Here is a 57671-nt window from a genome sequence, read left to right as displayed (position 1 = left end):
GAGCCGTGGTGGGTGAGCTTGGGCGCCCCGTTGAGCCAAGCCGATTCTAGCGGCGTGGAATGCGTGATGCACACCACAACGGACGACGGCGGCGCTCTGCCGTCGTCGTCCGCTGCGCCTGCCGCGTTTGGCGGCTCAGGTCCGATCCTGCTGACTCGGGCGAGTCTGCCGCTCAGGCCATGGGGCCTTCGCCGGGTCCGCGCACCGCACCGCGGCCTCCGCCGCCGACGAGCCGCTCGAGGATGATCGACCCGTTCGGATCAGGCAGGAGCGCCCAAGCGATGACGTACGCGAGGACGGCCGGTCCGGGCAGGAAGCACAGGACGATGAAGACGATCCTGACGAACATGACGTCGACGTTGAGCCTCTCCGCGATGCCGCCCAGGACGCCGCCGAGGAGTCGGCGGGGGCTTCGGCGCAGGCCGGTGGACCGGATGGCGTTGAAGAACGAGTCCATGGTGTCTCCTAGGTTGCGAAGTGGTGCGGTGGGATTTGGGGGTGGTTCGAGAGGTTCAGTCTTGCGCGGGCGGGTCGCTCTTGTAAGAGCCAGACGTCCTGTAAGGCCGGGCAGTCTCGTACGGCGCCTCGTAGGGCCGCGTCTCGTACGGGCTCGGGCGCGGGTCCTCGGCTTCCGGCGTGGACGACTCCCCGCCCTCGACTGCCCGCCGGCTCCGGGCGGCGGCGAGACCGCCGCCGATGACGAGGCCGAGGCCCGCGAGGATCAGGAGCGCGACGGCTGCCAGAGCGGGATCGACTGTGAACCAGCCGAGGCGGCTTGCGACGAGCAGGCCCGCGATTGCGACCACCACGGCCCCCCAGACGATCGTGCCCACCCGCGGGCCCTGCTTGTTCCCCTGCTGTTCGACGTTGGTGCTCATCTCACCGCTCCTGCTGAATGTCGACGTTGCTCATGGTCGCGTGCACCGTCACCACAAGGATCTCGCCGGGACGGCTCGCGTTGTAGGTTTCGGAACCGTTGGTTCCGACGCCGGCGATCGACTTGTCGCCGAACTGCACGTTGCTCATCGTTGCGTCCGCATCGACTCGCACGGGCACGTCCTTGGGAATGCGGATGTGGAGTTGGCTCATGGTCGCGTCAACCGGAACGTTCGCGGTCGAGGCGAGTGGACCGGACGAGTCGAGACCGGTGAGGTCGAGCTGGCCCGCTGCCGCCGTGACCTTGTAGCCCGCTTGGGCCTGTTGGACGTTAGCGGGTGCGAGGTTGACTGCGTGCCGGGGGCGGCTCAGCTCGTAGGCGGGCTGGGTCATCGCGGCGATGGCGAGGGCGACGATCGCGAGGAACGAGAGGACCCCGCCCGAGCGGCCGCGCAGCCCCGCAACGATGATGCCCAGGCCAAGGATCGCCGCTCCCACTGCCCACAGCGCCCCGGTGCTCGGGTCGACGAGGGCGACGCCGGCGAACTGCAAGGCGAGCAGTCCGCCGGATACCAGCACAGCGGCGCCGACGACGACGGCCGCGAACGGACCGCCTGGCCCAGGACGGCGCGTGCGAACGGCCGTGCTTCCAGGAGCGGTGGGAGTGCCGTGGACCGGTGAGTCGCCTTCCCCCTGATATGCCCGCGCATAGGGGCCACCCGAGTACTGGGCACCCGAGTAAGGGCCACCCGAGTAGGGGCCGCCCGAGTACGGGCCGCCGGCAGCGTATGTGCCGCCGGCATACGGACCGTTCGCGTAGGAGGTGTTCGCGTAGGAGCCGGCGCCCTCCGACCCGCTCTGATCTGCAGCCTCCGTGCCAGTGTCGCCGGGTGCCTCCGCTGCCGGTTCGGGACGGCTCGGCCCATAGCCGTACCAGCCATGGCGCCGGCGACGCCGTGAACGCGAGATGCTGAAGATGGCCAGCGCCGCCGCCCCGATCCAGAAGAGCCCCCAGAGCGGGCCCGCTCCGCGCAGGTCACCGAACCAGAAGCCTGCCCGTGCGCCGCCGAGCCCGAGGATGGTAGCGATGAGGCCGCCTGTCATGCCTGCCGTCCACCGGCCGCGCATGGCTTCCTGGCAGTGGATGCGTCCGTCCGGTTCGGGCAGCAGCAGCCACAGGAGGCCGTAGGCGAGGACGCCGATGCCGAGGAAGATCGCGGCCACGATGAAGAGCCCGCGAACCACAACGGGGTCGACGCCCCAGCGGTGCGCGAGTCCGCTCGCGACTCCGCCGACCCACCGGTCCGAGCCGCGGGTGACGCGGAGTCGTCGGATCCAGCCGAAGAAGTCTGACCCGGCGGCTTTGCCATGATGGTGGCCGGTCGTGCCGGGAGTGGGGGAGGGTTCCCCTGGAGTCTGTTCCGTGCTCATGCCTCTATCCTTCCGGCCGGCGGAGCCGCTCCCCATGGGGTGAAACCCTGAAAGCACCCTGATTCACCCCCTGAACCCCCGGTTCCGCAGCCCTGAGAGGGCCCGATCGTGCTTGGATTGATCGCATGGACACCCTTGAGATCCGGCCGCCGCTCGTGCGCGGCGAGGATCGGTTCGTCGCGGGAGTCTGTTCAGGGCTTGCCCGGCACCTCGGGGTGCGTGTCGACGTCGTCCGGTGGGTCATGGTCCTCGCGTCGCTCCTCGGCGGCGCCGGAATCGTGTTCTACGCCTGGCTGTGGATCATGGTGCCCACGGCGGCCGAGGCGGCCCGCCGCGGGGGGCGCAGGCCGGCGTCGCCCATCGCTCCAGCCGTCAGCCGCCCGCAGGCTCCACGCACGACGGCGGAACCCGCCTCACCAGCGCAGGTGCGGCGAGCGAGGCGGCTGGCCGGGCATGCGCGGGAGATGCTGCTTGGCGCCGTCCTGCTCCTCGGCGCTCTCGTGCTCGGCAGCCGCCTGATTGGCTTCGAGATCCCCCTGGGCGTCATCGTCCCGGTGGCCGCGATCCTCGGCGGGGCCGCCCTCGCGTGGATGCAGCTCGACGATTCGCGCCGCGAGCAGCTTGTCCGCGGGGCAGGCGCCGGCCGGTGGAACGGCGGCCTTCGATTGGGCGCCGGTCTCGCGCTCGTGGTCGCCGGCGTCGCGCTCGCGGTCTCAGGCAGCCAGTGGAACGTCTTGGGTCTCGCCCTAATCGCCTCGCTGGCAGTGCTCGCGGGCGTCGCGCTCGTGCTCCTGCCGTGGGGCCTCAAGTTCTGGCGGGATCTCGGGGCCGAACGCGCCGCGCGGGTGCGCGAGGAGGAGCGGGCCGAGATCGCAGCGCATCTCCACGATTCGGTCCTCCAGACACTCGCGCTTATCCAGCGCAGGGCTGGAAACGAGGCCGACGTGATACGTCTCGCCCGCGCCCAGGAGCGCGAGCTGCGCGAGTGGCTCTATCGCGATGCGCGGAAGGGCGAGGGGACATTCACGGATCGGCTCAAGGCGTTCGCCGCCGAGGTTGAGGACGCGCATGGCCAACCGGTCGACGTCGTCTGCGTGGGAGACGCACCGCTCGACGGCGACCAGCGCGAACGGCCCGAGGCACTCCTGCAGGCCGCGCGTGAGGCCATGGTCAACGCCGCTCGGCACGGCGGCGGCCCCGTGTCCGTGTACGCGGAGGCAGGTGCGCAGGCCATCGACGTCTTCGTCAAGGACCGCGGCCCCGGATTCGATCTGGACGAGGTGCCCGCCGATCGTCTGGGTGTCCGCGAATCGATTGTGGGGCGGATGCGGCGGCACGGCGGCGAGGCGACGATCGTCTCCAGTGCCGGAGGGACCGAGGTGCGCCTGCATCTGCCGGGCGCGGGAACGGAGGAAACATGAGCGAACCGGTCACGGTCGTCATAGTGGACGACCACACGATCTTCCGGTCCGGCCTCAAGGCAGACCTCGACGAGCGGGTCCGCGTCGTGGGAGAGGCCGGCACGGTTGAGGAAGCCGTCGAGGCCATCGAAAGGCTCCGCCCGCAAGTCGTGCTTCTCGACGTTCACCTGCCCGGTGGGCTTGGCGGGGGAGGCCGCGAGGTGCTCACCCGGTCCACCACGCTCACCCCACAGGTCCGATTCCTGGCACTGAGCGTCTCCGATGCCGCCGAGGACGTCGTCTCCGTCATCCGCGCCGGCGCGCGCGGCTACGTGACGAAGACGGCGTCGGGACCGGAGATCACCGACGCCGTGCTCCGGGTCGCCGAGGGCGACGCCGTCTTCTCCCCACGCCTCGCAGGCTTCGTCCTCGATGCGTTCGGCACCGCGGCCGTAGCAGACGACGAGCTGGACCGGCTCTCCGCTCGCGAGCTTGAGGTCATGCGCCTCATCGCCCGCGGTTACTCGTACAAGGAAGTCGCGAAGGAGCTGTTCATCTCAGTCAAGACGGTCGAAACCCACGTCTCCGCCGTCCTCCGCAAGCTCCAGCTCACGAACCGGCACGAACTGAGCCGCTGGGCCGCCGACCGCCGGATCTGGTAGCCGCCCCCGGGCGGGAGAGCCGGTCTCGGGCCGGGATAGACGCCCGCGGACGGGGTCAGCGCGCCGTGCCCAAGAACTCCTGGATGCGGCCGACGCCCTCGGCCAGATCGTCGTCTCCGAGTGCGTAGGAGAGGCGGACGAAGCCGCTCGGCCCGAAGGCTTCGCCGGGGACGATCGCGACTTCGACCTTGTCGAGGATCAGCGCGGCAAGCTGGGCCGACGTCGTCGGGCGCACGCCGGCGATCTCCTTGCCCAGAAGCCCGCGTACGTCGGGGTAGGCGTAGAACGCCCCATGCGGCGTCGGGCAATTGACGCCCTCGATCGAGGAGAGCCTTTCAACCATCGCGCGGCGCCGGCGGTCGAAGGCGACCTTCATCTCCTCGACCGCGTCGAGCGGCCCCGACACCGCTGCGAGGGCCGCCATCTGGGAGACGTTGGAGACGTTCGACGTCGCGTGCGACTGCAGATTGGTGGCGGCCTTGATGACGTCGGCCGGCCCGATCATCCAGCCCACGCGCCACCCGGTCATCGCGTAGGTCTTGGCTACGCCGTTGAGGATGACGACCTTGTCGCCAAGGGCGGGTGCCGCAGTCGCGATCGACGTGAACGGGACGCCGTCATAGGTGAGGTGCTCGTAGATCTCATCGGTGACGACCCACAGGCCCTTCGACGCGGCCCACTCACCGATCTCCTTCACCTGGGCGGGCTCATAGACAGCACCCGTCGGATTGGAGGGCGAGACGAACAGGAGCACCTTGGTGCGCTCGGTGAGCGCGGCCTCGAGCTGATCGACCGTTACGAGGTACCCCTGCTCAGGACCCGCGAAGACCTCGACGGGCACGCCGCCCGCGAGCCGAATGGCCTCCGGATAGGTGGTCCAGTAGGGGGTCGGGAGCAGGACCTCGTCGCCCGGATCGAGGAGTGTCGCGAAAGTGTTGTAGACCGCCTGCTTGCCGCCATTGGTCACGAGGACCTGGGAGGGCGAAGCCTCGTAGCCCGAGTCGCGGAGAGTCTTCTCCGCAATCGCCTGCTTGAGCTCCGGGAGGCCGCCGGCAGGGGAGTAGCGGTGGAAGCGCGGCTGACGTGCCGCCTCGATCGCGGCCTCCACGATGTAGTCGGGCGTCGGGAAGTCAGGTTCGCCAGCGCCGAAACCGATCACGGGCCTCCCAGCCGCCTTGAGCGCCTTCGCCTTCGCATCGACGGCCAGGGTCGCGGATTCGGCGATGGATCCGATGCGCTGGGACACACGGGCGGAGGTCATGAGCTCTTCCTGACTTTCGATGGGCGTGGGGTGGGCGTGATTCTGCTCTGGCCGGTCTTGTTCTGGCCGGTCTTGTTCTGGGCGGTCTTGCTGTGGGCGGCGAGAGCCCCGACCACTACTCTAGGTGCTCTACGCGCCACTGAGGGCTCCGGTTCGACGCGGACGGTGATTGTGCGTAGACTGGTCCACCGGTATCAGAAACATAGCCTCAGTCGGCCGTGCCCCGGCGCGGACGGTCTGGGAGGACGCAGCGAAGCCGCGTCCGATCCTTGGTAAGCTGAGGAGTCGGTTTCTGACCGAAGGGTAGTGGCGCAATTGGTAGCGCAGCGGTCTCCAAAACCGCAGGTTGCAGGTTCGAGTCCTGTCTGCCCTGCGCACGGCGTGTCCCGGTAGCCCGGGACGCTCCAGCACAAAGAACAGTCAGCGGGAATCCCGCAGGCATCCAGGATGAGCGAGGAACAGGTGACCGAAACAGCTGCGAGCAGCTCTCAGGGCCGCCCCGCCAAGCAGGCCAAGAAGCTCGGCTTCTTCGGCCGCATCGCTCTCTTCTTCCGGCAGGTCGTCGGCGAGCTCCGCAAAGTCGTCACGCCTACCCGGCAGGAGCTCCTGAACATGACGGTCGTGGTGCTGGCGTTTGTGGTGGTCATGATGGTCATCGTCTTCGTTCTCGACTTCCTCCTCGGACTCGGTGTCGGCTGGGTCTTCACAGGGAAGTCGAGCTAGTAGACGGTCGGTCTCCGCAGACCATGTCCGGATCGGAAAAGGGGGTCCGACGGCGTGGTGTGCGGATTCGCATTTAAGTCGCAAGAGGAGAGCAGGAGACTAAGTGTCTGAGCACGAGAGCGAGACAGAGCGCGAGGCCCCGGCCCCCGAGGCCGCGGTCTTCAGCGACGCTGCCCCGGTGCCCGCAGCGGCGCCCACGGCATCCGATGTCGATCTCGCGTTCGACGATGAGTCTTCCGAGGCGGAAGCCGCGGACTCTGTGGACGAGGACGCTGCCGCCGTCGAGGCCGAGCCTGTCGGCGAGGTCGAGGAAGCCGAGGCCGAGCCAGAGGCCGGAGGCGAGGAGGCGCCGGTCGATCCGGCCGAGGCCGCCGAAAAGGCCGCAGAGGACTTCCGGGCGAAGCTCCGCCGTCAGCCCGGCGACTGGTACGTCATCCACTCCTACGCCGGCTACGAGAACCGTGTAAAGGCGAATCTCGAGACGCGCATCCAGACTCTGGACATGGAGGATTTCATCTACGAAATCCAGGTCCCGATGGAGGAAGTCGTCGAGATCAAGAACGCGCAGCGCAAGATCGTCAAGCGCGTTCGAATCCCCGGCTACGTTCTCGTCCGCATGGACCTGACGGACGCCTCGTGGGGCGCGGTGCGCCACACGCCGGGCGTGACCGGCTTCGTGGGCAACGCCCACAACCCCGTCCCGCTGCGGCTCGACGAGGTCTTCACGATGCTCGCGCCCGTCTTCGAGCAGGAGCAGCAGGCCGAGGCGAAGGCCTCCGGCAAGGGCGGCGGACGCCAGCCGAGTGCTCCCGTCAACGTGGACTTCGAGATCGGCGAGTCGGTCATCGTCAAGGAAGGCCCGTTCGAGACCCTTCCGGCCACGATCTCCGAGATCAAGCCCGAATCGCAGACGCTCGTCGTGCTGGTCTCGATCTTCGAGCGCGAGACTCCCGTGACCCTCGCGTTCAACCAGGTCTCCAAGATCTGATTCCCAACTGAAGACTTCGCCCCGGGGTCCGGCCCGCTTTGCCGGCCCCGGGGCGGCCGACTGTCTGGCCAGGGCAGTCACCACCTGGGCGGCGCTCCTGCTGCTCAGGAAGCAATGAAAGAGAAGGATCCTCAATGGCTCCCAAGAAGAAGGTCACCGGCCTTATCAAGCTGCAGATCCAGGCAGGCGCCGCGAACCCGGCCCCGCCGATCGGCCCTGCGCTCGGTCAGCACGGTGTCAACATCATGGAATTCTGCAAGGCGTACAACGCCGCGACGGAATCCCAGCGTGGCAACGTCATCCCCGTGGAGATCACGGTCTACGAAGACCGTTCCTTCACGTTCATCACGAAGACCCCGCCGGCCGCCGAACTCATCAAGAAGGCTGCGGGCGTCCCCAAGGGCTCCGCGACCCCTCACACTGTGAAGGTCGCCAAGCTCACGGATGCCCAGGTCGAGGAGATCGCCAAGACCAAGCTCGAGGACCTCAACGCGAACGACGTCGAGGCCGCAAAGAAGATCATCGCGGGTACGGCCCGCTCGATGGGCATCACTGTCGAAGGCTGATTGCCTTCACCGCACCACAACTGAAGACAAAGACGGACGGTGATTCCCGCCGTCGTCGGTGGCAGGGCCGAGCGCGGCCCATTTGGACCACAACTGCACAAGGAGATACAGAGCAGCATGGCAAAGCGCAGCAAAGCATACGAGGCAGCGTCGGCGAAGATCGAGGCTGGCAAGGTCTACGCGCCGGCCGAGGGCATTGCCCTCGCCAAGGAGATCAACCCGTCGAAGACGGACTCGACCGTAGAGGTCGCGTTCCGCCTCGGCGTTGACCCGCGTAAGGCAGACCAGATGGTCCGCGGTACGGTCAACCTCCCGCACGGTACCGGCAAGACCGCCCGCGTTGTCGTCTTCGCGACGGGTGACAAGGCCGCGGCCGCTGAGGCCGCCGGCGCCGACGTCGTCGGTTCGGATGACCTCATCGAGCGCATCCAGGGCGGTTGGACCGACTTCGACGCCGCTGTGGCGACGCCGGAGCTCATGGGCAAGGTCGGCCGTCTCGGCAAGATCCTCGGCCCCCGCAACCTCATGCCGAACCCGAAGACCGGCACGGTGACCCCGGACGTTGCGAAGGCTGTTACGGACATCAAGGGTGGCAAGATCGACTTCCGCGTCGACAAGCACTCGAACCTCCACTTCATCATCGGCCGGACCTCGTTCGAGGCCCGCCAGCTGGCCGAGAACTACGCGGCCGCCCTCGATGAGGTGCTTCGCCTCAAGCCGTCGGCTTCGAAGGGCCGCTACATCCAGAAGGCCACCGTGGCCACGACGTTCGGCCCCGGCGTTCCGGTCGACCCGAACGCAACCCGCGTGGTTCTCGAGGGCTGAGGAACGAACTCAGAGGGCTGAGGAACGCACCCGCTCCTACCCCTTTCAACGCCCCTTTCCGCGACCCGCGGGGAGGGGCGTTGTGCTTTTGTGGCACCGTTTGTGAAACTTGCCCCATGAGCTCCCAATACCGGGTGCAGCGCCTGCGTCTGCCCGCCTCGATCTACGACGCGGATGCTGCCGAGTTCCGGGAGTTCTCGGATCTCACGGACGCGATCGAGCGGCAGATCTGGGGAAATGACGATCGGTGCTCTCCCGCAGCCTTCCGCCTCGGCGTCTGGCGGGACACGAGCTACGAATTGACCTCGCTCTTTTTCGTGCGCGACGGCGAGCGCATGGTTGGGCGAGGGTGGTGCCAGATGTCCCTCAAGGAGGACAGGGACCGCGCGATGGTGCGCGCCGAAGTGCTCGACGACTTCACGGGGCGGGGGATCGGAAGGCTTCTCCTCGACGCGGCAACGGAGGAGGCCGCCCGCTACAGCCGGACGATCCTCAACTCGTTCACCGAGCACCCGGTGGGCTTCGACGAGGAGGCCCCGGACGCCGTCGTCCCTTCCACGGGCTATGGCGCGCTGCCCGCGGACTCCCGCGCGGTGGCTTTTGCCAACGCAGCGGGCTTCGAGCTGAGCCAGGTGGAGCGCTACAGCGAGCTGATCCTCAGCGAGTACGACGGCGGGCGGCGGGCGCTGGAGGCGGCGGCCACGGCAGCGGCGGGGGACTACGAGGTCCTCGTGTGGGAGGGCATTCCGCTCGAGCACCAGGCTGAGATGGCTCTGCTCCTCGGCAGGATGTCGACGGATGTTCCGTACGGGGTGGATCGCTATGAGCGGGCCGAGTGGGACGCGGACAGGGTCGCCTCGCTCGAGGCCCAGCTCTCAGACGCCAACACGCTTCCGCTTTATGCGGTCGCTCGGCACCGCGCGAGCGGCCAGCTCGTCGCCTACACGTCGCTCTGGATTCGGTCAGGCAAGGAGGACGTTGCGGATCAAGACGATACGCTCGTCGTGCCCGAGCACCGCGGCCATTTGCTCGGGACGCTCATCAAGCTCGCCAACCTGAAGGCGTACCGGGAGCGGTTTCCGACGGCTCGCAAGGTGATCACGTTCAACGCGGAGGAGAATCGGCCCATGCTCGCCATCAACGAGGCGCTCGGGTTCCGTCCGGTGGGCTACGACGGCGAGTGGTACAGGAGGCTCGCATGACCCCGGACCCGCGTTCGGCCGAGGCCGTCGAGCCGACGCCTGAGGCGGATGATCTCCGGGAGATCCGGCCGAGCGTCCCGCTTCCGCCGACGTCGGCCGTCCGGACGGAGGCGCGAGCAGTGCAGGTGGCGGGCCTCGCCGTCGTCGTGAGCTTTGTCGCCGCGCTCATTGCGTTTGCCGGGCGGCGTCCTGCCCTTTCGGGCGACCACAGCGTGGGCGACGTCGCAGGCCTCGTGGGCGGCGCCGTCGCCGTGATCGTCCTGCCGCTCGCCTACCGGCACACTTTCGATCACCCCCAGCACCATTGGCTGGTGGAACGGCCGGCCTGGCGGCGGTACCTGGGCGTGCTGGCCCTTGCGGTGGTCCACGGGGCGATCGCGTTCATGGCTGCGTGGGCTGGTTTCCGGATCTTCCAGCAGGCGTTCGGCGCCCTCACATTCGATCCCTTCGCGGGTGCGATCGAGACGGCGGTCGTGGGCGGGCTCTCCGCCTACGCGACGTACCAGTCGGGCGCGCGGATGAACAGCTACCTGCTCTCGAACCTGCTCGCGACGTATCTGGCCGCGGGAGTGCTCACCTCGATGGTCACGACGAAGAACCCCAACTGGTGGGAGATCAACTTCAGCGCGCTCGGGGCGGCCAACAGCGGGGTCGCCTGGACGTTCAACGTCACGCTAGTAACCGGCGGGATCGTGATCACGATGCTCGCGGAGTACGTCACGCGCGATATCCAGGCGCTCGCGGCCTTCCGCGCAGATAGGCTCGCGAGCCTCGGCGTCCAGGAGAACGGCTTCGTCCGACGCCGCGGTAGGGCCTTTGGTGGAACCGACGTGCGCATCCGTCCGGTTTTCGTGTGCCTTGTGCTCATGGGCCTCCTGCTCGCAGGGACGGGGCTCGTCCCGGTCGACGTGTACATGCCGGGCCACAACGTGCTCGCCACGTCGATGTCAGGCGCCTTCGTGGTCCTCGTAGTCGGTCTGCCGTGGTGGCTTCCGGGCGTAAGCCGGACGTTCCAGTTCACGGGCTTCGTCATGCTCGGGGGAGCCGTGCTCGCCGTCGTCCTCTGGTATCCGCTCGGCTACTACAACATGACGGCGATGGAGATGTTCGTCGCCGGCATTGTGCTCGGCTGGCTTGTCCTGCTCATCCGGAATCTGGCCGCCGCGGTCGAGGACGCCCGCCGCAGCGCGCTGAGCGAGCTGCTCGGAAGCTGAGATGCGCCGCGATTTGGCGGTTTCCTTGCCATCCCGTAGTCTTGAAGGACCAAAGACCGCCGGTCGCTGATTGTCGTGTGCATTTGCCCGCCCCAATCAGCCTAAGGTCCCCGGAGAGGGGCGGCCTGCGCAGGTGAACGAGCGAAAGCTCCGGCACGGGTTCGACCCGGCCGGCCCTCCACGCCCCGTGCATCTGCGCGGGGCGTTCGTCATTCCGGGACCGAGTATCGGCCTAGTTCCCCCGGAAGGAGGGTTATGGCAACGCCTGCCAAGGTGGCAGCTGTCGAGGAGATCACCAAGGATTTCCAGGAGTCGGCAGCCGCAGTCCTGACCGAATACCGTGGGCTCTCTGTCGCCCAGCTCAAGAAGCTGCGTCGTGCGCTCGGCCAGGACAGCAAGTTCTCGGTCGTGAAGAACTCCCTGACCGCCATCGCCGCGAAGGAGGCTGGCGTCGACGCGTTCGACGGCCAGCTTGCCGGGCCGACCGCGATCGCGTTCATCAAGGGTGACGCCGTTGCGGCCGCCAAGAGCCTGACCGACTTTGCCAAGGAGAACAAGCAGCTGGTCATCAAGACCGGCTACTTCGAGGGCAAGTCGCTCGACGCGAACGAGGTGGCCGCTCTGGCCGCCCTGGAGTCCCGCGAACTGCAGCTCGCACGGGTTGCCGGCGTCCTCAAGGCGCCCATGGCCGCCGCTGCGCGCACCATCGATGCCCTGCGCATCAAGCTCGAGGAAGAGGGCGGCGCTCCGGCCGCTGCTTCCGAGGCTCCGGCCGCCGAGGCCGAGGCCCCTGCCGAAGCTGCCGCCGAGGAGGCCCCTGAGGCCGCCGAGGCTGCTGTCGAGAGCTGATCTCAAACACCCACACACTCGGCGCGCTGAGGGAATGCCCCGGCCGCGCCACAGAATGAAAGGACGCCAACTATGGCGAAGCTCACCCAGGACGAGCTGATCGAGGCCTTCAAGGAGCTCACCATCATCGAGCTCTCCGAGTTCGTGAAGAAGTTCGAGGAGGTCTTCGAGGTCACCGCTGCTGCCGTGGCCGTTGCCGGCCCCGCCGGTGGCGGTGCTGAGGCTGCTGCTGAGGAGGAGAAGGACTCCTTCGACGTCATCCTCGAGGCTGCTGGCGACAAGAAGATCGCGGTCATCAAGGAGGTCCGTAGCCTCACGTCGCTCGGCCTCAAGGAGGCCAAGGACCTCGTCGACGGTGCTCCCAAGGCCGTCCTCGAGGGCGCCAACAAGGAGACGGCGGAGAAGGCCAAGGAGGTCCTCGAGGCCGCTGGCGCTACCGTCACCCTCAAGTAAGCTTCACGCTTGCCCGAAGGGCCCCGGTTCCCGTTGCGGAACCGGGGCCCTTCCCGTGTCAGCCCCGACGAGTGGCCGCTTCCCAGACGAGTGGCCACCACCCACCCGCCGACTGGTCACAGGGGCTCGCTGATGTCCGCGACGGTCGCCCCCAGCGATCCGAAGAGCTCTTCCGCGTCGACGAACGCGCTGCGCCCGTGCTCTCCCGCGCCGAGGGAGATCCGGCCCGAGATGCTCTCGTCCGCGAACACCGGCCACGCCGTCGTCGATCCAACGGGCGTGATGGTGCCCCGCTCGTAGCCGGTCGCGTCGAAGGCGACGTCGGCGGATGGCATCGAGAGCCGGTTGACGCCGAGGAGCCGGCGCAGCTTGGGCCACGAGATCTGCCGGTCGCCTGGAATGAGGGCGAAGAGGAAACTGCCGTCCGGATGCCGGACGACGAGCGTCTTCACGACCTCCCGCGGCTCGATCCCGAGGTTTGCCGCCGCCTCCTCGAGGCTCTTCGCCCGCCCGCGTTCGGCGAGCTCGACGCGGAGGCCGCGCGCCGCGGCGTCGTCCGCAAAGCGCTCGTAGCCGCTCACGCCCGGCTCAGTCCCGGTAGAGGAGGAGGGCTTCGCCCTGCCCTCCGCCGCCGCACAGCGACACTGCGGACCGCCCCTCGCCGCGCCGCGCAAGTTCGAGGGCGGCGTGCCCGGCGAGGCGCGCGCCGGAGGCCCCGATGGGGTGCCCGAGCGCGATCGCCCCGCCGTGGATGTTCGTCTTCTCGAGCGGGTACTTGAGCTCCTTGAGCGACTGCACGGCGACGGATCCGAAGGCCTCGTTGATCTCTATGAAGTCGAGATCCTCGGTCGTCCAGCCAGCGCGGGAGAGGGCGTTCGAGATCGCGTTGGCGGGCTGTGAATGCAGCGAGTTGTCGGGTCCAGCCACTTGCCCGGGCTTGCCGACGACGGCGAGCCACGGGAGGCCGTGTTCCTCGGCGTAGGCGCGGCTCGTCACGACGAGGGCGGCGGCGCCGTCGGAGAGCGGGGAGGAGTTGCCTGCGGTGATCGTGCCGTCCGAGGCGAACGCCGGCTTGAGCGGCGCGAGCGTCTCGAGGGTTGTGCCCGGGCGGATGCCTTCGTCGGCGGCCAGCGTGATCGGGGCGCCCTTGCGCTGCTGGATCTCGAGCGGCGCGATCTCGTCGTCGAACACGCCTGACTCCTGGGCTGCCGCGGCCCGCCGGTGGGACGCTGCGGCGACCTCGTCCTGTGCCTTGCGGTCGATGCCGAGCGTGAGGTTCCGGCTTTCGGTCGAAAGGCCCATCGACTGGCCGTCGAACGCGTCGGTCAGCCCATCATGGGCGGCGACGTCGAGCGCCGCGACAGTGCCGTACATCCAACCCTGGCGCGACCCGGGCAACACGTGCGGGGCGCGGCTCATGGACTCTTGGCCGCCGGCGACGACGACGGTCGCGTCGTCCGCGCGGATCATGCGGGCCGCGTCGATCACCGCCGTGAGCCCCGAGAGGCACACCTTGTTGATCGTCACGCAGGGGACGTTCCAGCCGATCCCAGCCGCGATCGCACTCTGGCGGGCGGGGTTCTGCCCGGCCCCGGCCTGGAGCACCTGGCCCATGATGACCGCGTCCACGGCATCCGGGCCGATGCCGCTTCTGGCGAGCGCCGCGGTGATGGCGTGCGCGCCGAGGTCGACGGCGGTGAGCCCCACGAGCTGCCCATTGAGCCTGCCGAACGGGGTGCGCGCTGCGGAAAGGATGACCACTTCGTCGGTGCCGCTGCTCATGGCATCTCCTGTCACGTCGTCGTGCCTGCTCCGGGAGTCGGAGCGTGGTAGGGCTGACTTCAGGCTACCGCCGATAAGCCGATAAAGCGGCGGCGCGCAGGGCGGGAGGCGGGTGTACTCTGTGTGCGGCAGGATCCTCGCGGAGCCCTCTCAGGAGCCTCTTCAGGAGCCCTCAGAAGGGCACTTGACCGCGCTTGAGATGTGCGCTAGACACGCGCGCTCATAACGGCTATGATAGATCTTTGCGTTCTCCCTTTCTGACCTCCAGCCTTCATATAGCGGTGGGCTCGTGGGCGGCCGTCCATCTAACAGAAGAGTTGCTGGGCAGCTGCACGGTTGGGGGAGGGTGCGGACAATCCTGAAGGTCTGTGGAAGGATCCCTCTTGGTCGCCTCGAGCACCTCTGACAACCAAACCGCTAACACGGACGGCGCACGCAACCGGCTCTCATTCGCGAAAATCCACGAGCCCCTCGACGTCCCAAACCTCCTGGCCCTCCAGACCGAGTCCTTTGACTGGCTCGTCGGGAACGAGCGCTGGCAGGCTCGCGTGGCGAAGGCCGCGGAAGAAGGCGACGCTAGCGTCGCGACGACGTCCGGCCTCGCCGACATCTTCGAGGAAATCTCTCCGATCGAAGACTTCCAGGGCACCATGTCCCTGAGCTTCTCCGACCCTGAGTTCGCGGACCCGAAGTACACGATGGAGGAGTGCAAGGAGCGCGACGCCACCTACTCGGCCCCGCTGTACGTCAAGGCCGAGTTCATGAACAACAACACGGGCGAGATCAAGCAGCAGACCGTGTTCATGGGTGATTTCCCGCTCATGACCGAGAAGGGCACGTTCGTCGTGAACGGCACCGAGCGCGTGGTCGTCTCGCAGCTCGTCCGTTCCCCCGGCGCCTACTTCGAGCGCGCTGCGGACAAGACGAGCGACAAGGATATCTTCACCGCGAAGATCATCCCTTCGCGCGGTGCCTGGTTCGAGCTCGAGATCGACAAGCGCGATCAGGTCGGCGTCCGCCTCGACCGCAAGCGCAAGCAGTCCGTGACCGTCCTGCTCAAGGCCCTCGGCTGGTCCGAGAGCCAGATCCTCGAGGAGTTCGGCGACTACGACTCGATGCGCGCGACGCTCGAGAAGGACACCACGGAGACCAAGGAGGACGCCCTCCTCGACATCTACCGCAAGCTCCGTCCGGGCGAGCCGCCCACGGTCGAGGCTGCCCAGTCACTGCTCGACAACCTCTACTTCAACCCGAAGCGCTACGACCTCGCGAAGGTCGGCCGGTACAAGATCAACCGGAAGCTCGGCGTCGACCGCCCGCTCTCGGACCGCGAAGCGTCAGTCCTCCACATCGAGGACATCGTCGCGATGATCAAGTTCCTCGTCGCCCTCCACGCCGGCCAGAAGACCATCCCGGGTGTCCGTGACGGCCAGCCGGTCGAGGTCCGCGTCGAGGTCGATGACATCGACCACTTCGGCAACCGCCGCATCCGCGCAGTCGGCGAGCTCATCGAGAACCAGGTCCGCACGGGCCTCTCCCGTATGGAGCGCGTTGTGCGCGAGCGCATGACGACCCAGGACGTCGAGGCGATCACGCCGCAGACCCTCATCAACATCCGCCCGGTCGTGGCCGCGATCAAGGAGTTCTTCGGAACGTCCCAGCTCTCGCAGTTCATGGACCAGAACAACCCGCTCTCGGGCCTCACCCACAAGCGCCGCCTCTCGGCGCTGGGCCCGGGCGGTCTCTCGCGCGACCGTGCCGGCATGGAGGTCCGTGACGTCCACCCGTCGCACTACGGCCGCATGTGCCCGATCGAGACCCCTGAAGGCCCGAACATCGGCCTCATCGGTTCGCTCGCCTCCTACGGACGCATCAACCCGTTCGGCTTCATCGAGACCCCGTACCGCAAGGTGAGCAACGGCGTCGTCTCGGACGAGGTCGAGTACCTCACGGCCGACGACGAGGCTGAGGTCCAGATCGCCCAGGCGAACTCGCCGCTGAACGAGGACGGCAGCTTCGCCGAGGAGATGGTCCTCGTCCGTCAGCGCGGCGGCGGCGGCGAGCCCGTCCTGATCCCGGCCGACGAGGTCGAGTTCATGGACGTCTCCCCGCGCCAGATGGTGTCGGTCGCGACGGCCCTCATCCCGTTCCTCGAGCACGACGACGCGAACCGAGCCCTCATGGGCGCGAACATGCAGCGTCAGGCTGTGCCGCTCGTCCGCTCCGAGGCGCCGTTCGTCGGCACCGGCATGGAGCGCTCGGCGGCGGTCGACGCGGGCGACGTCGTCGTGGCCGCGAAGGCGGGCGTCGTCTCCGAGGTCTCGGCGGACCTCGTCGTCGTCCTCAATGACGACGGCACGGAGACGAACTACCGCATCGGCAAGTTCGACCGCTCGAACCAGGGCAACTGCTACAACCACCGCGTGCTCGTGAACGAGGGCGACCGTCTGGACCGCGGCGGCATCATCGCCGACGGCCCCGCGACGGATCAGGGCGAGCTCGCGCTCGGCCGCAACCTCCTCGTCGCGTTCATGTCGTGGGAGGGCCACAACTTCGAGGACGCGATCATCCTCTCGCAGCGACTCGTGGCCGAGGACGTTCTCTCCTCGATCCACATCGAAGAGCACGAGATCGATGCGCGCGACACGAAGCTCGGCGCCGAGGAGATCACCCGCGACATCCCCAATGTCTCGGAGGAGGTCCTCGCGCAGCTCGACGAGCGCGGCATCATCCACATCGGTGCTGAGGTCGAGGCTGGCGACATCCTCGTCGGCAAGGTCACCCCGAAGGGCGAGACCGAGCTGACCCCTGAGGAGCGCCTGCTCCGCGCAATCTTCGGCGAGAAGTCCCGCGAGGTCCGCGACACGTCCCTCAAGGTCCCGCACGGCGAGTCCGGCACGGTCATCGGGGTGCGCGTCTTCGACCGCGACAACGACGACGAGCTGCCCCCGGGCGTGAACCAGCTCGTCCGCGTCTACGTGGCGGCCAAGCGCAAGATCACCGACGGCGACAAGCTCGCCGGCCGCCACGGCAACAAGGGCGTCATCTCCAAGATCCTGCCCGTGGAGGACATGCCGTTCCTCGCCGACGGAACCCCCGTCGACGTCGTCCTCAACCCGCTGGGCGTTCCGGGCCGCATGAACGTCGGCCAGGTCCTCGAGACGCACCTCGGGTGGGTCGCGAAGACCGGCTGGAAGATCGAGGGCGAGCCGGAGTGGGTCCAGAACCTGCCGAAGCTCCCGCGCGAGACCGGGCCGAACCAGAAGCTCGCGACGCCCGTGTTCGACGGCGCGCGCGAGGAGGAGATCTCCGGCCTGCTCGACTCGACGAACGTGACGCGCGACGGCGATCGGCTCATCGACTCCTCGGGCAAGGCCCGGCTGTTCGACGGCCGCTCCGGCGAGCCGTTCCCGGACCCGATCTCCGTGGGCTACATGTACATCCTGAAGCTCCACCACCTCGTCGACGACAAGATCCACGCTCGGTCGACCGGCCCGTACTCGATGATCACCCAGCAGCCGCTCGGTGGTAAGGCGCAGTTCGGCGGCCAGCGCTTCGGCGAGATGGAGGTGTGGGCGCTCGAGGCCTACGGCGCGGCGTACACGCTCCAGGAGCTCCTCACCATCAAGTCCGACGACATCCACGGACGTGTGAAGGTCTACGAGGCCATCGTCAAGGGCGAGAACATCCCCGAGCCGGGCGTCCCCGAGTCCTTCAAGGTCCTCATCAAGGAAATGCAGTCCCTGTGCCTGAACGTGGAGGTCCTCTCCGCCGACGGCCAGACGATCGAGATGCGCGACTCCGACGACGCGGTGTTCACTGCCGCTGAGGAACTGGGCATCGACCTCTCCCGCGACGAGCCCAGCTCTGTCGAAGAGGTCTAGTCCTTCAGGCATCGGCATTACGAACGACTTAGAGAACGAGAGAACAGGGACCATATTGTCCAGCGAATCCTCCTTCGGCCTCATGCAGATCGGCCTCGCCACCGCGGATGACATCCGCAACTGGTCGCACGGCGAGGTCAAGAAGCCGGAAACCATCAACTACCGCACCCTCAAGCCTGAGAAGGACGGCCTCTTCTGCGAGAAGATCTTCGGCCCTTCCCGTGACTGGGAGTGCTACTGCGGCAAGTACAAGCGTGTCCGCTTCAAGGGCATCATCTGCGAGCGGTGTGGCGTCGAGGTCACGCGGGCCAAGGTTCGCCGTGAGCGCATGGGCCACATCGAGCTCGCCGCTCCGGTGACCCACATCTGGTACTTCAAGGGCGTTCCGTCGCGTCTGGGCTACCTGCTCGACCTCGCCCCGAAGGACCTTGAGAAGGTCATCTACTTCGCCGCGTACATGATCACGAGCGTCGATGAAGAGCGCCGCCACGACCAGCTGCCGAACCTCCAGGCCGAGCACGACCTCGAGAAGAAGCAGCTCGTCGACGCACGTGACTCGGACATCGCCGCCGTCGCCCGTGACCTCGAGGAGGACCTCGCCCGCCTCGAGGCCGAGGGTGCGAAGGCCGCCGACAAGAAGAAGGCCCGCGACTCCGCCGACAAGACGATGGCGACCATCCGCAAGCGCGCGGATGCCGACATCGAGCGTCTCGAGGCCGTGTGGGACCGCTTCAAGAACCTCAAGGTCGCAGACCTCGAGGGCGACGAGGCGCTCTACCGCGAGCTCCGCGACCGGTACGGCATGTACTTCGAGGGCTCGATGGGCGCCGAGGCGATCCAGAAGCGCCTGGAGTCCTTCGATCTCGAGGCCGAGGCCGATCTGCTTCGCGAGATCATCCAGAACGGCAAGGGCCAGCGGAAGACCCGGGCGCTCAAGCGCCTGAAGGTCGTCAGCGCCTTCCTCACGACGGACAACAAGCCGCAGGGCATGGTCCTCGACGCCGTCCCGGTGATCCCGCCGGAGCTGCGCCCGATGGTCCAGCTCGACGGTGGCCGCTTCGCGACTTCCGACCTGAACGACCTGTACCGCCGTGTGATCAACCGCAACAACCGCCTCAAGCGGCTCCTTGACCTCGGGGCGCCCGAGATCATCGTGAACAACGAGAAGCGCATGCTTCAGGAAGCGGTCGACTCGCTCTTCGACAACGGCCGTCGCGGTCGCCCGGTCACGGGCCCGGGCAACCGTCCGCTCAAGTCGCTCTCCGACATGCTCAAGGGCAAGCAGGGCCGGTTCCGCCAGAACCTGCTCGGCAAGCGCGTCGACTACTCGGGCCGTTCGGTCATCGTCGTCGGCCCGCAGCTCAAGCTCCACCAGTGCGGCCTGCCGAAGCAGATGGCGCTCGAGCTGTTCAAGCCGTTCGTCATGAAGCGGCTCGTGGACCTCAACCACGCGCAGAACATCAAGAGCGCCAAGCGGATGGTCGAGCGCTACCGGCCGCAGGTCTGGGACGTGCTCGAGGAGATCATCACGGAGCACCCGGTGCTGCTCAACCGCGCACCTACCCTCCACCGCCTCGGCATCCAGGCGTTCGAGCCGCAGCTCGTCGAGGGCAAGGCCATCCAGCTCCACCCGCTCGTCTGCGCGGCGTTCAACGCCGACTTCGACGGCGACCAGATGGCCGTGCACCTGCCGTTGAGCCCCGAGGCCCAGGCCGAGGCCCGCATCCTCATGCTGTCCTCGAACAACATCCTGAAGCCGTCGGACGGTCGCCCCGTGACCCTGCCGTCGCAGGATATGATCATCGGCCTCTACCACCTCACCACCAAGCGTGAGGCGGCAGCCGGCGAGGGCCGCGTGTTCTCCTCGGTGCCCGAGGCGATCATGGCGTACGACAACCACGAGCTGCACCTCAACGCGCAGGTGAAGATCCGGCTCGAGGGCTTCGTCCCGTCCGCCGAGCGCCCCGCCCCCGAGGGCTGGGAGGCTGGCGAGCCGGCGCTCGTCCAGACGTCGCTCGGCCAGGTGATCTTCAACGAGACCCTTCCCGCGGACTACCCGTGGGTCGAGTCCGTCGCCGACAAGGGCAAGCTCTCGCAGATCGTCAACGATCTCGCGGAGCGCTACCCGAAGGTCGTCGTCGCGGCGACCCTCGACAACCTCAAGGACGCAGGCTTCCACTGGGCGACCCGTTCGGGCGTCACCGTGGCCATCTCGGACATCGCGGTGCCCGAGGCGAAGCCGGCCATCCTCGCGGGCTACGAGGACCGTGCGGCGAAGATCCAGAGCCAGTACGACAAGGGCCTGATCGACGACGAGGAGCGCCGTTCCGAGCTCATCGAGATCTGGGACAAGGCGACGACTGAGATCGCGGCCGTCATGCGCGAGTCCATGCCGAAGATGAACACCATCAACCGCATGGTCTCCTCTGGCGCTCGTGGTAACTGGATGCAGGTTCGCCAGATCGCCGGTATCCGTGGCCTCGTGGCCAACCCGAAGGGCGAGATCATCCCGCGCCCGATCAAGTCCTCCTACCGTGAGGGCCTGTCGGTGCTCGAGTACTTCATCGCCACCCACGGTGCGCGAAAGGGCCTCGCCGATACGGCTCTCCGTACGGCGAACTCGGGCTACCTCACTCGTCGTCTCGTCGACGTGTCGCAGGACGTCATCGTGCGCGAGGAGGACTGCGGCACCGAGCGTGGCCTCATGGTCCCGATCGCTACCCCGGACCACAACGGCGAGCTCGTCCGCGACGAGAACGTCGAGAACACGGTGTACACGCGTACGCTCGCAGTCGACGTCGTCGACTCCGAGGGCAACGTGCTCGCCGAGGGCGGTGCGGACCTGGGCGACGTGCTCATCAACCGTCTCGTCGAGGCGGGGATCACCGAGCTCCGTGTCCGTTCGGTCCTCACGTGTGAGTCCGCGGTCGGTACGTGTGCGAAGTGCTATGGCCGTTCGCTCGCGAGCGGCAAGCTCGTCGACATCGGCGAGGCGGTCGGCATCATCGCCGCCCAGTCGATCGGTGAGCCTGGCACGCAGCTGACGATGCGTACGTTCCACACCGGCGGCGCCGTCTCGGCGTCCGGCAGCGAGGACATCACGCAGGGTCTTCCCCGTATCCAGGAGCTCTTCGAGGCGCGTACCCCGAAGGGTGTCGCCCCGATCTCCGAGGCGGCAGGCCGTGTCTCGATCGAGGACACCGAGAAGCAGCTGCGCATCGTCCTCACCCCGGACGACGGCACCGAGGAGATCGCCTACCCGGTCTCCCGCCGGGCGCGTCTGCTCGTGGAGGAAGGTCAGCACGTCGAGGTCGGGCAGAAGCTCGTCAACGGCCCGGTCGATCCGAAGCAGGTCCTGCGCATCCAGGGTCCGCGCGAGGCGCAGAAGTTCCTTGTCGACGAGGTCCAGGGCGTTTACCGCTCGCAGGGCATCGGCATCCACGACAAGCACGTGGAGGTCATCGTCCGCCAGATGCTGCGTCGCGTCACGGTCATCGAGTCCGGCGACACGGATCTGCTTCCGGGCGAGCTCGCCGAGTCTCGTCGCTACCGTGACGAGAACCGCCGCGTCGTGTCCGAGGGCAAGAAGCCGGCCTCGGGCCGTCCCGAGCTCATGGGCATCACCAAGGCGTCGCTCGCCACGGAGTCCTGGCTCTCGGCGGCTTCGTTCCAGGAGACGACCCGCGTCCTCACGCAGGCTGCAATGGAAGCGAAGAGCGATCCGCTGCTCGGCCTCAAGGAGAACGTCATCATCGGTAAGCTCATCCCGGCCGGTACGGGTCTGCCCCGTTACACCGAGGTCGCGGTCGAGCCGACCGAGGAGGCCAAGGCGACGCTCTTCACCGGTCCGAGCGCGTTCAGCGACTTCGCGTACGATCCCCTGGACGGCGATGGCGTCCAGGAGTTCCACGCGATTCCGCTCGACGACTACGACCTCGGCGGCGGCGACTACCGCTGACGCCCGGGTCCTGAGTCTGCTGCTCTAGGGCAGCGGACGACGGCGTAGCGAACCACGCGCGGCCGGCCTCCCTCAGGGGATGCCGGCCGCGCACCTTTGTTGGTCACGTCCCGCGGGTGCGCGCGCGTTTGTTGGTCACGTCCCGCGGGTGCGCGGCTAGAAAACGGACGACGGCGTGATCCCCGCTCGGGCGCGCTGCGTCGTCGTCCGCCCTCGGGCACCGTCGGGAGGTGACGGTTGAACGGTGGGGGAGACGCCGTTTAGGGGAGGACGTCCATCGCGTGCTAAGATTTCTACGATTGTTTCTGTGTGGCAGAGGATGATGGCCGCCGTGTCAAGGCGCGGAGGAAGCCTGTTTCCGGGTTGCGGGGTTGATGCGCAACAAATGCCACACTTTCGCACGCCTACGGTCGAACACCACCGCAGCGAGTGTGGAATCGACCGTCAAATGCTCTTGAGGCAGGCCCGGCATCCGGGCAAGCCCGTCCGGGCGAAGTTCAACGAAGTACGGAGAACACGAAAGTGCCTACTATTCAGCAGCTGGTCCGCAAGGGCCGCACGCCGAAGGTCTCCAAGACCAAGGCTCCTGCCCTCAAGGGCAGCCCCATGCGCCGTGGCGTGTGCACGCGTGTGTACACGACCACCCCGAAGAAGCCGAACTCGGCCCTCCGCAAGGTGGCCCGTGTCCGCCTCAACGGTGGCGTCGAGGTCACGGCGTACATTCCCGGCGTCGGCCACAACCTGCAGGAGCACTCGATCGTGCTCGTCCGCGGCGGCCGCGTGAAGGACCTCCCGGGTGTGCGCTACAAGATCGTCCGCGGTGCGCTCGATACGCAGGGCGTCAAGAACCGTCAGCAGGCCCGCAGCCGCTACGGCGCGAAGAAGGAGAAGAAGTAATGCCTCGCAAGGGTCCTGCCCCGAAGCGCCCGCTCGTCGTCGACCCCGTCTACGGCTCGCCGCTCGTCACTCAGCTCATCAACAAGGTGCTCGTCGACGGCAAGAAGTCCACGGCTGAGCGCATCGTCTACGGCGCCCTCGAGGGTGCCCGCCAGAAGACCGGCGGCGATCCGGTCGCCACTCTCAAGAAGGCGATGGACAACGTTCGTCCGACCCTTGAGGTCAAGTCCCGCCGCGTCGGTGGCGCGACCTACCAGGTTCCCGTCGAGGTCAAGCCGGGCCGCGCAACGGCGCTCGCCCTGCGTTGGCTCGTCGGCTACTCGAAGGCCCGCCGCGAGAAGACCATGACCGAGCGCCTCCAGAACGAGCTTCTGGACGCCTCGAATGGTCTCGGTGCCGCGGTCAAGCGCCGCGAGGACACGCACAAGATGGCCGAGTCGAACAAGGCCTTCGCGCACTACCGCTGGTAAGAGCCTGATTCGCCGCCGGCCTCACGAGGGCCGGCGGCGAATGCGCAGCCTACAAAGGGAAACATAGGGAGACACCGTGGCACTCGACGTGCTTACCGACCTCAGCAAGGTCCGCAATATCGGCATCATGGCGCACATCGATGCCGGCAAGACCACCACGACCGAGCGGATCCTCTTCTACACGGGCGTGAACCACAAGATCGGCGAGACGCACGACGGTGCTTCGACGACCGACTGGATGGAGCAGGAGAAGGAGCGCGGCATCACCATCACGTCCGCCGCCGTTACCTGCTTCTGGAACCAGAACCAGATCAACATCATCGACACCCCCGGCCACGTGGACTTCACGGTTGAGGTCGAGCGCTCCCTGCGTGTGCTCGATGGCGCCGTTGCCGTCTTCGACGGCAAGGAGGGCGTCGAGCCGCAGTCCGAGACCGTCTGGCGCCAGGCCGACAAGTACGACGTGCCCCGCATCTGCTTCGTCAACAAGATGGACAAGCTGGGCGCCGACTTCTACTTCACCGTCGACACGATCGTGAAGCGCCTCGGGGCCAAGCCGCTCGTCATGCAGCTTCCGATCGGTTCTGAGAACGACTTCGTCGGTGTCGTCGACCTGCTCACCATGAAGGCCCTCGTCTGGCCTGGCGACGCCAAGGGCGACGTGACCATGGGTGCTGCCTATGAGACCCAGGAGGTCCCCGCGGACCTCAAGGAGCGCGCTGAGGAGTACCGCCACCAGCTCGTCGAGACCGTCGCTGAGGCGTCCGAGGAGCTCATGGAGAAGTACCTCGAGGGCGAAGAGCTCACGGTCGAGGAGCTCAAGGAGGGTGTGCGCAAGCTCACCGTCAACTCCGAGATCTACCCGGTCTTCTGCGGCTCGGCGTTCAAGAACCGCGGCGTTCAGCCCATGCTCGACGCGGTCATCGACTACCTTCCCTCGCCCCTCGACGTGCCGGCCATGGTCGGCCACGATCCGAAGGACGAGTCGGTCGAGCTCAACCGCAAGCCGAGCGAGACGGAGCCGTTCTCGGCCCTCGCGTTCAAGATTGCGGCTCACCCGTTCTTCGGCCAGCTCAACTTCATCCGCGTGTACTCGGGCAAGGCGACGTCCGGCATGCAGGTGCTGAACTCGACGAAGGGCAAGAAGGAGCGCCTCGGCAAGCTCTTCCAGATGCACGCCAACAAGGAGAACCCGGTAGACGAGCTCCACGCTGGCCACATCTACGCCGTCATCGGCCTCAAGGACACGACGACGGGCGATACGCTCTGCGATATCAACAACCCGATCGTCCTCGAGTCGATGACGTTCCCGGAGCCGGTCATCTTCGTCGCGATCGAGCCGAAGACGAAGGGCGACCAGGAGAAGCTCTCGACGGCTATCCAGAAGCTCTCCGCTGAGGACCCGACGTTCACCGTCTCCCTCAACGAGGAGACCGGCCAGACCGAGATCGGCGGCATGGGCGAGCTCCACCTCGACATCCTCGTGGACCGCATGCGCCGCGAGTTCAAGGTCGAGGCCAACGTCGGCAAGCCGCAGGTCGCGTACCGCGAGACCATCAAGAAGAAGGTCGAGAAGGTCGACTTCACGCACAAGAAGCAGACTGGTGGTTCCGGCCAGTTCGCGAAGGTGCAGGTCACGTTCGAGCCGCTCGACACGTCGGAGGGCACGTTCTACGAGTTCGTGAACGCTGTGACGGGTGGCCGCGTGCCGCGCGAGTACATCCCGTCGGTCGATGCCGGCATCCAGGATGCCATGCAGTTCGGCATCCTGGCGGGCTACCCGATGGTGGGCGTCAAGGCGTCCCTCACCGACGGTGCCTACCACGACGTCGACTCCTCGGAAATGGCGTTCAAGATCGCCGGTTCGCAGGTCTTCAAGGAAGGCGCTCGCCGCGCCAACCCGGTGCTCCTCGAGCCGCTCATGGCGGTTGAGGTCCGCACGCCTGAGGACTACATGGGCGATGTCATCGGCGACCTCAACTCCCGCCGCGGCCAGATCCAGGCCATGGAGGACGCGGTGGGCGTCAAGGTGATCCGTGCGCTCGTCCCGCTGTCCGAGATGTTCGGCTACATCGGCGACCTGCGCTCCCGGACCCAGGGCCGTGCTGTCTACTCGATGCAGTTCGACAGCTACTCCGAGGTCCCGAAGGCTGTCGCCGAAGAGATCATCCAGAAGTCGCGCGGCGAGTAGTTCTGGAAGGTGCCCGCACGCCGTCGTCTTCGGGATTGACCCAGAGGGTTTCTCCCAATAGCGGACGACGGCGGCGGGTCACCACACTGTGGGGCTGAACGCCCCGCGAATTTTACGAAAGAAACAGCCCCCCAGTAGACTTGCCAGAGTTTCAGTTGCGACAAGCGCGGCTGGAGGCAGTCTTCTTAAGAAACCTTCATAGGAGGAACCAGTGGCGAAGGCAAAGTTCGAGCGGACTAAGCCGCACGTCAACATTGGCACCATCGGTCACGTCGACCACGGTAAGACCACGTTGACCGCTGCCATTTCCAAGGTGCTTGCCGACAAGTACCCGGACCTGAACGAGAAGCGCGACTTCTCGTCGATCGACGCGGCTCCTGAGGAGCGCCAGCGCGGCATCACCATCAACATCGCCCACATCGAGTACCAGACGGAGAAGCGTCACTACGCTCACGTCGACGCTCCGGGCCACGCCGACTACATCAAGAACATGATCACCGGTGCGGCTCAGATGGACGGCGCGATCCTCGTGGTCGCCGCCACCGATGGTCCGATGGCCCAGACTCGCGAGCACGTTCTGCTCGCCCGCCAGGTCGGCGTTCCCTACCTCCTGGTTGCGCTGAACAAGGCTGACATGGTCGACGACGAGGAGCTCCTTGACCTCGTCGAGATGGAGGTCCGCGAGCTCCTGTCCTCGCAGGGCTTCGACGGCGACAACGCTCCGGTGATCCGCGTCTCGGGCCTCAAGGCTCTCGAGGGCGATCCCAAGTGGGTCAAGTCGGTCGAGGACCTCATGGACGCTGTCGACGAGAACGTTCCGGATCCGGTTCGTGACCGCGACAAGCCGTTCCTCATGCCGATCGAGGACGTCTTCACGATCACCGGTCGTGGCACGGTCGTTACGGGCCGCGCCGAGCGCGGCACGCTCGCCCTGAACTCCGAGGTCGAGATCGTCGGCATCCGCCCGATCCAGAAGACCACGGTCACGGGTATCGAGATGTTCCACAAGCAGCTCGACGAGGCATGGGCTGGCGAGAACTGTGGTCTTCTCCTCCGCGGTATCAAGCGCGAGGATGTCGAGCGCGGTCAGGTCGTCGTCAAGCCGGGTTCGATCACCCCGCACACCGACTTCGAGGCGAACGTCTACATCCTCTCGAAGGACGAGGGTGGGCGTCACAACCCGTTCTACTCGAACTACCGCCCGCAGTTCTACTTCCGTACCACGGACGTGACCGGCGTCATCACCCTCCCCGAGGGCACCGAGATGGTCATGCCCGGCGACAACACTGAGATGACTGTTCAGCTCATCCAGCCGATCGCTATGGAAGAGGGCCTCGGCTTCGCCATCCGCGAGGGTGGCCGCACCGTTGGCTCGGGCCGCGTCACCAAGATCATCAAGTAGTCTCTTCGAGATCTTGGGGGCCGGTAGCAGGCCTTAGCTGAGGAAACCCCGTCGCAGGATTGCGGCGGGGTTTTCTTGTCGCCTATTATTCCAACGAGTGGATTAATCGTCCGAGGGGGAATGATGGTAACCAGGTCTTCCGAATTCGACGCGGGTTACGCGGAGGGGCTCGAAGTCGGGCGACGCGAAGGTTTCCTGCAGGGGCACCGGGCTGGGTTCATCGAGGGGCATCGTGCTGGCTGGGAGGACCGTTCTGCGGCAAGCGCTGCGCCTTCGGCTCCGGCCCCGCCACAACCACCCCGAGCGAGGCCGCCTGTCGAAGGCAGAGCGCCATTCCTCCGCCCGCCAGCGGCGCCGCCGCTGCCCCGCGGGCCGCGCCCTGCGCATCCCCCTACCCTGAAGCCCAGCTCCGAGAGGTACGACGACGAGGACGCCGCCCGCCGTCGCCGGCGCCGCGGAATGCTGAACGCGAACATCGCGCTGTACGCGGCGACTCTCCTGTTCGTCGCGGCTGCTGCGCTGTTCCTCGCGAGCGCCGTGGGCGATGCCCTGCGACTCGTCGCCCTGCTCACGGTCACGGCGCTGTTCTATGCGACCGGCCTGGTGGTGCACCCACGCGTACCACGTCTCCGGCCGGCTGCGGTGGCGTTCACCGGCACGGGACTCGCGCTTCTGCCGGTCTCTGGTCTCGCGGTCGACGTTCTGGCCGTACGCAGTCCTGCCTTGACCTGGTTCGCGACGAGCGTTCTTGGGCTCATAGCGTTCGGGATGGCGGCGGTTCGGCTTGAGAGCCGCATTCTTGTCTACGCGTCGCTCACGTTTGCGTTCTCTGGGGCGTGGTCCGGTGCTGCGGCGCTCGGTGGTGCCCTCGCCGTTGATCTGGCGGCCCTCCTTGTCTTGTCGGCCGCCATGGGGGTCCTCGCGCTCGTTCGTCCGCGATGGATTCCGCGGGCCTATCTGCGTCCCGTTGTCCGTGTGCATCCGCTCGCGGCCCCCGCGGTGCTGGTCGCGGCAACGATCGCGTCCGGGACTTTGGAGCGTTGGCAGTACCCCGCACTGGTGGCCGCCGTGTGTGCCTCCCTCTCCGTGGCCGCTCTGGTGCGGGGCCCGGCGCTCGTGCGCCGGCTTTCATGGTGGGGCGCACGGGCGACGGCAGCCCTCGCGACGGCTTCCGGGTTCGCCCAAGCCGCCGACCTCGGATGGCTGGGGAACGGCGCGGATCCGTTCGCGGCCGCGATCGCGGCCGCGGCCGTGACCCTATCCGGCGAGGTCTTCCTCGTCGTGTTCCTCGGAGATCGCCTCGAGGCCCGGGTGGGGCTCAAGCGCGGCCACATTGGTATCGAGCAGGCGTCGGCGGTCGGTCTGATCTCTTTGCTGGCCGTGACGGGCGTTCTGGGAGACACGGCGGACGGTCGCCTTGGCAGCGGTGCCGTGCTTTGGTCCTCGGCGGCACTGCTCGTGGCCGCCCAAGTCGTGGCGTGGTGGCACGGTCGGGTGGCCGAGTGGCTTCCGTGCGCAGCTTATGCCGTCCTCGTGATCGCGCACGGGTCGATGGGGCGTGTTCCCTTTGCCGTGGTTGTCGGGTGGGGAGCGGTGTACTGGCTCATCCGTGCTAGACGGCCTCGCAATCCTCGGCCGATCGCGGGACGTCCTTGGCATCAGACTCAGTTGGTGGCGGCGGCACGCTACGCGTCCCTTCTCGCCGTGCCTGCTGTGGTGGATGCCTGCGGGCCCGGTGTATGGGACGCTCTCGGCCGTGAGGTAGTCCTGGGCACCGCTTTCGCTGGCGTTGCCGCCGCCCAGCTCCTGCTCTCAGCGCTGCTACGAGTTCGCGGTCTCGCCGAATTCGGCCGTCCTGCGGCTCTCGTGATCATGTCCGCGGCGGCCGCTATCGGCTGCGGCCTAGTGGCCGTGACGGCGACGGGCTGGGTCGTCTATGCCGTGACTGTAGCGTTCGTCTGCGGAGCAGGCGTGGCACTCTCGGCGGTTTTCACGAGGGGCGACGAAGAGCGCAAGCGAGGCGCGCTCCTCTGCGTCGCCGTTCCGCCGAGCCTTTTGGCCGTTCTTGCGGGCGAGGGGTACCTGGCAAACCAGTGGGGTATCGCCAATTCGGTTCTGTGCGTGCTGACACTCGTACTGGGCGCTTCAGCGTTGCGCCTGCCAAGCAGTCTGGGCCGTTTGGCCTACGTGTGGCTTACTCGGATCGCGGGGATCCTCCTCGCCCTCGGGGTCTTCCACGCTCTTGGCCGCGAAGGGTGGAGGCTGAACGTCGGTGGCCAGCCAGTCTCGGGGTGGCAGATTCTCGCTGCCGTCACCCTCGCCCAGCTTTGTGTCCCGCTCGCGGCGGCGGCCCGAAGGGCCACCAAGGCGGCAGCCGCCAGAGGCGCCGAGGCGCGCTGGGCGCTTGAAGACGTGACGGTCACCCTTGGCCTAGCGACCGCTGCCTCAATGCTGGCGAGCCTGACGGAATGGCTCGGAGGTCCTCGCTCCCTCGGTCTTCCGACTTCGCTTCTCTGTGTGGGGCTGACGGTCGGCGCCGCGACGTCCGGCGTCGTGCTCCGCCGTCGCCCCGCCGCACTGGCCCTTTTGCCCGCCGTACTGACCCTGATCCCCGTGGCTGCCCGCGGCGACCTGCGAGTCCTCGAGATCGCAGTAGGGGTCTCGGCCGCCTATGCAGCCGCGATGGTGTACCTCGCCCCCGGGATCAGGCTTCGCGGCATTCACCTTCTCGCGGCCCGGGCGCTGCCTCTCATCCTGGCGGGGCTCGTCGCGCACGACGCGACCGCCTCGCCGACCGTGCTGAGCCTCGTCTTCGCTGTCGGGCTTGCGCTGCAGCACGCCGTGCGCCGCCTGCTGCAGCGAACGACGCCGGGGCTCCCGTTCCAGAGCGCGGCATACTGGAGCGCGTTGGCGGCCCAGCTTGCCCTGCCGATCGCCTACGCCTTCACATCCCGAAACGAAGCGGGCGGCGGGCGGTGGGTCCTATTGGTCGAAACGGCACTTGCCGCGGCCTCGGCGGTGGCGACACTGCGCGAGCATCCGCGGGCCAGCGACGGGGCGGCCAGTGCCGCATTCCTTGCGCTGATCTGGCTTGGGCCAGCCTTCCCGTTCCCAGCTGGCCAGCCACTATCGGAGCCCCTCCTCTCTTCGTTGGGCTTCGTACTCGCCTCGGCCGCGCTCGCGGGTGCGCACGCGTTCGGCCTCGGCCGTTGGGGCGGCGCGCCCAGACGGGGCAGCCCAGAGCAGCGTGAAAGCGGACTGCGCCCCGCTGTCTGGCCGTGGACCACCGGCGGACTGCTGTTTGCGTCTGCCGGGCTCATCGGTGCTCTCGGCGAGGAGCCGTGGGTCCTGAGCCTCGCCCTCAGCGCCGGGGCCGCGGTCCTCGTCACGGCCAGCTGGGTGTGGCGCAGCATCACTGGTCTGACGGAAGCGACATTTCCTACGGGCGTTCTGGGGTTCCTCATGGCCGGGATCGCGGCCGGGACGAGCGTGTTCGAAGGGGAGTCTGCGCCGTGGAGGTACGTGCTGCCGTTGCTCGTCGGAGGCCTGATTCCGGCCGGCGTCGGGCTCGCACTCCGCTGGGCGCCTCTGTGGCTGAGGGGCGACGAGCACCTCACCGCGCCGGTCGTCCAGCTCGCGATCGATCCAGTCCGCCGCTGGTCCCTCGCCGCCGGGGCCGGACTCGCCCTGATCCTGCCAGCGCTGGCCTCGTGGGACCGGCCCGCGGCGCATCTGCTTCCTGCTCTCGCGGCCGCCCTCGTCGCGCTCGTCGTCTCCGAGGTACCCCAACGCTGGCGGAGGGCATCAGCAGAACTCGGCAGCGTCGTCGTGCTGGCGGCAACGCAACGTGCGGTCTTCGCCGACGATGAGCCCAGCATGTACTGGCTCGTCCAGTGGTACGTCGCCGCCGCGGCCGTCATAGCACTGCTGCGCTACATAGCCGGTGATCGCAGAAATGGCCGCCGGGTGGGCCAACGATGGCTCACCGTTGCGGCCGGGACGGCGAGCTTCGTGGGCCTCGTCTCGGCACCCGAAGCGGACGCTGCCCGGCAGATCTGGCTGCTTCTGGTGTTCGTCGGCCTGACCGTTGCGGGACTTGCGGCAGCGGACCGCAGGTTCGCGGCGTGGGGCGGGGTCGGGGTGCTCGCCTGCGTCCTTTGGGCTGTCCGTGCCTACCCGTATCTGCTGCTCGCCGCCCTCGGCCTTGCTCTTGTCGGGGCGGCTGTCTGGTGGCTTCTGCGCGCCTCGCGCGGCACGCTGTTACGGTAGGAACGTCAACCGGGCAGCCCGGAGCACCCTAGTGAGGAAGGCCGCCGTGGCCTGGATAATCGTCATCGCTCTGCTCATCGTGATCGTGGGCGGCTATTTCAGCATCCGCAAGAACTTCAAGAACGAGATCGAGCGCGCGCGCCGCATCCGCAGGGCGAACCGCGGGGAGTAGCTACGCCGGGGTCCGTTCGCGTGCCGCGGTGAGCTGCCGGAGCCACTCGAACGAGGCCTTGGGCGTCCGCTCGAGAGTGTCGAAGTCCACGTGCACGAGCCCGAAGCGCTGGGTGTAGCCCTCGGCCCACTCGAAGTTGTCGAGTAGGGTCCAGACGAACCAGCCGGCAAGCTGCACGCCCTCTGCTGGGGCGCCAGGAGCTACTGACAGGAGTGCCGACTCGAGGTGGGCGGCGAGGTAATCGATCCGCTCGCTGTCGTCGATCGGTCCGTCGGCATGCTCGGGTTCAGGAAAGCTCGCGCCGTTCTCGGTCACGAGCACAGGGGGAAGCGCGTCGCGGTAACGGTCTCGCATCTGGGCGAGCAGTGTGCCCAGATGGGCCGGCGCGATCGGCCAGCCGAATCCGGTGTGTGGTAGCTCGGGAAAGTCCGCGAGGTGGAACGGCAGGCGCTTTAGCGCGGCCAGCTGGGGGTGGTTCCCGACCGGCACCGCTGCGGTGCGCGCCGCTCCTGCCCCGATCCGCATGGGGTAGTAGTAGTTGAGCCCGTAGAAGTCGAGTGGCTGGCGGATGAGGTCGAGATCGCCGGGGCGTACGGCGCGTAGGAGCGGTGCGAAATCGCGTTTCGCGAACCATGGAACCCGGGGATATCGGCCGAGGATGACGGGGTCGGCGAACAGGCGGTTGAAGATGACGTCGAAGAGCCCCGCGTGCAGCCGGTCGAACGGCCGCCACGATTTCGCCGAGACGGGCGAGTGGAGGTTCGTGATCCCGATTCCGCCGTCCGTCGACGCCCGCAGCGCCTGAACCGCCAGGCCGTGCGCGAGGAGCTGGTGGTGGATGGTCGGGAGGGCGTCGTAGAGGAGCTGCCTTCCCGGTGCGTGCACCCCGAGGGCATACCCGTTGAGCGTGACGGTGGCCGGCTCGTTGAGCGTGATCCACTGGCCCACGCGGTCGCCGAGCCGTCGCCCTGCCTCTGCGGCATAGTCGGCGAACCGCTCCGCCGTCCCGCGTGAGAGCCACCCACCTTCCCTCTCGAGGGGAAGAGGGGTGTCCCAGTGGTAGAGCGTCACAAGGGGGCGGATTCCGGCCTCGAGCAGGCCGTCGAGGAGGCGCTCGTAGAAGGCCCAGCCCTTCTCGTTCCACGCTCCGCGGCCATCCGGCTGGACGCGTGGCCACGCGATCGAGAGCCGGTAGGCGTCGACGCCGAGACGTGCCAGAAGGGCTAGGTCCTCGTCTGCCCGGTGGTAGTGGTCGTCGGCGATGTCAGGCGAGGCGCCCTCGGCGATCATGCCGGGGGAGTGCGCGAAGGTGTCCCACCCCGACGGTCCGCGACCGTCGTCGTCGACCGCGCCCTCGATCTGGAAGGCGGCCGTGGCGACCCCGAGCGTGAAGCCCGGGGGCAGCAGGGCTGCCAGACGGTCGACGGCGGCGCGAGGCATGGGCCTATCATCGCGCCGAGTGAGCGGCTTGGCTATTGGCCAGGCAGAGCCGGAGTTCACCGGGCCGGGGCGGCCGCCCCGGTGAGCAGCGCGGCGACGGCCGTTCCGGCGCGGAGTCCGTCGTCGAACGCGCGGACGGCGTTGAGCCCGCTCGCGTCCCGCGCTCCGCCGATGACCGTGTGCGGGACGCCCTCGCCGGCGAGTTCCGAGGCCAGGGTGACATGGGGTTCTTGGCCCGCCGCGAGGATGACCGTGTCGCCGGGGACGAGCTCGAGCGCGCCGTCCGCGTCGGTGATCTCGACGCCGTCGGCCGTGATCCTGCCGTAGACGACGCCGGTGAGCGTCCGCACGCCGGCGGCACGCAGTTCCGCGAGGACAGCCCAGCGCGTCGAGGGGCCGATCCCCGCGCCGATGCGCCCGCTCCGCCGCATGATCGTGATCTCCCGCTCGGGGTCGGCTTCGGCCAGCAGGTGGGCGAGGTCGACGGCGATTCCCCCGGCACCGATGATGGCAACCCGGCGGCCCACCGCCGAGGGCTCGGCGAAAGCCTGCCGGTAGTCCATGACGTGCCCCAGCTCCGCGCCGGCCACGTGCACAGCCCTGGGAAGGACGCCGGTCGCAACAACGACGTGCGCGTAACCCACCAGATCGGACGCCGCAGCATGCGTACCCGTGATCACCCGGACCCCGAGAGCGGGCAGGAGGTTCTCGAAGTACCGGATGGTCTCGAGGAAGTCCGCCTTGCCGGGTACGCTCCCCGCGAGCTGGAACTGGCCCCCGATTGCGTCGGCGGCCTCGTACAGGTCCACCCGCATCCCGGCTGCGGCCAGGGTCGCGGCGGCCTGGAGCCCAGCTGGGCCGGCTCCGACGACGGCGACCCGCCCCGGACGTTCGACGGAAGCCGTTGCCCCAGGCTCGTCGCTGGGCGCGGGCGCCTCAGGGAGTGGAATCGGCGGGTACTCGAGCTCGCGCCCGGCCCGCGGATTGACGAGGCACGAGACCGGTTCGTCCCCGAACGAGCGGTCGAGGCACGCCTCATTGCAGCCGATGCAGGTATTGACCAGCTCGAGCCGGCGCGCGCGGGACGTCGAGACGATCCGCGGGTCGGCAAGGAATGGGCGGGCCATCGCCACGAGGTCCGCATCCCCGCGCGCGAGGGCCTCGTCAGCGAGCGGAACCGAGTTCACCCGGTTCGAAGCGACGATCGGCGCCTCGAACCCCGCAGCGCGCACGGCCTCGCGCACGCGGCGGGCGACGCCGAGCCAGTGCCCGTGCGGCACGAGGGCCTGGACGGTGGGGACCGAGGATTCATGCCAGCCGATACCCACGTTGAGCGCGTCGGCTCCGGCGGCGACGAGGGCGACGGCGAGGTCATCGAGTTCTCGGTCGCTGCTTGAGCCCTCCATAAGGTCCGTGCCCGAGGTCCTCACGATGACCGGGAAGTCTGCGCCCACCGCGTCACGCACCGCGCCCAGTACGGCGAGCGGGAAGCGGCGCCGCCGCTCGGCGTCGCCGCCCCACGCATCGTCCCGCAGATTGGTGAGCGGGGAGACGAACTGGTTGATGAGATAGCCCTCGGACGCCATGATTTCGACGGCGTCGAAGCCGAGTTCTCTTGCTCGGAGCGCTCCCGCCGCGAAGTCCGCGATGGTGCGTTGGATCTGCTCCTCGTCCATCGCCTCCGGCTCGCAGCGTGAGAAGCGGCTGTAGACGGACGACGGCGCGAGCGGCCTGAGTCCGAATGTCGCCTCGAACGCGTACCGGCCCGCGTGGAAGAGCTGCAGCGCCAGGTGGCCGCCGGCCTCGTGGACGGCGGTCACGGCGCGGGCGAGGGCCGGGGCGGACTCCGGCTCGTTGACGAGCGCGTAGGTCCGGCCCCCCGCACCCTCCCGGCTGACGGCGGCGCCGCCGGTGATGATGAGGTCGGCACCGCCGAGCGCGCGTTCGCGGTAGAACTGGGCGAGCGCGGCCCCGCCGTCGTCGGTCCGCTCGAGGTTGAGGTGCATTGAACCCATGACGATCCGGTGCTTCAACTCGAGCGTGCCGATGTGCACCGGCGTGAACGCGCGCGCGGTCATCAGCGGGTGGGCCGTTCGGGGATGCTGATCGGCTCGCTCGTCTCGTGGAAGTAGGGAGGGGCGGCAACTGTCATGCCGCCGTCGACCACGAGGGTCTGCCCGGTGATGTAGTCCGAATTGGGCGAGAGGAGGAACTCGATCGCGTTCGCCATGTCCGCGATGGTGCCCGGCCGCCCCTTCGGGATCTTGGCGATGACCGTATCCATCGGAGCCTGCCCGGGCACGTTGTAGAAGTACTCGAGCGAGTCGGAATCGATGAGGCCGCCGTTTACGGCGTTCACGTTGATGCCGTACGGGGCGAACTCCACCGCCATGTAGCGGACGAAGGATTCGATCGCGGCCTTGTAGGAACCGAGCGCAGCGTACGTCGGGAACGCGCGGTGGCTGCCGTAGCTGGTGACTGCGACGATCCGGCCGCCCTGGTCCATGAGCTTGACCGCCTCCTCGCTGCCGAGGACGAACGGGCGCACGTTCATGGCGTAGGAGCGGTCGAGGTGGTGCGTGCGCAGCTCCATGACGCGCTTGAACGCGGCAGCGGCAGCATTGTTCACGAAGTAGTCGAGCCGGCCGTACGTCTCCGCGACGGTATCGAACAGGCGGACGATGTCCTCGGGATTCTCGACGTCGGCCTGGACGGCGATGCCGTCGCCGCCGAGCTCCTTGAGCCGCTCGACGACGTCCTCGGCGAGGCCCACGTTCTTCTTGTAGTTGACGACGACCTTCGCGCCGCCCGAGGCGAGCTGTTCGGCGAGCTGCCGCCCGATGCCCCGGGAGGCCCCTGTGATGAGGGCGATCTTGTCTGCGTGGACCTTCTCCGTCACTTCGACTCCTTCACGGCGGCGCGGCGGAACACGTCCCGCGCCACGACAGTCTTCTGGATCTCGTTCGTGCCCTCCTCGAAACGCTGCGCCCGGGCGTCCCGGTACACGCGTTCGATGGTCTGGGTCTTCCAGTACCCGAGTCCACCATGGACCTGCAGGGCCTTGTCCGTCACGCGCGTGAGCATGTCGACGGCGGTCATCTTGGCCATGGAGGAGAGCGCGCTCGCGGTTTCACGGCCTTCCTGCCACTGCTCGGCCGCGTGGAGCACGAGGGCCTTCGCGGCCTCGATGTCCGCCTCGTTCTCGGCAATCTGGAACGCGATGGCCTGGCGCTCGGCGAGCTGCTTGCCGAACGTCACGCGGCGCAGGGCGTACTCGACGGCGAGCTCCTGGGCGCGCTCTGCGAGGCCCACGCAGCTCATCGCCACCGAGATGCGGCTCGGCGTGAGGAAGCCTCCGAGGGCGACGGCGAGGCCCTCGCCTTCCTCGCCCAGGCGGTTGGCCACGGGAACGGGGGTGTCGGCGAAGACGAGCTCGGCGTGGTCCGTGCCGCGCACGCCCATGGTCTCGGACGTATCGATCACGGTGGCGCCCGGCGCGTGCCGGTCGACGAGGAGCGCGACGGTGCCGTGCTTGCCCGTGCTGCCCTCGAGCCGGGCGAACAGGAGCCAGTAGTCACACCTGACGCCGAAGGTGATGAGGTGCTTCCGGCCGGTGAGGTAGTAGGTGTCGCCCTCGCGCCGGACGGTGCTCGTGATGTCCGCGCCGGTCCCGTTGCCGGGCTCCGTTAGGGTGAAGGCCACCTTGATGTCGCCCGCGACCGAGGGCTTGATGAAGCGATCGCGCTGAGCCTCGTTCGCGAACGGGTTCATGGCGCGCCACGTGCCGTTCACGACGTGCACGATCATGCGCACCGACGCGTGCGAGCGGGAGAAGATCTCCATGAGGCCCATCCACTGCACGAAGCTCAGCCCGCGCCCGCCCAGCTCAACGGGAGCGGCGAGGGAGAGGAAGCCATGTTCCTTGAGCTCGGTCCACAGCTCCTCGGGAACCTCGCCGGAGGCCTCGATGCGCTCCGCCCAAGCCTCGCCCGGCCCCCTCACCCAAGCATCGACGTCGGACTTGAGCTGCTCGTACTCTGCCTCGGGGAGCGCGCTTCCTCGCCCGTCGAGACTGATGCTGGTGATGGTCACTTGCTTCCTCCCTGGTCTGTCCGCTGAGGCGTCAGGTTCCTTGCCCGATCCCGCAGCAGGTACTTCTGGATCTTGCCCACCGCGTTGCGGGGGAGGGCGTCCACGATTTCGAGCCGCTCCGGCCAGTAGTGCTTGGAGACCTGGTGCGCGTCCAGATACTCCTGCATCTCCTTGAACGTGAGCGTGCCGTCCGCCGCCGGCACCACGAACGCGCACGCGCGCTCGCCGAGCCGCTCGTCGGGGATGGCTGCGAGGGCAACGTCCTCGACGAGGGGGTGCTCGAACAGGAGCTGCTCGATCTCGGCCACCGGGATCTTCTCGCCGCCGCGGTTGATGACGTCGCGGACCCTGCCGGTGATGCGCAGGAAGCCAGCGTCGTCGATGATGCCGAGGTCACCGGTGCGGTACCACCCGTCCTCGGTGAACGCGGCGGCCGTGAGATCCGGCCGGTCCAGGTAGCCCTCGAACATTGTCGGGCTGTTGAGTTCGAAGTTCCCCTCGACCCCGGACGGGAGGGGCTGGCCGTCGTCGGTCACGATCCGGAGCTTCACGCCCTCGAGCATGCGCCCGTCCGTTCCCCACATCTTGACCGGCTCATCGCTCGGGGTGGCGAGGGCGCCCAGGCACGTCTCAGTCGTGCCGAACGCGCCGCACACTGCGGCGCCGAGCACCCTCGTGGCCCGCTCGGCGAGCGCTCGCGGCACGGCGGCGCCGGTCGCGACGAAGATGCGGAGGCTCTCGGGCACTTGGCCAGTCTCCTCGACCTTCTTGACGAGGTCCATGAGGAACGGCGTGGCCGCCTGCACGAACGTCGCCCGCCAGCCCTGCATCGCATCGAGTGCACGCTGGGGGTCCCACACTTCCTGGACCACCTGAGGTGCACCGAGCACGAAGGCGAGCCACATGCCGTAGAGGAAGCCGGTCTGGTGTGCGAGCGGAGAGGGGATGTAGATCGTGTCGTCGCCCGTGAGCCCTAGGTGGCGGGCCTCCATGGCGGCGGCCCGGCTCAGCACGGAATGCCGCTGCAGGACGCCCTTCGGCTCGCCCGAGGTGCCGGACGTGAAGAGGAGCTGGGCGTGCACCGAGGCGTCGGGTGCGAGGGCGTCGAGGGCATCTCGGTCGACGACGACGCCGGCGAGCGCTTCGTCCCAGTCGTGCCACTGCGGTCCGTTCTCACCGGTGCCTTGACCTGCGGTGCCCACGTTCGCTGCGTCGTCGTCGGAGATGACGACGACGTGCCGCAGCGCAAGCGGGAGGCCCGACCCGCCGTCGTCCTCGCCCTGCAGGATCGAGGCGAGCTCCTCGGCGTGCCGGCGCCCGCGGAAGGACGAAGGAAGGATGATGACGCTCGCCTGCGACCGGCGGAGCGCGAAGGAGACTTCGCGCTCGCGGAAGATCGGCATGATCGGTGCGATGACCGCCCCGATGCGAGCCGCGGCGACGGCGCATCCCACGAACTCCGCGCGGTTGGGCAGCTGCACCGCAACGCGGTCGCCCGCCTGGACGCCGAGCTTGGTCAGGAGCATGGCGATGCGGTCGGCGCGTTCGTCGAGTTCAGCCCACGTGCGATGCTCGGTCACGCTGGGGCGAATGGCGACGACGGCGCTTGCGTTGGGCTTCTCGGCGGCCCATCGCCGGACCCAGTCAGAAGCCGGAACGGCGGCCGCGGTGTCGACGTCGCGCTGCGTGGCGATGCGGTGGAGGTTGTCGCGGGAGGCGCGCGCCGCTGGCTTCTTGGGCTCCGGGCGCCTGACGGGCCCGTCCTCGACCCGCATGGAAAGCCCGAGCGAGTTCATGGCCGTGAGGAATTCGGGGTACGAGATCCGGTAGGCGTTCGGGTAGGTGAGCGTCGAGCGGCCCTCGGCCGCGGAGGCGGCGACGGCGAGTGACATGAGGACGCGGTGGTCGTTGAACGAGGAGAGGTCGGCGGCGACGAGCCGACGCACCCCGCGGACGCGGAGGTCGTTGCCGTCGATGCGGAGGTCCCCGCCCATGCTGTTGAGCTGCAGCATTGCCGCCACGCGGTCCGATTCCTTGAGGCGAACGTGGGCGACATTGCGGAAGACGCTCTCGCCGTCGGCATACGTCGCGAGCGTGGAGAGGATCGGCAGCATGTCGGGGACGGTGCGGCAGTCCACCTCGATGGGGGAGAGACGCAGCCCGTCGTGCTTGACGCGCACGGCGTCCACTGAGGGGTCGTACGCCATCGGCAGGCCCATGGCGCTCACGATGTCGAGGAAGTCCGACTCAGGGTGGTCCGACTCGCCGGCGCTCGTCTTGCGCAGGCCGTGCAGGACGACGTCGGCGGGCTGGAGGGCTGCGGCGGCCAGCCCGAAGGCTGCCGAGCCAATGTCCGGCGGCATCACCAGGTCCGTGGGGACGGGGACCTGGTTGGGCTCGATCTCGTAGTGGCGCCAGTCCTCGGAGACGTTCACGTGGAGGCCGAACTGGCGCATCATGCTGACCGTGAGCTCGATGTAGGTGCGCTCGTTGAACTCACCCTCGACCGTGATCGTTGTCGGGCCCGTCGCGAACGGGGCGAGCAGGATGAGCCCGGAGATCCACTGGGAGAGGGTGCCTGCGATGTGGACGTCGCCCCCGGTGGGACGCTGGCCCCGGACGCGGATCGGCGGGCAGTCGTCGGGCGAGGAAACGTCCGCGCCCATCTGCCGCAGGGCGGCTAGGAGGGGGCCGATGGGGCGGCGCTGGAAGTACTTCTGGCCCGTCACGACGACGTCGGATTCGCTCAGTGAGGCGAGGCCGACCATGAAGTACAGGGTGGTGCCGGAGCTTCCGGCGGAGACCGACTCGCGCCGCGGGCGGTAGGGGCCGCCCTCGACGACGAAGGTATCGCCGACGACGTCGATCCGGGTGCCGAGTCCGCGGAGGAGCCCGACGGTGTATTGGACGTGGCGGGCGTCCGTGAGCCCCCGGATGCGGCTGACCCCGGGTGCGAGGGACGCGAGGATGAGTGCTCTGTGCGCGTGGTATTTCGAGTTGGGGACGAGTACCTCGCCCTTGACGGGCGCGGCCGTTCCTAGGACGGAGAGATGCATGGGTGTGCCCTTTGCGGTGAGGCCGCAGAGGTTCCGGAGCCCCCGCAGCATTCAATTAGGATCCCTAATGACTTTCCGTAACTGAAACTAGTAAGGAAGCCGCAAGATAGGCAAGTGTTCATCCGCATCGTGGTCGAACTTCTTCCGTAGTCTGGACTCGACTACTCTTCGGGCTTGAGCCCGGCCCTTCGCGCTTGGTCGAGCGGGGGCCATCTTCCGCGGATTTCTCTTATCCGCCGATCTCTGGCACACTAGATGAGTTGTTCAAGCGCTCCTTCGTGTCCCGATCCGGATAATGCCGGGTGCAGGGTCCAAGCTGGAGCCCAAATATGACCCACCTCCGCAGAGAAGCTACGGGTATGTGCGTGTGCAAGTTGCGACACGCCCGACCGCGGGGGTCGGAGGGCCGGCTGATTGAGGAACCCGGGGATGCCCGGATTCAGTCAGTGCGGCCTGTGGTGGCCTCGACCTTGAATGCCTCGGCAGCCACGGATAGCTGAAACCGAACAGTGCACATGACTGAATGCGAGTTGAGGATATGGCGGGACAGAAGATCCGCATCCGGCTGAAGTCGTATGACCACGAGGTCATCGATACTTCGGCTCGGAAGATCGTTGAGACGGTCACGCGCGCAGGCGCAACGGTGGTCGGCCCCGTGCCGCTGCCCACGGAGAAGAACGTTTACTGCGTCATCCGCTCTCCGCACAAGTACAAGGACAGCCGCGAGCACTTCGAGATGCGCACGCACAAGCGGCTGATCGACATCATCGATCCGACCCCCAAGGCCGTCGATTCGCTTATGCGCCTCGACCTGCCCGCGGACGTCAACATCGAAATCAAGCTCTAGTAGGGAGGTGCTGAGAGAACTATGACCGCAACCCGCAACGTCAAGGGCCTGCTGGGCACGAAGCTCGGCATGACCCAGGTCTGGGACGAGAACAACAACGTCATCCCCGTCACTGTCGTCAAGGCCGACACGAACGTCGTGACTCAGCTTCGCAACGCTGAGACCGACGGCTACGTGGCCGTTCAGATCGGCTACGGCCAGATCGATCCCCGCAAGGTCACCAAGCCGCTCGCCGGCCACTTCGAGAAGGCCGGGGTCACCCCGCGCCGTCACCTCGTCGAGGTCCGCACCGCGGATGCAGAGACCTACTCGCTCGGCCAGGAGCTCTCGGTCGAGCAGTTCGCAGCCGGCCAGAAGATCGACGTCGTCGGCAAGACCAAGGGCAAGGGCTTCGCCGGCGTCATGAAGCGCCACGGCTTCGCCGGTGTCTCCGCCTCGCACGGTGCCCACAAGAACCACCGCAAGCCCGGTTCCATCGGTGCTTGCGCCACCCCGGGCCGCGTCTTCAAGGGCCTGCGCATGGCGGGCCGCATGGGCAATGAGCGCCAGACGACGCTCAACCTCACGGTCCACGCTGTCGACGCCGAGAAGTCGCTGCTCCTCATCAAGGGTGCCCTTCCCGGGCCCCGCGGCTCGGTCGTCCTCGTCCGCACCGCTGTGAAGGGAGCCTGAACTCATGGCTAACGCAACTGTGAATGTCGATCTCCCCGCCGAGATCTTCGACGTCCAGACCAACGTGCCGCTGCTGCACCAGGTTGTCGTCGCCCAGCTGGCCGCTGCACGCCAGGGCACGCACAAGGTGAAGAACCGTGGCGAGGTCTCCGGCGCTGGCCGCAAGCCGTTCAAGCAGAAGGGCACCGGCCGCGCCCGTCAGGGTTCCGTCCGCGCTCCGCACATGACCGGCGGCGGCGTCGTGCACGGCCCGACCCCGCGTGACTACTCGCAGCGCACCCCCAAGAAGATGAAGGCTGCCGCGCTCCGCGGTGCCCTCTCGGACCGCGCCCGCAACGGCCGCATCCACGTCGTGGAGACGCTTGGCGGAAGCGAGAAGCCGAGCACGAAGGGCGCGATCGCGACCCTCAAGTCCATCACCGACCGCAAGAACATCCTTGTCGTTCTCGAGCGCGCCGAGGAGAACGCAGCCCTCTCGGTCCGCAACCTCCCCGAGGTCCACGCGCTCTACGCCGACCAGCTCAACACGTACGACGTGCTGGTCTCCGATGACGTGGTGTTCACCAAGGCGGCCTTCGACGCGTTCGTCGCCGATCGGGCGCCCAAGAACGAGGAGACCTCCAAGTGACTGCATCGAGCTACAAGGATCCGCGCGACGTCATCATCGCACCGGTCGTCTCCGAGAAGAGCTACGGCCTGATCGACGAGGGCCAGTACACCTTCCTGGTGGACCCCCGCTCCAACAAGTCCGAGATCAAGAACGCGGTGGAGCAGATCTTCTCCGTCAAGGTTGCGTCCGTGAACACGGCGAACCGTGAGGGCAAGCGCAAGCGCACCAAGTTCGGTTGGGGCCAGCGCAAGGCAACCAAGCGTGCCATCGTCACTCTCAAGGACGGCAGCACGATCGACATCTTCGGCGGTCCGCTCGCCTGAGCGGAGACCACTTTAACGAGGAACAGGTAAATGGGAATCCGTAACTACAAGCCGACTACCCCGGGCCGCCGCGGCTCGAGCGTGGCCGACTTCGCAGAAATCACGCGTTCGACGCCGGAGAAGTCCCTGGTTCGTCCGCTCCCCAAGAAGGGCGGCCGCAACAACACGGGTCGTATCACCACTCGCCACAAGGGTGGTGGGCACAAGCGTCAGTACCGTCTGATCGACTTCCGCCGCCACGACAAGGACGGCGTCAACGCCCGCGTCGCGGAGATCGAGTACGATCCGAACCGCACCGCGCGCATCGCCCTCCTCCACTTCGTGGATGGCACCAAGCGCTACATCATCGCGCCGAACAAGCTTGCCCAGGGTGACTTCGTCGAGTCCGGTCCGGACGCCGACATCAAGCCCGGCAACAACCTGCCGCTCCGCAACATCCCGGTCGGTACGGTCATCCACGCCGTCGAGCTCCGCCCGGGTGGCGGCGCCAAGCTCGCCCGCTCCGCGGGTGCCTCGGTGCAGCTCGTCGCCAAGGAGGGCAAGTACGCCCAGCTCCGCCTGCCGTCGGGCGAGGTCCGCAACGTCGACGTCCGCTGCCGCGCGACCGTCGGCGAGGTCGGCAACGCCGAGCAGTCGAACATCAACTGGGGCAAGGCCGGCCGCATGCGTTGGAAGGGCGTCCGCCCGACCGTCCGCGGTGTCGCGATGAACCCGATCGACCACCCGCACGGTGGTGGTGAGGGCAAGACCTCCGGTGGTCGTCACCCGGTCAACCCGAACGGCAAGCCCGAGGGCCGCACCCGCCGCCCGAACAAGGAGAGCGACAAGCTCATTGTCCGCCGTCGTCGTACTGGCAAGAACAAGCGATAGGAGCCTGGACACATGCCACGCAGCCTGAAGAAGGGTCCTTTCGTTGACCAGCACCTCTTTGTGAAGGTCGCCCGGGAAAACGATAAGGGCACCAAGAACGTCATCAAGACCTGGTCCCGCCGCTCGATGATCATCCCCGACATGCTCGGGCACACGATCGCCGTGCACGACGGCCGGAAGCACGTCCCGGTCTTCATTACCGAGTCGATGGTCGGGCACAAGCTCGGCGAATTCGCCCCGACGCGGACTTTCCGCGGCCACGTGAAGGACGACAAGAAGGGCAAGCGCCGCTGACCCTGCCGCATGGCAGAGGAAGCAGTGCTTGAACTTCGAGAAAGAGAAGGAAAGCAATGGAAGCCAAGGCAATTGCGCGCCATATTCGCGTAACGCCGATGAAGGCCCGGCGCGTCGTCAACCTTGTTCGTGGCAAGCAGGCGAATGAGGCTCTGGCAATCCTGAAGTTCGCCCAGCAGGCGGCTTCGGAGCCGGTCTACAAGGTGGTCGCCTCCGCGATGGCCAACGCGCGCGTCCTGGCCGACCGTGACGGTCTGGCATTCGACGAGAGCGATCTCTACATCAGCGAGGCGTTCGTCGACGAGGGTCCGACCATGAAGCGGTTCCAGCCGCGCGCCCAGGGCCGCGCCTACCGCATCAAGAAGCGCACCAGCCACATCACTGTGGTCGTGGCGACCCCCGAGAACGAGGAGGCCCGCTAAATGGGACAGAAGGTCAACCCGCACGGGTTCCGACTCGGCATCACCACTGACCACGTCTCGCACTGGTTTGCCGACAGCAACAAGCCCGGTCAGCGCTACAAGGACTTCGTCCGCGAGGACGTCAAGATCCGCAAGCTCATGACCACCGGCATGGAGCGCGCCGGCATCGCCCGCGTCGAGATCGAGCGCACCCGCGACCGCGTCCGCGTGGACATCCACACGGCGCGTCCGGGCATCGTTATCGGCCGTCGCGGCGCCGAGGCCGACCGCATCCGTGGCGAGCTCGAGAAGCTCACCGGGAAGCAGGTCCAGCTGAACATCCTCGAGGTCAAGAACCCCGAGATCGAGGCTCAGCTCGTCGCGCAGGGCATCGCGGAGCAGCTCTCGAGCCGCGTCGCGTTCCGCCGCGCCATGAAGAAGGCCATGCAGTCGGCGCAGCGCGCCGGTGCCAAGGGCATCCGCGTGGCCTGCTCCGGCCGTCTCGGCGGCGCCGAGATGTCCCGTTCCGAGTTCTACCGTGAGGGTCGCGTGCCGCTGCACACCCTTCGCGCGAACATCGACTACGGCTTCTACGAGGCCAAGACGACCTTCGGCCGCATCGGCGTGAAGGTCTGGATCTACAAGGGCGATGTGACGTCCAAGGAGCTGGCTGCCCAGGCCGCCGCTGCTCCGTCGTCGCGCGGCCCCCGTGGTGACCGCGGCGATCGTCCCGGCCGCCCGGGCGGTGGCGAGCGCCGTCGTCGTCCGGCTGGCGACCGCCAGCCTCAGGCTGCAGCCCCGGCTGAGGCGACTGAGGCTCCGGCCGCTGAGGCTGCTCCGGCAGCGGAAGGAGGAGAGGCTTAAATGCTTATCCCGCGTCGTGTAAAGCACCGCAAGCAGCACCACCCGGGTCGCTCGGGCGCTGCCACCGGCGGCACGAAGGTCAGCTTCGGCGAGTTCGGCATCCAGGCCCTTTCCCCGGCCTACGTGACGAACCGTCAGATCGAGGCCGCTCGTATCGCGATGACCCGTTACATCAAGCGTGGCGGCAAGGTCTGGATCAACATCTACCCGGACCGCCCGCTCACCAAGAAGCCGGCCGAAACCCGCATGGGTTCCGGTAAGGGCTCGCCGGAGTGGTGGGTTGCCAACGTCAAGCCGGGCCGAGTTCTCTTCGAGCTCGCCGGCGTGAACGAGGACGTGGCGCGCGAGGCGCTGCGCCTCGCCATGCACAAGCTCCCGTTGAAGGCGCGCATCGTGCGTCGCGAAGGTGGTGAATGAGAATGGCAGTCGGTTCGAAGGACCTGACCGCTGAGAAGCTCGACCAGCTGGACAGCGAGCGCCTCCTCGAGGAGCTCAAGAAGGCGAAGGAAGAGCTGTTCAACCTCCGCTTCCAGTCGGCCACGGGCCAGCTTGAGAGCCACGGCCGCCTCGGCGCCGTGAAGAAGGACATCGCCCGCATCTACACGGTCCTCCGTGAGCGCGAGCTCGGCATTCGTGTTGAGCCCACGTCCACTGTCGAGGACGCGAAGGACGCGAAGAAGTCCAAGAAGGCTGCCAAGGCCGAGAAGGCTTCTGAGGCAGAGACTGAGACCTCCGAGGCTGAGACCGAGGAGGCCAAGTGAGCGAGGAGAACAACGTGACGCAGAACGCCCCCGAGGCGGCGGCCGAAGAGCGTGGCCACCGCAAGACGGCCCGCGGCTACGTCGTGTCCGACAAGATGGAGAAGACCATCGTCGTCGAGGTCGAGGATCGCGTGAAGCACTCGCTCTACGGCAAGGTCATTCGCCGCACGAGCAAGCGCAAGGCCCACGACGAGAACAACACCGCCGGCATCGGCGACCTCGTTCTCATCGCGGAGACCCGCCCGCTGTCCGCCACCAAGCGGTGGCGCCTCGTGGAGATCCTCGAAAAGGCCAAGTAGGCCTTCCTGGTTCTCGCACCAAGTGGCCCGTCCCTCCCAAACGGAGGGGCGGGCCACTTCCCGTTTCGGGTACGCCAACTCCCGCCTTTTTGCCATTGCGGGTACGCCAACTCCCGCCTTTTTGCCGTTGCGGGTACGCCAACTACCCCCTTTTCGCCGTTTCGGGTACGCCAACTACCCCCTATTTCGGCTATTCGAAGCACTGCGTTCCTAGCGGCATTTGACGCACGACGCCGAGGGCGGACTTCGCCGTCAGCCTCGCCTTCAGAGTTGGGGGAGTTGGCGTACCCGAGATGGGGTGGTGGGGGGGGTGGCGTACCCGAGATGGGGCGGTGGTGCTGCTGTCAAGTGGGGTCGCCGTTTCGTGCTACGATATTGAGCTTGTACGGCTGCATTCGGCGTGCCTTCCTCAGGTTCTAAGGGCCTGAACGAGCGGACCGCCAGCGGGCGTGCAGTACCTCGTGAACCATCGTGCCACCGCATAATGCCCTCCCACGTGCCCAAGCACGGGCGTATCGGAAGGGGTCCATTGCCTCTGGCACGGTGATTCAGGCCCGTACTGGCAACATCCAGACGGGTCGAGAGACACCCCGACAATCCGTTCCGCAAGGCTCGGCGCAGGCTTCATCGCGATCAGAGAACCAGCGTGACGTAAGGAGTAAAAGTGATTCAGCAGGAGTCGCGGCTCAAGGTCGCCGACAACACGGGTGCGAAGGAAATCCTGACCATCCGCGTTCTCGGTGGTTCTGGCCGCCGCTACGCAGGTATCGGCGACGTCATCGTCGCCACCGTCAAGGACGCGATCCCTGGCGGCAACGTCAAGAAGGGCGACGTGGTCAAGGCCGTCGTCGTCCGCACGAAGAAGGAGCGCCGCCGCGCGGATGGCTCCTACATCAAGTTCGATGAGAACGCAGCAGTCATCCTCAAGAACGACGGCGACCCCCGTGGCACGCGCATCTTCGGCCCGGTCGGCCGCGAGCTGCGCGACAAGAAGTTCATGAAGATCGTCTCGCTGGCTCCGGAGGTGCTCTGACTCATGGGCGCAAAGATCAAGAAGGGCGACCTGGTCCAGGTCATCACCGGTTCCAAGCAGGACAAGGGTGGTGACAAGGGCAAGCAGGGTAAGGTCCTGAAGGTGTTCCCCGAGACGGGCCGCGTGCTCGTCGAGGGCATCAACCGAGTCACCAAGCACACCAAGGTCGGCCAGTCGCAGCGCGGCACCAAGACCGGCGGCATCGAGCAGGTCGAGGCCCCGATCCACGTTTCCAACGTGGCTCTCGTGGACCCCGAGACCAAGAAGCCCACCAAGGTCGGCTTCCGCGTCGAGACCGTGGAGAAGGACGGCCGTCAGAAGACAGTGCGCGTCCGCTACTCCAAGGCCACTGGGAAGGACATCTGATGACTGAGACTGTCGATACTCCGGTCAAGATCGTGCCCCGTCTCAAGGCGAAGTACGCGGATACCGTCAAGGCCTCGCTCCAGGACGAGTTCAAGTACGCCAACGTCAACCAGGTCCCGCGCCTGGTCAAGGTTGTCGTGAACATGGGCGTCGGCGACGCCGCCAAGGACTCGAAGCTCATCGAGGGCGCTGTGCGCGACCTGACCCTCATCACGGGCCAGAAGCCGCAGGTTACGAAGGCACGCAAGTCGATCGCCCAGTTCAAGCTCCGTGAGGGCATGCCGATCGGCGCCTTCGCAACGCTTCGCGGCGACCGCATGTGGGAGTTCGTGGATCGCCTCGTGACCCTCGCGCTGCCCCGTATCCGCGACTTCCGCGGCCTGAGCGGCAAGCAGTTCGACGGCAACGGCAACTACACGTTCGGTCTCACCGAGCAGGTGATGTTCCACGAAATCGATCAGGACAAGATCGATCGCCCCCGCGGCATGGACATCACGGTTGTCACGACCGCCAAGACCGACGACGAAGGCCGCGCGCTGCTCAAGGCGCTGGGCTTCCCGTTCAAGACCGAAGACTGAATCACTACGTGACAGGTCCGCGCAGCTCCGGGGCTAAAGCCCAGGACGGCGCGGAAACCGTCATGAGGAAGGGCACGAGCCCACATGACTATGACTGATCCCGTCGCAGACATGCTCACCCGTCTGCGCAACGCCAACTCGGCCTACCACGACGAGGTTGCCATGCCTTCGTCGAAGCTCAAGGTTCGAGTTGCCGACATCCTCAAGGCCGAGGGCTTCATCGCCGGCTGGAAGGAAGAGGACGCCGAGGTCGGCAAGAAGCTGACCCTTACGCTCAAGTTCGGTCCGAACCGCGAGCGTTCGATCGCGGGCGTCCGCCGCATCTCCAAGCCGGGTCTCCGCGTGTACGCGAAGTCCACGAACCTCCCGCACGTGCTGGGCGGCCTCGGCATCGCCATCCTGTCCACCTCTTCTGGGCTTCTGACTGACCGTCAGGCTGCCAAGAAGGGCGTGGGCGGCGAAGTCCTCGCGTACGTCTGGTAAGGGAAGGAAGGAAGAAGATATGTCCCGTATTGGACGTCTCCCCATCACCATCCCGTCCGACGTCGAGGTGAAGATCGACGGCGCCGTTGTCACCGTCAAGGGCGGCAAGGGCGAGCTCACGCACACCGTGGCGACCCCGATCGAGGTCAACCTCGAGGACAGCACGCTCTCGGTGACGCGCCCGAACGACGAGCGCCTCTCGCGTTCGCTGCACGGCCTCACCCGCACGCTCCTCGCCAACATGATCGAGGGCGTGACGAAGGGCTACGAGAAGAAGCTCGAAATCGTCGGCACCGGTTACCGTGTGCAGGCCAAGGGCTCGGACCTCGAGTTCGCGCTCGGCTTCTCCCACCCGGTCACCGTGTCTGCCCCTGAGGGCATCGCGTTCACCGTCGAGGGCCCCACGAAGTTCACCGTGTCCGGCATCGACAAGCAGCGCGTCGGCGAGGTGGCTGCCAACATCCGCAAGCTGCGCAAGCCTGATCCCTACAAGGGCAAGGGCATCCGTTACGCCGGCGAAGTTGTCCGCCGCAAGGTCGGGAAGGCTGGTAAGTAACCATGGGTCTGAGCATCAACAAGAAGCGTCCGGCCAAGTCGCGCAACGCGTCTCGCTCGCGTCGCCACATCCGCCTCCGCAAGCGCGTCGTCGGCTCTGCCGAGCGTCCGCGTCTCGTGGTCACGCGTTCCTCGCGCCACGTGTTCGTCCAGGTTGTCGACGACGCCAAGGGCATCACCGTCGCGTCGGCCTCCACGCTCGAGGCTGACCTCCGCGCGTTCGAGGGCGACAAGACGGCCAAGGCCAAGCGCGTCGGCGAACTTGTCGCCGAGCGTGCGAAGGCTGCCGGTGTCGAGTCCGTCGTGTTCGATCGCGGCGGCAACAAGTACCACGGCCGCGTTGCTGCGATTGCAGACGGCGCCCGGGAAGGCGGGCTGGCACTGTGACCGCTGAGAACAACGAGAAGGACAACGTGTCTGAGAATGTGACCGAGGGCGCCGCTGAGGCTGCCGCTCCCGCCAACGAGGACCGCCGCGGCGGTCGTCGTGGCGAGGGCCGCGGTCGTGGCGACCGTGGCGGCCGCGGCCGCGACGGTGGCCGTGACGCCGAGAAGAACCAGTTCGTCGAGCGCGTCGTAACCATCAACCGCGTTGCCAAGGTCGTCAAGGGCGGCCGCCGCTTCAGCTTCACCGCTCTCGTGGTGGTCGGCGATGGCAACGGCACCGTGGGTGTTGGCTACGGCAAGGCCAAGGAAGTTCCCGCGGCCATCGCCAAGGGCGTCGAGGAGGCCAAGAAGTCCTTCTTCCGCGTCCCGCGCGTCGGCACGACCGTTCCGCACCGCGTGCAGGGTGAGGCCGCCGCCGGCGTCGTCATGCTGCGTCCGGCTGCTCCGGGTACCGGTGTTATCGCCGGTGGTCCGGTGCGCGCCGTCCTCGAGTGCGCCGGTATCCACGACGTGCTGTCGAAGTCCCTCGGCTCGTCGAACGCGATCAACATCGTGCACGCGACGATCGAGGCGCTCAAGGGCCTCGAGGAGCCGCAGGCTGTGGCCGCGCGCCGCGGCCTTGCGCTCGAGGAGGTCGCTCCGGCTGCTCTCGTGCGCAACCTCGAGAACCAGAAGGCAGGTGCATGAGTCATGGCGAAGAACCTGGCTCCCTCCGACGCCACGTTGGAGATCACCCAGATCAAGGGCGTCATCGGCGCCAAGCAGAACCAGCGCGAGACGCTGCGCTCCCTGGGCCTCAAGCGCATCGGTCACACCGTCGTCCGCAAGGCCGACGCCGTGACGGTGGGCATGATCAACACGGTTCCGCACCTCGTGAAGGTTGAGGAGGCGAAGTAATGGCTGAGAACGAAACCGAGCGCAAGACTCACGCGCTCAAGGTCCACCACCTGCGTCCCGCCGCTGGTGCCAAGACCGCGAAGACCCGCGTGGGTCGCGGTGAAGGCTCCAAGGGCAAGACCGCCGGTCGTGGCACCAAGGGCACCAAGGCCCGTTACCAGGTGCGTGCGGGCTTCGCGGGTGGGCAGCTTCCGCTGCACATGCGCCTGCCGAAGCTCCGCGGCTTCAAGAACCCGTTCCGGGTCGAGTACTCGGTTGTCAACCTCGAGCGGCTCGTCGAGCTGTTCCCCGAGGGTGGCACCGTGGGTGTCGAGGAGCTCATCGCGAAGGGCGCCGTCCGCAAGAACCAGCCCGTCAAGGTGCTGGGCAACGGCGACGTCACCGTGAAGCTCGACATCACCGCGCACGCGTTCTCGACGTCCGCCGCCGAGAAGATTGCCGCCGCCGGCGGCTCCACGACCGTCCTCTGACGATCCCCGGAGTCCAACCGACGCTGTGAGCGGAAGGCCCTCGTCGCCGTCGTGAGTTAAAACCACGACGGCGACGGGGGCCCTCTGCGTTAAGGCGAGTCGGAGCTACGGGGGGAAAGCACGGGCACGACGGCGGCGGGGCCCTTTTCGTGCCCCTGCAACCCCGGCGCAGCCGCCGGAATTATCTCGTCCGGGCGCCGGGCAGTTAGACTCGGTAGCTGTACCATGCTCGCTGCATCCTCTGCGCGAGCCCCACACACCCTACGTTCCTCGTGATCGGGGAGGAGAAGCGTGCTTTCTGCCATCGTCCGGGCTTTCCGTACGCCGGACCTGCGGCGCAAGCTGCTGTTCACGCTGGGCATCATTGCCATCTTCCGTCTGGGCGCGTTCATCCCCTCCCCGGGGGTCAACTACAGCAACGTCAAGACATGCCTCTCGCCGCTCGTGAGCGGGCAGGACCAGCAGCAGGGCATTTACCAGCTCATGAACCTGTTCAGCGGCGGCGCGCTGCTTCAGGTCTCGGTGTTCGCGCTCGGCATCATGCCGTACATCACGGCGAGCATCATCGTGCAGCTCCTCCGCGTGGTGATCCCGCGGTTCCAGGAGCTGTACGACGAGGGTCAGGCCGGGCAGACGAAGCTCACGCAGTACACGCGGTATCTCACGATCGCCCTTGGCCTGCTGAACGCGACGACGCTTGTCTCGCTCGTGCGCTCGGGGCAGCTCTTCCCGAACTGCCAGCTGCAGATCATCCCTGATCAGAGCATTGTCACCACGATCCTCATCATCATCACCCTCACGGCCGGCACCGGCCTGATCATGTGGATGGGCGAGCTCGTCACCGAGAAGGGCATCGGCAACGGCATGTCGCTGCTCATCTTCACCTCGATTGCGGCCAACTTCCCGTCGTCGCTCGGAGCGATCTGGTCCTCCAAGGGCCCGGGGACGTTCTTCATCGTGCTCGTGATCGGCCTCGTCACGATGGCCCTCGTGGTCTTCGTCGAGCAGTCCCAGCGCCGCATCCCGGTCCAGTACGCGAAGCGTATGATCGGCCGGCGCACGGTAGGCGGCACGACCACCTACATCCCGATCAAGGTGAACATGGCAGGTGTCATCCCGGTCATCTTCGCCTCGTCGATGCTCTACCTGCCGGCGCTCGTGGCCCAGTTCAACACTCCGAAGAACGGCTCGAACATCCAGCCGTGGGTCGAGTGGATCAACAACAACCTGACCAAGGGCGACCACCCGGTCTACATGATCATCTACTTCATCCTGATCATCTTCTTCACATACTTCTATGTCGCGATCACCTTCAACCCTGAAGAGGTCGCCGACAACATGAAGAAGTACGGCGGCTTCATCCCCGGCATCCGTGCTGGGAAGCCGACTGCGGACTACCTGCAGTACGTACTTTCGCGCATCACGCTGCCGGGCTCGCTGTACCTCGGCCTCGTTGCCCTCATTCCGCTGATCGCCCTCGTGCTGGTTCAGGCCAACACGAACTTCCCGTTCGGCGGGACGTCGATCCTCATCATGGTCGGCGTCGGCATCGAGACGGTCAAGCAGATCGATGCACAGCTCCAACAGCGACACTACGAAGGACTCCTGCGATGACGAGAATGCTGCTCATTGGCCCCCCTGGTTCTGGCAAGGGAACTCAGGCCGAACGGATCTCCGACCGACTTGGCATCGTGGCCATCTCAACCGGGGACATCTTCCGCTTCAACGTCAAGGAGCAGACTCCGCTCGGCATCGAGGCGAAGAAGTACATCGACGCTGGCGACTTCGTCCCGGACAGCGTGACGAACAGCATGGTTCGTGACCGCCTCGCCCAGGACGACGCCCGCGAGGGCTTCCTGCTCGACGGCTACCCGCGCACCGTCGCCCAGGTCGAGTACCTGGACGACATCCTCGCCGAGACCGGTCTGCAGCTGGATGTTGTCCTCCAGCTCACTGCCGACGACGAGGAGCTCGTCCACCGCCTGCTGGGCCGGGCCAAGGAGACGGGCCGCAGCGACGACAACGAGGGCGTGATCCGTCACCGCCTCGAGCTCTACCACACGCAGACGGAGGCCGTCGTGTCCCGCTACGACGAGCGCGGGATCCTGACGAAGGTCGACGGCATCGGGGCTATCGACGAGGTCACCGAGCGGGTTCTGGCCGCCATCAAGAACGGGGCTGCGGACCTGGCCTGAGCCGGGATCCGGGCCCGCCGGACAATTGACGACGGCGCCGCTCGTCCGCCTGCCGACCCGGCACTGAGCTGGGGGTGGCAGCGCGGGTGGGGTGGCGCCGTCGTCCGCTTTCTGTGAGAGGAAACCTGTGATCGGGCAGCGGAAGATCGAGTACAAGAACAACGGGCAGCTCCGCATCATGGCCGAGGCTGGGGTGCTGCTGAGCCGTGCGCTCGACGCCGCGGTTGCGGCTGTCGCGCCGGGAGTCACCACCGACGAGCTCGACGCGGTTTTCGCCGAGGTCGTCGACGCGGCCGGCGCCCAGTACAACTTCTTGGGCTACTTCGGCTACCCGAAGCACATCTGCGTCTCCGTCAATGAGGAAGTGGTGCACGGCATCCCGGGGCCGCGGACGCTCAAGGAGGGGGACATCCTCTCGATCGACGGCGGATGCATCGTCCGCGGCTGGAACGCCGACTCCGCCCGTACCGCGATCGTGGGGGAGGGCGATCCTGAGGACCGGCGCCTTTCCGAGATCACGCGTCTGGCGATGTGGCATGGCATCGCGGCGTTCGGGAAGGGCTCGCACGTCGGCGACATCGGGGACGCGATCGATGACTTCGTGACCGCGCAGACGGGCGCGCCGCTTGGGATCCTCGAGGACTACGTGGGGCACGGGATCGGCTCGGAGATGCATATGGCCCCGGACGTCCTCAACTACCGCACTGGGCACCGCGGCCCCAAGATCAAGCCCGGTCTGGCGCTCGCGATCGAGCCAATGCTCGTCCGCGGCTCGATCGAGACGCGCGTGCTCGACGACGAGTGGACGGTCGTGACGACCGATGCCTCCCGCTCGTGCCAGTGGGAGCATTCTGTGGCGCGGCACGAGCGCGGGATCTGGGTGCTCACCGCGGAGGACGGCGGCGCATCAGAGCTCGAGCCGCTCGGCGTCACCCCGGTGCCCATCCCGGCGTAGGCGCTCGCAGCCCCTAAGATGACCGAGGGATGCCATCGGCGTAAGGGGACCTGTGGGGCGTGAGGCGGAGACCGTGAGGGAGGAGCGCGAGCAGTTCGCGCCGCCTCTTCCCGCATGGGTGTCCGAGCTCGTCGGTTGGGTTGCCGCCCTGCTCCTGGCCCTCCTCGCTGTGGGCCACATGGCGGCCACCGACAGGTCGTGGATGCTCTTCTACGATTCCGAGACCGTCCTGCCGGCGCTCGTGCGCGGTTCAGTGATGGCTGGGCAGCCGCAGGATTGGGCGCTTTCCGCGGTCCTCTTCATCCCTGAGATGGGGGTGTACTGGGCCCTTGCCGCGCTTGGGTTCGGGGTCAAGGGGACCTTCATCCTCAATGCCGTGGTGAACTTCCTCCTGCTCTATGGGTCGTTTCGGCTGCTGAGCGGCCTCGTGCGGCCCGAACGCCCCCGGAGTCGTCGCATCGTTGGGGCTTTGGTGGCGTTTGCAGCGACGGTATTCCTCACCTTTCTCGAGAATTCATCTCGCTGGGACTCGTTCGAAGTCGTTTCTCTCCTAGCTACTGGGACGTTCTACGGCACGACTGTCCTCGCGTCCGTCCTCTCGACCGGGCTGGCCGCACCTCTGGCCGTTCCGCGAGCGTCGTTGGCGACGCCCCGCCGTCGTGCGGTCCTCGAAGTCGCCCTCCTTGTGATAATCGCTGTCGCGACGTTGACTAATCCACTGATTCTGGCTTGGGAAGCAGTACCCCTGGCGTTCGTCTTCGCGCTCCTCGCCCGTCGGCGCGTCACTTCGTGGAAGTTGGCCGGGCGCCTCGGCGCAGTTCTGACCATCGGTGCGCTATTTGGTCTCATCGCGAGGATTCCGTTCGCGTCGCTCATCACGAAAGACGGGCCGGCCTATGCAAAGCCCAGTGCAGCCGCGGGGGCCGGGCTCTATTTCCTCAAACAATTCTCGGATTTGGCATCAACACCTGCTGGCACGGTCGAGATGGGCTTCGTTGTCGCGCTGATCCTGTTTGCGGTCATCGTGTTCCGCAGTTCGACGAGAGATGGGGACGTGCGGACGGCTGTCCTAGCGGGAATGGCGTGGGCGGCCCCGCTGGTGGTGGTTGTCGGAATGGTGGCGCTGGGAGGGGTGGGAACGCGATATTTCCAGCCCATCTTTTTCGCTCCGCTCTGCCTTCTCGTCCTTGTGCCGGAACTTCTCGCCCGGCGGACGCTCGGCGTGCACTGGCGGAGGGCGCGCGTCTTGGTCGCATCGATAGCCGCCGTGTGCCTTGTAGGTTCAGGGCTCGTTGCGCTCACGCTGCGCGATTCTGCCGAGGCGATGAACCCTGACATCGGCTGTGTGGACGCGTGGATTGCTTCGAGCCATAGAACGGGCGGGGGGCGCTTCTGGACAATCCGCGGACCGAAGGCCTATCTGAGGGACCCGGGGCAACTCATTCAGGTGGACAAATCGTTCGGCGCTTATCAGTGGCTTACCAACCGTACCGACTATGCGACGAAGAACGTTTCATTCGTTCTGAGCGACACCGAGTATCCGGCCCCGGCACTTCCGGTAGGGGTCGAGAACGACCCACGCCAGACCATTAGATGCGGCCGCTACACAATCACCGACTTCGTCTCACCCGTGCTCGTCATTGGGCCGGCAAGCACCAACCCGGTTCCCTGAGGTGGCTTGCGGGGAATTCCCCGCAGCCGTGGCACGTTCGCCACAGACGTGAAGGCGATGACGTATGAACGATTCGGAAATGCAGATGTCCTCGAACTGAAGGAAGTTCCCGACGCCCACCCGGGCTCGGACTCGGTGCTCGTCCAAGTGAAGGCCGCGAGCATCAACCCCGTCGACTACAAGGTCCGCCAAGGCCACCTCAAGGGGCTCATCGATACCGTCTTCCCCGTGATCCCCGCCTGGGATGTGTCCGGCGTCGTTGTGAAGCCGGGTCTGGACACCCCTGAATTCGAGGTGGGCGACGAGATTCTGGCCTACGCCCGGAAGGACTTCATCTCGAATGGGACGCTCGCGGAACTCGTCGAGGTCCCCGTCCGGACGGCGGTCCACAAGCCGAAGGAGCTGAGCTTCGAGGAGGCGGCGGCGCTGCCTCTCACCGGCCTCACCGCGCTCCAGACCGTCCGCCGCGCCGGAGTCTCCGCTGGCCAGCGGGTGCTCATCCATGCGGCTGCGGGAGGGGTTGGCTCTTTCGCTACCCAGCTCGCTGTCCTCGCGGGCGCGCGCGTCGTCGGGACGGCTTCTGAGCGGAACCACGAGTACCTTCGCTCGCTCGGTGCGGAGCCGGTCACGTACGGAGACGATCTCGTCGAGTCAGCCAGGGCCCTTGCGCCGGAAGGCTTCGACGTCATCCTCGACTTTGCTGGGCACTCGGCGATGCAAACGGTCCCGGACCTTCTCCGCGACGGCGGCATCGTCGCTTCGATCACCGACCACCGCGCGCGTGACGTGTACGGCGGCCAGTACGTGTGGGTTCGCCCCGACCGGGCCAATCTTGCCGAACTCGCAGGCCTTGCCGCTCGGGGGAGCCTGAAGATCGAGATCGCCGAGGTCTTTGACCTCGCTGAGGCCGCCGAGGCCTACCGAAAGCTCGAGACTGGGCACGTCCGCGGGAAGATCGTCGTGCGGGTCTGATTCCTAGGACTCTCAATCGCGGACGACGGCGCCGCTCACCGAAAGGCGAGCGGCGCCGTCGTTCTCGGGTACGGCGGTTCACGCCGTGAGCTTCGGCTTTACATCCTTTTCGTAGATGCCTTGGAGCGTTTTCTTGAGGTCCGCCATCGTTGCCTTGACGTCGCCCTGCTGGGTGACGATCTTCGCAACTGATTTCGCCATCTCCTGGTCGGCCCCCGGGAGGAACACGCGCGCGTTGTCCTGGACCTTTGTCACGGCGAGCTGGTCGATCGCCGTCTGGATCTGAGGCGTCTTCGCAAGTATCGAGGTCATGTCGGCCGACTTCCGGACTGGCATGTACCCCGTCGCGGCAGAGAAGGCGGCTGTGTTCTCGGGCTCTCCCATGAACTTTATGAACATCGCTGCGGCCAGCTGCTGCTCTCTGGAAATCCCCGAGGGGATGCCAAGGCCTGCGCCGCCCGTGGGGCACACATTCGTGCTCGCCTTCGGGCCTCCGGGGAGGAAGCCTACGCCGACGTTGAACTTGGCGTTCTTGAGGATGCCGACGAGTGAGCCCGTCGAGGAGATGGTCGTCGAGGTGATTCCCGCGGAAAAGTCATCGGCTGAGTCCTTGGAAGAGACGCCGGCCCACTTGCCCTTGTAGACCGAGTCCTGCACCCACTGCAGTGCGGCGGCCGCGTCGGGGGAGTCGCATGTGATGTCCCAGCCGTTCGACCAGCCGGAGCCCCAGCCCCACAGGTTGTTCTGCAGGGTCCAGCCTGCATAGCCCGCGAGGGCGGGATACATGTACGCGTACTGCGCACCGGCCGCCGTCTTGAGCTGCGGAGCCCATTGCGCGAACTCGTCCCAGATCTTGGGCGCACGGTCCGGGAGGGGACTGTCCGAATAACGGTGGGTTCGGTTTGGCCCATGGTTAGTTGATGCGGCCTTCGAAGGCGATCGCGAAGGCGTTCAGTGCCGGCTTCCAGCGTGTGGCCCAGCGTGCCCTGCCGCGCCCAGTGGGGTCAAGGGACCGGGTGACGAGGTACAGGCACTTCAGGGCCGCCGCGTCGTTGGGGAAGTGGCCTCGGGCCCTGACTGCGCGCCGGTAGCGTGCGTTGAGGGA

General features: G+C 67.0%; 55 protein-coding genes, 1 tRNA gene and 1 pseudogene. 44 read left to right on the top strand and 13 right to left on the bottom strand.

Annotated features, from left to right (window positions below):
* Window positions 1–172: 172 nt before the first annotated feature.
* From LK10_RS01065 to LK10_RS01055, 3 genes are read right to left on the bottom strand one after another with little or no spacing between them, the layout of a single operon-like run.
* Window positions 173–457, bottom strand: a complete 285-nt coding sequence (locus tag LK10_RS01065) for a PspC domain-containing protein (protein ID WP_052206805.1) — start codon at window positions 455–457, stop codon at window positions 173–175.
* Between the two features lie 55 nt (window positions 458–512).
* The gene (locus LK10_RS01060) at window positions 513–878 is read right to left on the bottom strand and encodes a hypothetical protein (protein WP_043119430.1); all 366 of its coding nucleotides are present in this window, start codon (window positions 876–878) and stop codon (window positions 513–515) included.
* A 1-nt stretch (window position 879) separates the two neighbouring features.
* Complete coding sequence (locus LK10_RS01055) at window positions 880–2307, bottom strand: PspC domain-containing protein (protein WP_052206804.1); 1428 nt, start codon at window positions 2305–2307, stop codon at window positions 880–882.
* A gap of 125 nt (window positions 2308–2432) precedes the next feature.
* Here LK10_RS01055 and LK10_RS01050 point away from each other — a divergent pair, with 125 nt between their 5' ends.
* Window positions 2433–3728, top strand: coding sequence for an ATP-binding protein (locus LK10_RS01050; RefSeq protein ID WP_043119428.1), 1296 nt, complete (start codon window positions 2433–2435; stop codon window positions 3726–3728).
* Entirely contained in the window at window positions 3725–4369 is a 645-nt protein-coding gene (locus tag LK10_RS01045) for a LuxR C-terminal-related transcriptional regulator (RefSeq protein ID WP_043119427.1), read from the top strand. The genes LK10_RS01050 and LK10_RS01045 overlap by 4 nt, the downstream gene beginning before the upstream one ends.
* Window positions 4370–4424: 55 nt before the next feature.
* On the opposite strand, the gene LK10_RS01040 is transcribed toward LK10_RS01045, so the two are convergent.
* Window positions 4425–5630, bottom strand: coding sequence for a pyridoxal phosphate-dependent aminotransferase (locus tag LK10_RS01040; RefSeq protein WP_043119424.1), 1206 nt, complete (start codon window positions 5628–5630; stop codon window positions 4425–4427).
* 300 nt (window positions 5631–5930) lie between these two features.
* Between LK10_RS01040 and LK10_RS01035 the strand changes: the two genes are divergently transcribed.
* The 9 genes from LK10_RS01035 to rplL all read left to right on the top strand — a co-directional run bounded on the left by LK10_RS01035 (window position 5931) and on the right by rplL (window position 12450).
* Window positions 5931–6003 (top strand) — tRNA-Trp (locus LK10_RS01035).
* Window positions 6004–6077: 74 nt separating this feature from the next.
* Entirely contained in the window at window positions 6078–6353 is a 276-nt protein-coding gene (gene secE, locus LK10_RS01030) for a preprotein translocase subunit SecE (protein WP_043119422.1), read from the top strand.
* A gap of 103 nt (window positions 6354–6456) precedes the next feature.
* Complete coding sequence (nusG, locus tag LK10_RS01025; protein ID WP_043119420.1) at window positions 6457–7341, top strand: transcription termination/antitermination protein NusG; 885 nt, start codon at window positions 6457–6459, stop codon at window positions 7339–7341.
* Window positions 7342–7475: 134 nt separating this feature from the next.
* Window positions 7476–7907: a 50S ribosomal protein L11 gene (rplK, locus tag LK10_RS01020; RefSeq protein WP_043119418.1), complete on the top strand. Its 432-nt coding sequence runs from the start codon at window positions 7476–7478 to the stop codon at window positions 7905–7907.
* Window positions 7908–8024: 117 nt separating this feature from the next.
* Entirely contained in the window at window positions 8025–8732 is a 708-nt protein-coding gene (gene rplA, locus LK10_RS01015; RefSeq protein ID WP_043119417.1) for a 50S ribosomal protein L1, read from the top strand.
* Between the two features lie 116 nt (window positions 8733–8848).
* Window positions 8849–9934, top strand: coding sequence for a GNAT family protein (locus LK10_RS01010; RefSeq protein WP_043119415.1), 1086 nt, complete (start codon window positions 8849–8851; stop codon window positions 9932–9934).
* Entirely contained in the window at window positions 9931–11148 is a 1218-nt protein-coding gene (locus LK10_RS01005) for a hypothetical protein (protein WP_052206803.1), read from the top strand. Before LK10_RS01010 ends, LK10_RS01005 begins: the two co-directional genes overlap by 4 nt.
* A 255-nt stretch (window positions 11149–11403) precedes the next feature.
* Complete coding sequence (rplJ, locus tag LK10_RS01000) at window positions 11404–11997, top strand: 50S ribosomal protein L10 (protein ID WP_043119413.1); 594 nt, start codon at window positions 11404–11406, stop codon at window positions 11995–11997.
* A gap of 72 nt (window positions 11998–12069) precedes the next feature.
* Window positions 12070–12450 (top strand): 50S ribosomal protein L7/L12, encoded by a 381-nt coding sequence (gene rplL / locus LK10_RS00995; protein WP_043119411.1) that lies wholly within the window; start codon window positions 12070–12072, stop codon window positions 12448–12450.
* Window positions 12451–12566: 116 nt separating this feature from the next.
* On the opposite strand, the gene LK10_RS00990 is transcribed toward rplL, so the two are convergent.
* On the bottom strand, window positions 12567–13031 hold the full coding sequence (locus LK10_RS00990; protein ID WP_043119410.1) for an aminoacyl-tRNA deacylase: 465 nt from the start codon (window positions 13029–13031) through the stop codon (window positions 12567–12569).
* 7 nt (window positions 13032–13038) lie between these two features.
* Complete coding sequence (locus tag LK10_RS00985; RefSeq protein ID WP_043119409.1) at window positions 13039–14232, bottom strand: acetyl-CoA C-acetyltransferase; 1194 nt, start codon at window positions 14230–14232, stop codon at window positions 13039–13041.
* A 383-nt stretch (window positions 14233–14615) separates the two neighbouring features.
* On the opposite strand from LK10_RS00985, the gene rpoB reads away from it, so the two are divergent.
* The 8 genes from rpoB to LK10_RS22800 all read left to right on the top strand — a co-directional run bounded on the left by rpoB (window position 14616) and on the right by LK10_RS22800 (window position 31475).
* A complete protein-coding gene (gene rpoB / locus LK10_RS00980; RefSeq protein ID WP_043119441.1) occupies window positions 14616–18116 on the top strand; it encodes a DNA-directed RNA polymerase subunit beta in 3501 nt (1166 codons plus the stop codon).
* A 55-nt stretch (window positions 18117–18171) separates the two neighbouring features.
* The gene (locus LK10_RS00975) at window positions 18172–22074 is read left to right on the top strand and encodes a DNA-directed RNA polymerase subunit beta' (RefSeq protein ID WP_043119408.1); all 3903 of its coding nucleotides are present in this window, start codon (window positions 18172–18174) and stop codon (window positions 22072–22074) included.
* 522 nt (window positions 22075–22596) lie between these two features.
* Entirely contained in the window at window positions 22597–22971 is a 375-nt protein-coding gene (rpsL, locus tag LK10_RS00970) for a 30S ribosomal protein S12 (protein WP_043119407.1), read from the top strand.
* The gene (gene rpsG, locus LK10_RS00965; protein ID WP_043119406.1) at window positions 22971–23441 is read left to right on the top strand and encodes a 30S ribosomal protein S7; all 471 of its coding nucleotides are present in this window, start codon (window positions 22971–22973) and stop codon (window positions 23439–23441) included. Before rpsL ends, rpsG begins: the two co-directional genes overlap by 1 nt.
* Window positions 23442–23517: 76 nt before the next feature.
* Complete coding sequence (gene fusA / locus LK10_RS00960) at window positions 23518–25632, top strand: elongation factor G (protein WP_043119405.1); 2115 nt, start codon at window positions 23518–23520, stop codon at window positions 25630–25632.
* A 211-nt stretch (window positions 25633–25843) separates the two neighbouring features.
* A complete protein-coding gene (gene tuf, locus LK10_RS00955; protein WP_043119403.1) occupies window positions 25844–27034 on the top strand; it encodes an elongation factor Tu in 1191 nt (396 codons plus the stop codon).
* Window positions 27035–27493: 459 nt separating this feature from the next.
* Entirely contained in the window at window positions 27494–31303 is a 3810-nt protein-coding gene (locus tag LK10_RS00950; RefSeq protein WP_043119402.1) for a hypothetical protein, read from the top strand.
* A gap of 46 nt (window positions 31304–31349) precedes the next feature.
* Entirely contained in the window at window positions 31350–31475 is a 126-nt protein-coding gene (locus tag LK10_RS22800; RefSeq protein ID WP_269429477.1) for a hypothetical protein, read from the top strand.
* On the opposite strand, the gene LK10_RS00945 is transcribed toward LK10_RS22800, so the two are convergent.
* From LK10_RS00945 to aroA, 5 genes are read right to left on the bottom strand one after another with little or no spacing between them, the layout of a single operon-like run.
* On the bottom strand, window positions 31476–32915 hold the full coding sequence (locus LK10_RS00945; RefSeq protein ID WP_043119401.1) for a GH1 family beta-glucosidase: 1440 nt from the start codon (window positions 32913–32915) through the stop codon (window positions 31476–31478).
* A gap of 56 nt (window positions 32916–32971) precedes the next feature.
* A complete protein-coding gene (locus tag LK10_RS00940) occupies window positions 32972–34993 on the bottom strand; it encodes an oxidoreductase (protein WP_043119400.1) in 2022 nt (673 codons plus the stop codon).
* Window positions 34993–35814 (bottom strand): SDR family oxidoreductase, encoded by an 822-nt coding sequence (locus LK10_RS00935; RefSeq protein ID WP_043119399.1) that lies wholly within the window; start codon window positions 35812–35814, stop codon window positions 34993–34995. The genes LK10_RS00940 and LK10_RS00935 overlap by 1 nt, the downstream gene beginning before the upstream one ends.
* On the bottom strand, window positions 35811–37007 hold the full coding sequence (locus LK10_RS00930; RefSeq protein WP_197061819.1) for an acyl-CoA dehydrogenase family protein: 1197 nt from the start codon (window positions 37005–37007) through the stop codon (window positions 35811–35813). The genes LK10_RS00935 and LK10_RS00930 overlap by 4 nt, the downstream gene beginning before the upstream one ends.
* A complete protein-coding gene (gene aroA, locus LK10_RS00925; RefSeq protein WP_043119437.1) occupies window positions 37004–40063 on the bottom strand; it encodes a 3-phosphoshikimate 1-carboxyvinyltransferase in 3060 nt (1019 codons plus the stop codon). Before aroA ends, LK10_RS00930 begins: the two co-directional genes overlap by 4 nt.
* Before the next feature lie 538 nt (window positions 40064–40601).
* Between aroA and rpsJ the strand changes: the two genes are divergently transcribed.
* From rpsJ to LK10_RS00800, 25 genes are all read left to right on the top strand, one after another.
* Window positions 40602–40910 (top strand): 30S ribosomal protein S10, encoded by a 309-nt coding sequence (gene rpsJ / locus LK10_RS00920; RefSeq protein ID WP_043119398.1) that lies wholly within the window; start codon window positions 40602–40604, stop codon window positions 40908–40910.
* 21 nt (window positions 40911–40931) lie between these two features.
* Window positions 40932–41582, top strand: coding sequence for a 50S ribosomal protein L3 (rplC, locus tag LK10_RS00915; RefSeq protein WP_043119396.1), 651 nt, complete (start codon window positions 40932–40934; stop codon window positions 41580–41582).
* 4 nt (window positions 41583–41586) lie between these two features.
* Entirely contained in the window at window positions 41587–42210 is a 624-nt protein-coding gene (gene rplD / locus LK10_RS00910) for a 50S ribosomal protein L4 (RefSeq protein WP_043119395.1), read from the top strand.
* Window positions 42207–42515 (top strand): 50S ribosomal protein L23, encoded by a 309-nt coding sequence (rplW, locus tag LK10_RS00905; RefSeq protein WP_043119394.1) that lies wholly within the window; start codon window positions 42207–42209, stop codon window positions 42513–42515. Before rplD ends, rplW begins: the two co-directional genes overlap by 4 nt.
* Window positions 42516–42545: 30 nt before the next feature.
* Window positions 42546–43385 carry a 50S ribosomal protein L2 gene (rplB, locus tag LK10_RS00900; protein ID WP_043119393.1) on the top strand — a complete coding sequence of 280 codons (840 nt, stop codon included), beginning with the start codon at window positions 42546–42548 and terminating at the stop codon, window positions 43383–43385.
* Window positions 43386–43397: 12 nt separating this feature from the next.
* Window positions 43398–43679, top strand: a complete 282-nt coding sequence (gene rpsS / locus LK10_RS00895) for a 30S ribosomal protein S19 (RefSeq protein ID WP_043119392.1) — start codon at window positions 43398–43400, stop codon at window positions 43677–43679.
* 56 nt (window positions 43680–43735) lie between these two features.
* Window positions 43736–44101 (top strand): 50S ribosomal protein L22, encoded by a 366-nt coding sequence (rplV, locus tag LK10_RS00890; RefSeq protein ID WP_043119391.1) that lies wholly within the window; start codon window positions 43736–43738, stop codon window positions 44099–44101.
* Complete coding sequence (gene rpsC / locus LK10_RS00885; protein ID WP_043119389.1) at window positions 44102–44944, top strand: 30S ribosomal protein S3; 843 nt, start codon at window positions 44102–44104, stop codon at window positions 44942–44944.
* Window positions 44945–45361 carry a 50S ribosomal protein L16 gene (gene rplP, locus LK10_RS00880; RefSeq protein ID WP_043119388.1) on the top strand — a complete coding sequence of 139 codons (417 nt, stop codon included), beginning with the start codon at window positions 44945–44947 and terminating at the stop codon, window positions 45359–45361.
* 2 nt (window positions 45362–45363) lie between these two features.
* Window positions 45364–45705 carry a 50S ribosomal protein L29 gene (gene rpmC / locus LK10_RS22795; RefSeq protein WP_043119387.1) on the top strand — a complete coding sequence of 114 codons (342 nt, stop codon included), beginning with the start codon at window positions 45364–45366 and terminating at the stop codon, window positions 45703–45705.
* Window positions 45702–46004, top strand: coding sequence for a 30S ribosomal protein S17 (gene rpsQ / locus LK10_RS00870; protein ID WP_052206802.1), 303 nt, complete (start codon window positions 45702–45704; stop codon window positions 46002–46004). The genes rpmC and rpsQ overlap by 4 nt, the downstream gene beginning before the upstream one ends.
* Window positions 46005–46668: 664 nt before the next feature.
* On the top strand, window positions 46669–47037 hold the full coding sequence (gene rplN / locus LK10_RS00865; protein ID WP_043119386.1) for a 50S ribosomal protein L14: 369 nt from the start codon (window positions 46669–46671) through the stop codon (window positions 47035–47037).
* 3 nt (window positions 47038–47040) lie between these two features.
* Window positions 47041–47403: a 50S ribosomal protein L24 gene (gene rplX / locus LK10_RS00860; RefSeq protein WP_043119385.1), complete on the top strand. Its 363-nt coding sequence runs from the start codon at window positions 47041–47043 to the stop codon at window positions 47401–47403.
* On the top strand, window positions 47403–47981 hold the full coding sequence (gene rplE, locus LK10_RS00855; protein WP_043119383.1) for a 50S ribosomal protein L5: 579 nt from the start codon (window positions 47403–47405) through the stop codon (window positions 47979–47981). Before rplX ends, rplE begins: the two co-directional genes overlap by 1 nt.
* Before the next feature lie 84 nt (window positions 47982–48065).
* Window positions 48066–48464 (top strand): 30S ribosomal protein S8, encoded by a 399-nt coding sequence (gene rpsH, locus LK10_RS00850; RefSeq protein ID WP_043119382.1) that lies wholly within the window; start codon window positions 48066–48068, stop codon window positions 48462–48464.
* A gap of 19 nt (window positions 48465–48483) precedes the next feature.
* Window positions 48484–49020: a 50S ribosomal protein L6 gene (rplF, locus tag LK10_RS00845; RefSeq protein ID WP_043119380.1), complete on the top strand. Its 537-nt coding sequence runs from the start codon at window positions 48484–48486 to the stop codon at window positions 49018–49020.
* 2 nt (window positions 49021–49022) lie between these two features.
* Window positions 49023–49406, top strand: coding sequence for a 50S ribosomal protein L18 (gene rplR / locus LK10_RS00840; RefSeq protein ID WP_043119378.1), 384 nt, complete (start codon window positions 49023–49025; stop codon window positions 49404–49406).
* 38 nt (window positions 49407–49444) lie between these two features.
* Entirely contained in the window at window positions 49445–50092 is a 648-nt protein-coding gene (gene rpsE, locus LK10_RS00835; protein WP_052206807.1) for a 30S ribosomal protein S5, read from the top strand.
* 3 nt (window positions 50093–50095) lie between these two features.
* A complete protein-coding gene (gene rpmD, locus LK10_RS00830) occupies window positions 50096–50302 on the top strand; it encodes a 50S ribosomal protein L30 (RefSeq protein ID WP_043119375.1) in 207 nt (68 codons plus the stop codon).
* A complete protein-coding gene (gene rplO, locus LK10_RS00825; protein WP_043119373.1) occupies window positions 50302–50772 on the top strand; it encodes a 50S ribosomal protein L15 in 471 nt (156 codons plus the stop codon). The genes rpmD and rplO overlap by 1 nt, the downstream gene beginning before the upstream one ends.
* Before the next feature lie 291 nt (window positions 50773–51063).
* A complete protein-coding gene (secY, locus tag LK10_RS00820) occupies window positions 51064–52386 on the top strand; it encodes a preprotein translocase subunit SecY (protein WP_043119371.1) in 1323 nt (440 codons plus the stop codon).
* Window positions 52383–52967, top strand: coding sequence for an adenylate kinase (locus LK10_RS00815; RefSeq protein WP_043119370.1), 585 nt, complete (start codon window positions 52383–52385; stop codon window positions 52965–52967). Before secY ends, LK10_RS00815 begins: the two co-directional genes overlap by 4 nt.
* A gap of 127 nt (window positions 52968–53094) precedes the next feature.
* A complete protein-coding gene (gene map / locus LK10_RS00810; protein WP_043119368.1) occupies window positions 53095–53922 on the top strand; it encodes a type I methionyl aminopeptidase in 828 nt (275 codons plus the stop codon).
* 73 nt (window positions 53923–53995) lie between these two features.
* A complete protein-coding gene (locus LK10_RS00805; protein ID WP_156143972.1) occupies window positions 53996–55594 on the top strand; it encodes a hypothetical protein in 1599 nt (532 codons plus the stop codon).
* A 48-nt stretch (window positions 55595–55642) separates the two neighbouring features.
* A complete protein-coding gene (locus LK10_RS00800) occupies window positions 55643–56566 on the top strand; it encodes an NADP-dependent oxidoreductase (protein ID WP_043119367.1) in 924 nt (307 codons plus the stop codon).
* A gap of 78 nt (window positions 56567–56644) precedes the next feature.
* Here the strand turns inward: LK10_RS00800 and LK10_RS00795 are convergent.
* Both LK10_RS00795 and LK10_RS00790 read right to left on the bottom strand, forming a co-directional pair.
* Window positions 56645–57442: pseudogene (locus LK10_RS00795) on the bottom strand (extracellular solute-binding protein); the annotation flags it as partial.
* Between the two features lie 37 nt (window positions 57443–57479).
* Window positions 57480–57671: transposase (locus LK10_RS00790; RefSeq protein WP_043119365.1), on the bottom strand; the 192-nt coding region annotated here is incomplete at its 5' end.

The organism is Sinomonas humi (genome assembly GCF_000802235.1).
Taxonomy (GTDB): domain Bacteria; phylum Actinomycetota; class Actinomycetes; order Actinomycetales; family Micrococcaceae; genus Sinomonas; species Sinomonas humi.
The sequence above is the reverse complement of the archived record's forward strand: the minus strand, read 5'-3'. Positions and strand labels throughout refer to the sequence as shown.

Bases quoted from the DNA above. Each gene is read 5' to 3' on its own strand.
- LK10_RS00815 (WP_043119370.1), top strand. From the start codon at position 52,383: ATGACGAGAATGCTGCTCATTGGCCCCCCTGGTTCTGGCAAGGGAACT.
- rpmC (WP_043119387.1), top strand. From the start codon at position 45,364: ATGGCAGTCGGTTCGAAGGACCTGACCGCTGAGAAGCTCGACCAGCTG.
- LK10_RS01010 (WP_043119415.1), top strand. From the start codon at position 8,849: ATGAGCTCCCAATACCGGGTGCAGCGCCTGCGTCTGCCCGCCTCGATC.
- rplA (WP_043119417.1), top strand. From the start codon at position 8,025: ATGGCAAAGCGCAGCAAAGCATACGAGGCAGCGTCGGCGAAGATCGAG.
- rpsJ (WP_043119398.1), top strand. From the start codon at position 40,602: ATGGCGGGACAGAAGATCCGCATCCGGCTGAAGTCGTATGACCACGAG.
- rplD (WP_043119395.1), top strand. From the start codon at position 41,587: ATGGCTAACGCAACTGTGAATGTCGATCTCCCCGCCGAGATCTTCGAC.
- LK10_RS00940 (WP_043119400.1), bottom strand. From the start codon at position 34,993: ATGACCGCGCGCGCGTTCACGCCGGTGCACATCGGCACGCTCGAGTTG.
- rplC (WP_043119396.1), top strand. From the start codon at position 40,932: ATGACCGCAACCCGCAACGTCAAGGGCCTGCTGGGCACGAAGCTCGGC.
- LK10_RS00985 (WP_043119409.1), bottom strand. From the start codon at position 14,232: ATGAGCAGCGGCACCGACGAAGTGGTCATCCTTTCCGCAGCGCGCACC.
- secE (WP_043119422.1), top strand. From the start codon at position 6,078: ATGAGCGAGGAACAGGTGACCGAAACAGCTGCGAGCAGCTCTCAGGGC.
- rplV (WP_043119391.1), top strand. From the start codon at position 43,736: ATGGAAGCCAAGGCAATTGCGCGCCATATTCGCGTAACGCCGATGAAG.
- rpsH (WP_043119382.1), top strand. From the start codon at position 48,066: ATGACTATGACTGATCCCGTCGCAGACATGCTCACCCGTCTGCGCAAC.
- LK10_RS01040 (WP_043119424.1), bottom strand. From the start codon at position 5,630: ATGACCTCCGCCCGTGTGTCCCAGCGCATCGGATCCATCGCCGAATCC.
- rplF (WP_043119380.1), top strand. From the start codon at position 48,484: ATGTCCCGTATTGGACGTCTCCCCATCACCATCCCGTCCGACGTCGAG.
- aroA (WP_043119437.1), bottom strand. From the start codon at position 40,063: ATGCATCTCTCCGTCCTAGGAACGGCCGCGCCCGTCAAGGGCGAGGTA.
- rpmD (WP_043119375.1), top strand. From the start codon at position 50,096: ATGGCGAAGAACCTGGCTCCCTCCGACGCCACGTTGGAGATCACCCAG.
- rplX (WP_043119385.1), top strand. From the start codon at position 47,041: ATGGGCGCAAAGATCAAGAAGGGCGACCTGGTCCAGGTCATCACCGGT.
- LK10_RS01045 (WP_043119427.1), top strand. From the start codon at position 3,725: ATGAGCGAACCGGTCACGGTCGTCATAGTGGACGACCACACGATCTTC.
- LK10_RS01005 (WP_052206803.1), top strand. From the start codon at position 9,931: ATGACCCCGGACCCGCGTTCGGCCGAGGCCGTCGAGCCGACGCCTGAG.
- LK10_RS00945 (WP_043119401.1), bottom strand. From the start codon at position 32,915: ATGCCTCGCGCCGCCGTCGACCGTCTGGCAGCCCTGCTGCCCCCGGGC.
- rpsC (WP_043119389.1), top strand. From the start codon at position 44,102: ATGGGACAGAAGGTCAACCCGCACGGGTTCCGACTCGGCATCACCACT.
- LK10_RS01060 (WP_043119430.1), bottom strand. From the start codon at position 878: ATGAGCACCAACGTCGAACAGCAGGGGAACAAGCAGGGCCCGCGGGTG.
- LK10_RS00950 (WP_043119402.1), top strand. From the start codon at position 27,494: ATGCTGAACGCGAACATCGCGCTGTACGCGGCGACTCTCCTGTTCGTC.
- rplB (WP_043119393.1), top strand. From the start codon at position 42,546: ATGGGAATCCGTAACTACAAGCCGACTACCCCGGGCCGCCGCGGCTCG.
- LK10_RS01050 (WP_043119428.1), top strand. From the start codon at position 2,433: ATGGACACCCTTGAGATCCGGCCGCCGCTCGTGCGCGGCGAGGATCGG.
- rplP (WP_043119388.1), top strand. From the start codon at position 44,945: ATGCTTATCCCGCGTCGTGTAAAGCACCGCAAGCAGCACCACCCGGGT.
- rplJ (WP_043119413.1), top strand. From the start codon at position 11,404: ATGGCAACGCCTGCCAAGGTGGCAGCTGTCGAGGAGATCACCAAGGAT.
- LK10_RS01055 (WP_052206804.1), bottom strand. From the start codon at position 2,307: ATGAGCACGGAACAGACTCCAGGGGAACCCTCCCCCACTCCCGGCACG.
- rplO (WP_043119373.1), top strand. From the start codon at position 50,302: ATGGCTGAGAACGAAACCGAGCGCAAGACTCACGCGCTCAAGGTCCAC.
- rplK (WP_043119418.1), top strand. From the start codon at position 7,476: ATGGCTCCCAAGAAGAAGGTCACCGGCCTTATCAAGCTGCAGATCCAG.
- rpsS (WP_043119392.1), top strand. From the start codon at position 43,398: ATGCCACGCAGCCTGAAGAAGGGTCCTTTCGTTGACCAGCACCTCTTT.
- rplL (WP_043119411.1), top strand. From the start codon at position 12,070: ATGGCGAAGCTCACCCAGGACGAGCTGATCGAGGCCTTCAAGGAGCTC.
- rplE (WP_043119383.1), top strand. From the start codon at position 47,403: ATGACTGAGACTGTCGATACTCCGGTCAAGATCGTGCCCCGTCTCAAG.
- rplR (WP_043119378.1), top strand. From the start codon at position 49,023: ATGGGTCTGAGCATCAACAAGAAGCGTCCGGCCAAGTCGCGCAACGCG.
- LK10_RS01065 (WP_052206805.1), bottom strand. From the start codon at position 457: ATGGACTCGTTCTTCAACGCCATCCGGTCCACCGGCCTGCGCCGAAGC.
- rpsG (WP_043119406.1), top strand. From the start codon at position 22,971: ATGCCTCGCAAGGGTCCTGCCCCGAAGCGCCCGCTCGTCGTCGACCCC.